This window comes from Pseudomonas sp. F-14 TE3623 (assembly GCF_053629015.1).
This window is the reverse complement of record NZ_JBRJHM010000001.1, coordinates 1,746,475-1,803,701: the sequence shown is the minus strand read 5'-3', so window position 1 is coordinate 1,803,701 and position 57,227 is coordinate 1,746,475. Positions and strand designations below refer to the sequence as shown.

54 protein-coding genes and 1 pseudogene (2 of these 55 only partly in view) are annotated in these 57,227 nt (G+C 59.0%); 30 read left to right on the top strand and 25 right to left on the bottom strand.

Features of this window, described 5'->3' with window-relative positions; genetic code table 11:
• Positions 1–190, top strand: partial view of an SDR family oxidoreductase gene (locus tag AB7M29_RS08070; protein WP_454246663.1) — the final stretch only. The gene continues 635 nt to the left of window position 1, outside the view; the window shows 190 of its 825 coding nt (coding positions 636–825); its start codon lies off the left edge, out of view; the stop codon is at positions 188–190.
• A gap of 160 nt (positions 191–350) precedes the next feature.
• Positions 351–749, top strand: coding sequence for a DUF4440 domain-containing protein (locus AB7M29_RS08065; protein ID WP_217857693.1), 399 nt, complete (start codon positions 351–353; stop codon positions 747–749).
• A 150-nt stretch (positions 750–899) separates the two neighbouring features.
• Here AB7M29_RS08065 and AB7M29_RS08060 read toward each other — a convergent pair whose 3' ends face one another.
• The 4 genes from AB7M29_RS08060 to AB7M29_RS08045 form a co-directional block, all read right to left on the bottom strand.
• Positions 900–1,763 carry an efflux RND transporter periplasmic adaptor subunit gene (locus AB7M29_RS08060; RefSeq protein ID WP_454246662.1) on the bottom strand — a complete coding sequence of 288 codons (864 nt, stop codon included), beginning with the start codon at positions 1,761–1,763 and terminating at the stop codon, positions 900–902.
• Between the two features lie 10 nt (positions 1,764–1,773).
• Complete coding sequence (locus tag AB7M29_RS08055; RefSeq protein ID WP_322220720.1) at positions 1,774–1,974, bottom strand: DUF1656 domain-containing protein; 201 nt, start codon at positions 1,972–1,974, stop codon at positions 1,774–1,776.
• Entirely contained in the window at positions 1,964–4,168 is a 2,205-nt protein-coding gene (locus AB7M29_RS08050; protein ID WP_454246661.1) for an FUSC family protein, read from the bottom strand. The genes AB7M29_RS08055 and AB7M29_RS08050 overlap by 11 nt, the downstream gene beginning before the upstream one ends.
• Before the next feature lie 147 nt (positions 4,169–4,315).
• Positions 4,316–5,815 carry an efflux transporter outer membrane subunit gene (locus tag AB7M29_RS08045; RefSeq protein ID WP_454246660.1) on the bottom strand — a complete coding sequence of 500 codons (1,500 nt, stop codon included), beginning with the start codon at positions 5,813–5,815 and terminating at the stop codon, positions 4,316–4,318.
• A gap of 285 nt (positions 5,816–6,100) precedes the next feature.
• Between AB7M29_RS08045 and AB7M29_RS08040 the strand changes: the two genes are divergently transcribed.
• The 5 genes from AB7M29_RS08040 (at position 6,101) to AB7M29_RS08020 (ending at position 10,340) form a co-directional block, all read left to right on the top strand.
• Positions 6,101–7,069: a LysR family transcriptional regulator gene (locus tag AB7M29_RS08040; RefSeq protein ID WP_123719955.1), complete on the top strand. Its 969-nt coding sequence runs from the start codon at positions 6,101–6,103 to the stop codon at positions 7,067–7,069.
• 158 nt (positions 7,070–7,227) lie between these two features.
• Positions 7,228–7,725 (top strand): hypothetical protein, encoded by a 498-nt coding sequence (locus tag AB7M29_RS08035; protein ID WP_123719956.1) that lies wholly within the window; start codon positions 7,228–7,230, stop codon positions 7,723–7,725.
• Positions 7,726–8,093: 368 nt separating this feature from the next.
• Entirely contained in the window at positions 8,094–8,471 is a 378-nt protein-coding gene (locus AB7M29_RS08030) for a DUF6124 family protein (RefSeq protein ID WP_123719957.1), read from the top strand.
• Positions 8,472–8,713: 242 nt separating this feature from the next.
• Positions 8,714–9,688 carry a 2-hydroxyacid dehydrogenase gene (locus AB7M29_RS08025; RefSeq protein WP_454246659.1) on the top strand — a complete coding sequence of 325 codons (975 nt, stop codon included), beginning with the start codon at positions 8,714–8,716 and terminating at the stop codon, positions 9,686–9,688.
• Between the two features lie 142 nt (positions 9,689–9,830).
• Entirely contained in the window at positions 9,831–10,340 is a 510-nt protein-coding gene (locus AB7M29_RS08020; protein WP_454246658.1) for a DUF2165 family protein, read from the top strand.
• 29 nt (positions 10,341–10,369) lie between these two features.
• Here AB7M29_RS08020 and AB7M29_RS08015 read toward each other — a convergent pair whose 3' ends face one another.
• Positions 10,370–11,272, bottom strand: a complete 903-nt coding sequence (locus tag AB7M29_RS08015) for a DMT family transporter (RefSeq protein WP_454246657.1) — start codon at positions 11,270–11,272, stop codon at positions 10,370–10,372.
• 137 nt (positions 11,273–11,409) lie between these two features.
• Between AB7M29_RS08015 and AB7M29_RS08010 the strand changes: the two genes are divergently transcribed.
• The 4 genes from AB7M29_RS08010 to fecA all read left to right on the top strand — a co-directional run bounded on the left by AB7M29_RS08010 (position 11,410) and on the right by fecA (position 16,495).
• On the top strand, positions 11,410–12,294 hold the full coding sequence (locus tag AB7M29_RS08010) for an AraC family transcriptional regulator (protein WP_454246656.1): 885 nt from the start codon (positions 11,410–11,412) through the stop codon (positions 12,292–12,294).
• Positions 12,295–12,542: 248 nt separating this feature from the next.
• The gene (locus AB7M29_RS08005) at positions 12,543–13,031 is read left to right on the top strand and encodes a sigma-70 family RNA polymerase sigma factor (protein WP_454246655.1); all 489 of its coding nucleotides are present in this window, start codon (positions 12,543–12,545) and stop codon (positions 13,029–13,031) included.
• The gene (locus AB7M29_RS08000; RefSeq protein WP_454246654.1) at positions 13,028–13,966 is read left to right on the top strand and encodes a FecR domain-containing protein; all 939 of its coding nucleotides are present in this window, start codon (positions 13,028–13,030) and stop codon (positions 13,964–13,966) included. The genes AB7M29_RS08005 and AB7M29_RS08000 overlap by 4 nt, the downstream gene beginning before the upstream one ends.
• Positions 13,967–14,161: 195 nt before the next feature.
• A complete protein-coding gene (fecA, locus tag AB7M29_RS07995; RefSeq protein ID WP_454246653.1) occupies positions 14,162–16,495 on the top strand; it encodes a TonB-dependent Fe(3+) dicitrate receptor FecA in 2,334 nt (777 codons plus the stop codon).
• A gap of 166 nt (positions 16,496–16,661) precedes the next feature.
• On the opposite strand, the gene AB7M29_RS07990 is transcribed toward fecA, so the two are convergent.
• Positions 16,662–17,069 carry an HPF/RaiA family ribosome-associated protein gene (locus AB7M29_RS07990; RefSeq protein ID WP_008070486.1) on the bottom strand — a complete coding sequence of 136 codons (408 nt, stop codon included), beginning with the start codon at positions 17,067–17,069 and terminating at the stop codon, positions 16,662–16,664.
• A gap of 215 nt (positions 17,070–17,284) precedes the next feature.
• Positions 17,285–18,232, bottom strand: coding sequence for a LysR substrate-binding domain-containing protein (locus tag AB7M29_RS07985; RefSeq protein WP_052966675.1), 948 nt, complete (start codon positions 18,230–18,232; stop codon positions 17,285–17,287).
• A 135-nt stretch (positions 18,233–18,367) separates the two neighbouring features.
• Here AB7M29_RS07985 and AB7M29_RS07980 point away from each other — a divergent pair, with 135 nt between their 5' ends.
• From AB7M29_RS07980 to AB7M29_RS07970, 3 genes are all read left to right on the top strand, one after another.
• A complete protein-coding gene (locus AB7M29_RS07980) occupies positions 18,368–19,744 on the top strand; it encodes an L-serine ammonia-lyase (protein ID WP_063341512.1) in 1,377 nt (458 codons plus the stop codon).
• Between the two features lie 63 nt (positions 19,745–19,807).
• On the top strand, positions 19,808–21,109 hold the full coding sequence (locus AB7M29_RS07975; RefSeq protein ID WP_217857680.1) for a serine/threonine transporter: 1,302 nt from the start codon (positions 19,808–19,810) through the stop codon (positions 21,107–21,109).
• Positions 21,110–21,319: 210 nt separating this feature from the next.
• Complete coding sequence (locus AB7M29_RS07970) at positions 21,320–21,637, top strand: DUF3509 domain-containing protein (protein ID WP_454246652.1); 318 nt, start codon at positions 21,320–21,322, stop codon at positions 21,635–21,637.
• On the opposite strand, the gene AB7M29_RS07965 is transcribed toward AB7M29_RS07970, so the two are convergent.
• The gene (locus AB7M29_RS07965; protein ID WP_007903272.1) at positions 21,634–22,134 is read right to left on the bottom strand and encodes a phosphate-starvation-inducible protein PsiE; all 501 of its coding nucleotides are present in this window, start codon (positions 22,132–22,134) and stop codon (positions 21,634–21,636) included. The genes AB7M29_RS07970 and AB7M29_RS07965 overlap by 4 nt on opposite strands.
• 369 nt (positions 22,135–22,503) lie before the next feature.
• Here AB7M29_RS07965 and AB7M29_RS07960 point away from each other — a divergent pair.
• Positions 22,504–22,758 (top strand): annotated as a pseudogene (locus tag AB7M29_RS07960) (YebG family protein); the annotation flags it as partial.
• Positions 22,759–22,935: 177 nt separating this feature from the next.
• Here AB7M29_RS07960 and AB7M29_RS07955 read toward each other — a convergent pair.
• From AB7M29_RS07955 to AB7M29_RS07940, 4 genes are all read right to left on the bottom strand, one after another.
• Positions 22,936–24,045 carry a dihydrolipoamide acetyltransferase family protein gene (locus tag AB7M29_RS07955; protein ID WP_454246651.1) on the bottom strand — a complete coding sequence of 370 codons (1,110 nt, stop codon included), beginning with the start codon at positions 24,043–24,045 and terminating at the stop codon, positions 22,936–22,938.
• Between the two features lie 28 nt (positions 24,046–24,073).
• A complete protein-coding gene (locus tag AB7M29_RS07950) occupies positions 24,074–25,063 on the bottom strand; it encodes an alpha-ketoacid dehydrogenase subunit beta (protein WP_217857678.1) in 990 nt (329 codons plus the stop codon).
• The gene (gene pdhA, locus AB7M29_RS07945) at positions 25,056–26,150 is read right to left on the bottom strand and encodes a pyruvate dehydrogenase (acetyl-transferring) E1 component subunit alpha (protein ID WP_217857677.1); all 1,095 of its coding nucleotides are present in this window, start codon (positions 26,148–26,150) and stop codon (positions 25,056–25,058) included. The genes AB7M29_RS07950 and pdhA overlap by 8 nt, the downstream gene beginning before the upstream one ends.
• Before the next feature lie 123 nt (positions 26,151–26,273).
• On the bottom strand, positions 26,274–27,293 hold the full coding sequence (locus tag AB7M29_RS07940) for a Glu/Leu/Phe/Val dehydrogenase dimerization domain-containing protein (RefSeq protein WP_454246650.1): 1,020 nt from the start codon (positions 27,291–27,293) through the stop codon (positions 26,274–26,276).
• Between the two features lie 183 nt (positions 27,294–27,476).
• Between AB7M29_RS07940 and AB7M29_RS07935 the strand changes: the two genes are divergently transcribed.
• Positions 27,477–28,280 (top strand): SirB1 family protein, encoded by an 804-nt coding sequence (locus AB7M29_RS07935; RefSeq protein WP_052966684.1) that lies wholly within the window; start codon positions 27,477–27,479, stop codon positions 28,278–28,280.
• Between the two features lie 112 nt (positions 28,281–28,392).
• Here the strand turns inward: AB7M29_RS07935 and maiA are convergent, their stop codons facing one another.
• Genes maiA through hmgA form a run of 3 tightly spaced genes read right to left on the bottom strand, consistent with a single transcriptional unit; the run spans position 28,393 to position 31,653 of the window.
• The gene (maiA, locus tag AB7M29_RS07930; protein ID WP_454246649.1) at positions 28,393–29,028 is read right to left on the bottom strand and encodes a maleylacetoacetate isomerase; all 636 of its coding nucleotides are present in this window, start codon (positions 29,026–29,028) and stop codon (positions 28,393–28,395) included.
• A 12-nt stretch (positions 29,029–29,040) separates the two neighbouring features.
• Positions 29,041–30,345 (bottom strand): fumarylacetoacetase, encoded by a 1,305-nt coding sequence (gene fahA / locus AB7M29_RS07925; RefSeq protein WP_454246648.1) that lies wholly within the window; start codon positions 30,343–30,345, stop codon positions 29,041–29,043.
• Between the two features lie 3 nt (positions 30,346–30,348).
• On the bottom strand, positions 30,349–31,653 hold the full coding sequence (hmgA, locus tag AB7M29_RS07920; RefSeq protein ID WP_454246647.1) for a homogentisate 1,2-dioxygenase: 1,305 nt from the start codon (positions 31,651–31,653) through the stop codon (positions 30,349–30,351).
• A 163-nt stretch (positions 31,654–31,816) separates the two neighbouring features.
• Between hmgA and AB7M29_RS07915 the strand changes: the two genes are divergently transcribed.
• Positions 31,817–32,608: an IclR family transcriptional regulator gene (locus AB7M29_RS07915; protein ID WP_454246646.1), complete on the top strand. Its 792-nt coding sequence runs from the start codon at positions 31,817–31,819 to the stop codon at positions 32,606–32,608.
• A gap of 33 nt (positions 32,609–32,641) precedes the next feature.
• On the opposite strand, the gene AB7M29_RS07910 is transcribed toward AB7M29_RS07915, so the two are convergent.
• The 8 genes from AB7M29_RS07910 to AB7M29_RS07875 form a co-directional block, all read right to left on the bottom strand.
• Entirely contained in the window at positions 32,642–35,035 is a 2,394-nt protein-coding gene (locus AB7M29_RS07910) for a dermonecrotic toxin domain-containing protein (RefSeq protein WP_454246645.1), read from the bottom strand.
• Between the two features lie 194 nt (positions 35,036–35,229).
• Entirely contained in the window at positions 35,230–37,785 is a 2,556-nt protein-coding gene (locus tag AB7M29_RS07905; RefSeq protein ID WP_454246644.1) for a LuxR C-terminal-related transcriptional regulator, read from the bottom strand.
• A gap of 140 nt (positions 37,786–37,925) precedes the next feature.
• Complete coding sequence (locus AB7M29_RS07900) at positions 37,926–39,293, bottom strand: DUF1329 domain-containing protein (protein WP_454246643.1); 1,368 nt, start codon at positions 39,291–39,293, stop codon at positions 37,926–37,928.
• A gap of 23 nt (positions 39,294–39,316) precedes the next feature.
• Positions 39,317–41,110 (bottom strand): DUF1302 domain-containing protein, encoded by a 1,794-nt coding sequence (locus AB7M29_RS07895; protein ID WP_454246642.1) that lies wholly within the window; start codon positions 41,108–41,110, stop codon positions 39,317–39,319.
• A 573-nt stretch (positions 41,111–41,683) separates the two neighbouring features.
• A complete protein-coding gene (locus tag AB7M29_RS07890; RefSeq protein WP_454246641.1) occupies positions 41,684–42,595 on the bottom strand; it encodes an SDR family oxidoreductase in 912 nt (303 codons plus the stop codon).
• Positions 42,596–42,705: 110 nt separating this feature from the next.
• The gene (locus AB7M29_RS07885; RefSeq protein ID WP_454246640.1) at positions 42,706–43,608 is read right to left on the bottom strand and encodes an alpha/beta fold hydrolase; all 903 of its coding nucleotides are present in this window, start codon (positions 43,606–43,608) and stop codon (positions 42,706–42,708) included.
• Positions 43,609–44,391 (bottom strand): class II aldolase/adducin family protein, encoded by a 783-nt coding sequence (locus tag AB7M29_RS07880; RefSeq protein ID WP_217857666.1) that lies wholly within the window; start codon positions 44,389–44,391, stop codon positions 43,609–43,611.
• A 185-nt stretch (positions 44,392–44,576) separates the two neighbouring features.
• Positions 44,577–45,032: a flavodoxin gene (locus AB7M29_RS07875; RefSeq protein WP_217857665.1), complete on the bottom strand. Its 456-nt coding sequence runs from the start codon at positions 45,030–45,032 to the stop codon at positions 44,577–44,579.
• A gap of 103 nt (positions 45,033–45,135) precedes the next feature.
• Here AB7M29_RS07875 and AB7M29_RS07870 point away from each other — a divergent pair, with 103 nt between their 5' ends.
• Together AB7M29_RS07870 and AB7M29_RS07865 are read left to right on the top strand one after the other, a co-directional pair.
• Positions 45,136–45,612 (top strand): PAS domain-containing protein, encoded by a 477-nt coding sequence (locus tag AB7M29_RS07870; RefSeq protein WP_454248703.1) that lies wholly within the window; start codon positions 45,136–45,138, stop codon positions 45,610–45,612.
• Positions 45,613–45,666: 54 nt separating this feature from the next.
• Complete coding sequence (locus AB7M29_RS07865) at positions 45,667–46,272, top strand: hypothetical protein (protein ID WP_052965544.1); 606 nt, start codon at positions 45,667–45,669, stop codon at positions 46,270–46,272.
• 3 nt (positions 46,273–46,275) lie between these two features.
• Here AB7M29_RS07865 and AB7M29_RS07860 read toward each other — a convergent pair whose 3' ends face one another.
• On the bottom strand, positions 46,276–47,253 hold the full coding sequence (locus tag AB7M29_RS07860; protein WP_454246639.1) for a MerR family transcriptional regulator: 978 nt from the start codon (positions 47,251–47,253) through the stop codon (positions 46,276–46,278).
• Positions 47,254–47,445: 192 nt separating this feature from the next.
• On the opposite strand from AB7M29_RS07860, the gene AB7M29_RS07855 reads away from it, so the two are divergent.
• From AB7M29_RS07855 to AB7M29_RS07805, 11 genes are all read left to right on the top strand, one after another.
• A complete protein-coding gene (locus tag AB7M29_RS07855; RefSeq protein WP_052965545.1) occupies positions 47,446–48,015 on the top strand; it encodes an antibiotic biosynthesis monooxygenase in 570 nt (189 codons plus the stop codon).
• Between the two features lie 71 nt (positions 48,016–48,086).
• On the top strand, positions 48,087–48,797 hold the full coding sequence (gene folM, locus AB7M29_RS07850) for a dihydromonapterin reductase (protein ID WP_217857663.1): 711 nt from the start codon (positions 48,087–48,089) through the stop codon (positions 48,795–48,797).
• Between the two features lie 22 nt (positions 48,798–48,819).
• Positions 48,820–49,395 carry a GTP cyclohydrolase I FolE gene (gene folE / locus AB7M29_RS07845; protein ID WP_095055672.1) on the top strand — a complete coding sequence of 192 codons (576 nt, stop codon included), beginning with the start codon at positions 48,820–48,822 and terminating at the stop codon, positions 49,393–49,395.
• Positions 49,396–49,397: 2 nt separating this feature from the next.
• Entirely contained in the window at positions 49,398–49,769 is a 372-nt protein-coding gene (gene folX / locus AB7M29_RS07840; RefSeq protein WP_007901645.1) for a dihydroneopterin triphosphate 2'-epimerase, read from the top strand.
• A gap of 68 nt (positions 49,770–49,837) precedes the next feature.
• The gene (locus AB7M29_RS07835; protein WP_454246638.1) at positions 49,838–50,134 is read left to right on the top strand and encodes a DUF1244 domain-containing protein; all 297 of its coding nucleotides are present in this window, start codon (positions 49,838–49,840) and stop codon (positions 50,132–50,134) included.
• Complete coding sequence (locus AB7M29_RS07830) at positions 50,127–50,465, top strand: HopJ type III effector protein (protein WP_217857662.1); 339 nt, start codon at positions 50,127–50,129, stop codon at positions 50,463–50,465. The genes AB7M29_RS07835 and AB7M29_RS07830 overlap by 8 nt, the downstream gene beginning before the upstream one ends.
• 226 nt (positions 50,466–50,691) lie before the next feature.
• Positions 50,692–51,942, top strand: coding sequence for a 2-aminoadipate transaminase (locus tag AB7M29_RS07825; RefSeq protein ID WP_454246637.1), 1,251 nt, complete (start codon positions 50,692–50,694; stop codon positions 51,940–51,942).
• Between the two features lie 132 nt (positions 51,943–52,074).
• Positions 52,075–53,049 (top strand): amino acid ABC transporter permease, encoded by a 975-nt coding sequence (locus tag AB7M29_RS07820; RefSeq protein ID WP_038978993.1) that lies wholly within the window; start codon positions 52,075–52,077, stop codon positions 53,047–53,049.
• Between the two features lie 69 nt (positions 53,050–53,118).
• Positions 53,119–53,847, top strand: a complete 729-nt coding sequence (locus tag AB7M29_RS07815) for an amino acid ABC transporter ATP-binding protein (RefSeq protein ID WP_448725689.1) — start codon at positions 53,119–53,121, stop codon at positions 53,845–53,847.
• Positions 53,848–53,892: 45 nt separating this feature from the next.
• Positions 53,893–54,726, top strand: coding sequence for a transporter substrate-binding domain-containing protein (locus AB7M29_RS07810; protein ID WP_217857660.1), 834 nt, complete (start codon positions 53,893–53,895; stop codon positions 54,724–54,726).
• A 151-nt stretch (positions 54,727–54,877) separates the two neighbouring features.
• Positions 54,878–56,161, top strand: a complete 1,284-nt coding sequence (locus tag AB7M29_RS07805; RefSeq protein WP_454246636.1) for an NAD(P)/FAD-dependent oxidoreductase — start codon at positions 54,878–54,880, stop codon at positions 56,159–56,161.
• A 189-nt stretch (positions 56,162–56,350) separates the two neighbouring features.
• Here AB7M29_RS07805 and trxB read toward each other — a convergent pair whose 3' ends face one another.
• Positions 56,351–57,227: the 3' portion of a thioredoxin-disulfide reductase gene (trxB, locus tag AB7M29_RS07800; RefSeq protein ID WP_217857658.1), read on the bottom strand. 80 nt of this gene lie beyond the right edge of the window; only the last 877 of its 957 coding nucleotides appear in the window; its start codon lies beyond the right edge, outside the window; its stop codon occupies positions 56,351–56,353.

The window sequence follows — 57,227 nt, the reverse complement described above, 5'->3', positions numbered from 1 at the left end:
TCAGGACAAACCCACGCCGGCCAGTGAATTTGCCGCCGGTTTATTGAAGGCCGTGCAACAGAATAAGCCGCCGCGTCTGGTGCGTTTGGGTAATGGCAGCCGGGCGTTGCCGTTGATGGCAGGGTTGTTGCCCAAGGGGCTGTTGGAGTCGGGGTTGATGAAGCGGTTCGGGTTGAAGGGGCAACTCTAAGACTGAGTCGACATCATCGCGGGCAAGTCGAATCGTCGCACCGCCGCTCCCACAAGATTCTACTGGGTAGCACAGATAGCATTCACACCAAAGATCACTGTGGGAGCGGGCTTGCCCGCGAAGACTTCAGGACAGACGCTGCAAAATTTCAGGAAACAACATGACCGAATACACCGAATACTTTGACGAAGTGATCCAGGCCCACATAGCCATCGAGCAATGGTTGGCCGAGGAGCGAGACGAGTCCGAGCTTGAGCAATTGCTGACGCGTTTTTCCCCGCAGTTTTCCATGATCTCGCCATTGGGCCGGGTGCTGGATTTCGAGGCGTTGAATGAATTGTTTCTGCTGGCGGGCGGGAAGAAGCTCGGGTTCAGGATTGAGCTCAGCGAGTTGCGAGGTGTCGCGCTGTACGACGGTGGCGCGGTAGTGAGTTACCGCGAGCAGCAGACCGATGCGACAGGGCTGCATTCTGATCGGCGATCCTCGGTGGTGTTTGAGAAACAGACCGATGGCAAGGTGGTTTGGCGGCATTTGCATGAGACGTTTTGCAAGGAGTGAACTGTCGCCATCTGCCTGAGGGACCGAGTCGCTCCATTCGCGAGCAAGCCCGCTCCCACATTCGATCTTCAGTGAACACAACATATGTGCACAAAGTAGATCAAGTGTGGGAGCGGGCTTGCTCGCGAAGCAGGCGACTCGGTCTGTCAGTTACTCCTCGACAGCCTGTTTCACCACAACGGTGCACGTAATCCCCGCCGCCAACAGCACGCCCTCTGGCACTTCATCAATGTGAATCCGCACCGGCACCCGTTGCGCCAGGCGCACCCAGTTGAAGGTCGGGTTCACGTCGGCGATCAGCTCGCGGCTTTGCGGATTATCGCGGTCATAGATGCCGCGAGAAATGCTTTCCACATAGCCCTTGAGCACTTCGCCGCTCATCAATTGCATGTCGGCTTTATCGCCCACGCGCACATGGGGCAGTTTGGTTTCTTCGAAGAAGCCATAAACCCAGAACGAGTTCATATCGACCACGGCCATTTTCGCTTCGCCGATGCGTGCGTAGTCGCCGCGATGGACGTTGAGGTTAGTGACATAGCCGTCCACCGCCGCGCGCACTTCCGTGCGTTTGAGGTTCAGTTCGGCGGCTTCCTGTTGCGCCTGGGCGTGCTGGTAATCGGCCAGGGCCGAGTCGGCGATGTTGGTGGCGTCGTCGCGGTTTTCCCTGGAGATCACCAGGTTGTCGAGGTCGGCGCGGCGATGGGCGTTGACCTTGCGCATCTCCCACGTGGCTTTGCGCGAGGCCACCAGCGACTGTGCCTGTTTCACTGCGATGCGGTAATGCTCGGGGTCGATGCGCATCAGCAAATCGCCCTTCTTCACCAACTGGTTGTCGCGCACCGGCACGTCCACCACTTCACCGGTAACGTCGGCGGCGACGTTGATGATGTCGGCGCGCACCCGGCCGTCGCGGGTCCAGGGTGTGTTCATGTAATGCACCCACAGGGTCCGGCCGATCCACAGGGCGAGGGCCAACACCAGCAAGGTCGCGAGCAGGCTGAAAAGCTTTTTCATCACGGTGTTCTCAACGGTAAACAGTCAGCGCAAGGGCGCCAAACAGACAGATAAACAGACTCAGGCGCAGCAGCGCCGGGTGCCAGAAAAAGCGGTACAGGTCGAATCCGGAAAGGAATCGATCCAGCGCCCAGGCCAGCGCCGCCGCAATGAAAAACATCAGGGTCATGGTCGGCATGTACACGCCGTGGAAGGCGATTTCACGAGGCATGTTCAAGTCCTTGTGGCTTGGCAGTGGCGATGACATTTATGTAGTCCGCGAGCGGCGATTGCGGATCGAGCAGCGAGGTGCGGATGAAGTGCAGGTAGCTTTTCACTCGGCGCAAGGCAGAGGTATCGAAGTGCGGCGCGAAGGGTTCGTCGGTGGCCTGCACGCAGCTGATCGCGTGGTCGACCGCAACCAGAGCACGTTCCAGATTGCTCTGGCTGGGTTGCAAAAACAGTCGCACCAGCGAACGCCCCATCACCCGGATTGACTGGCGCCACGGCTGGGATTCGGCGTACGCCGGATGCACCGGTAAAATCGCCTGTTCCTTGCGCAACTCGATGATCGCGTGGCCGACTTCCAGCACCACGAACATCCAGCGCAGCAAGTCCCTTTGCACCTGCGGCTGTCCCGCTGCGAGGCCATAGGCCTGATGTAAAAGATCGCGAGTGCGGCTTTCGAAGCTCGACGCCAAACCTTTGAGTTTGCCGCTGATGGCGTACACCACTTGCCCGCGCAAATCCTGCTCCAACCGCCGCCATAACCAGCGGCTGTTGGGCGGCAAAATGATCGCCCCGGCCGCCGCACACACCAGCATGCCCATGATCATCGCGATGTAGTCGTTGATGAAGGCGTAAGGGTTGTAAACCGTGAGGTTGTCCGGCACCGAACCGGTGCTGAAGAAGATCAGCAACCCCAGGCCAACCCCGGCGTATTGCGGCCGTGAAGTCAGGAACGCACCGACCACGATCACCGGCGCGAGCATCACGCACAGCAATGGAAAACCGTCGATCCAGGGGAAGATGAAAAACATCTCGACGAAGCCGATCAGCGCCCCGAGCAACGTCCCGCAGGCCATCTGAAACGCCATGCGTTTGGGGTTCGGTGTCGCCGCTGAAAGGCCAACGGTAGCGGCAGCGATCAGGGTCATGGTCGCGCCACTCGGCCACGCGGTGGCCACCCAATAACTGCCGAGCACCACGAGGATGAATGCTGCGCGAATGCCCGATGCCGCCGAGGCTAGCCAGTTGGTTTGCGGGGTGAAGGGCTCGTCCCAACGTTCCCGCTCATGGCTGTGATCGGCCAGCGACGCGTGGGTCTGTGCATAACTGTGCAGGTCGTCGACGAAGCGATAAAGCAGCTCGTAGGCGGTGTGAAAATCCAGCTGCTCGGCGTCGCTCGGATCACTCTCCTGAAAGGTCGCCCGCAGGCTGCGGACGCGCGCTGGCAAGTTTTCCTTATAGGTCGCCAACGCGGTGGCCAGGCGTGCCGCGTCGGGGCTGGTCAAGGCGCGACCGCTGAAGCCGTCGAGCACTTCGGCCAGATCCTGTAACCCCGGTTTGATCGCCGCGACAACGTGATCGGTGCCGCTGCTGCGCAGGCGTTCGAGCAACTGATGCAGCGCATTGAAGCGCGTGGTAATACCCATGAATTCGCTGTTCAAACGACTGAGCCGCCCGTTGCGCCGACGCATGTGCGGGTCTTCGAACACCGTGACGCTGCGCAGCCCTTCCAGGCCCACCGCCTCGGCGATAAACCGCACGTTGTTCGCTTCAAATGCCTCGCGCCGGCTGCGACCGCGCAAGCCATCGGTGACGAACAAGGCAAACACGCCGAAGCGCTGATACAAGGCATTGCGCATCGCGGCGCTGGCGGTTTGCGGCAGGATCGCGGCGCTCACCAGCGTCGAGCAGAGAATCCCCAAGGAGATTTCCAATACGCGCCAAACCGCCGCCATGAACGCGCCATCGGGGTGAGCCAATGCAGGCAGCCCGACCATCGCCGCCGTATAACCGGCGAGCACAAATCCATAAGCGCGGAAGTTGCGATAGCGCGCCGCGCCGGCCGAGCAGAGGCCGACCCAGATCGCCAGCGAGCCAAGGAACAGTTCGGTGTTCTGCGCAAACAAGGCAATCAACGCGACCATCACCGCCGACCCGGCCAACGTGCCGAGGAAGCGATAGAAACTCTTGGCGAACACTTGGCCGCTTTGCGGTTGCATGACGATGAACACGGTGATCATCGCGGTGCGCGGTTGCGGCAACTCCAGACGCATGGCCAGCCACAGGGTCAGGAACGCGGCGAACAACACCTTGAAAATGTACACCCAGGTCACGCCGTCACTGCGTGCCCAGTCGAAGAACCCCCGGCGCCATTCAAGGGAATACAGCCAGCGCAAAGGTGCGGGCAAGGGAGTCATGGAATTTTGCTCAATGGTCTAGGGTTGTGCGGCGAGAACTCGGTCCCTGTGGGAGCGGGCTTGCTCGCGAAGACGGAGTGTCAGTCAATGCGGATTTCGCCTGACACACCGCTTTCGCGAGCAAGCCCGCTCCCACAGGTTTTGTGTTCAACGCAAAAGAACCGGGGTTTTCGGGGGCTGGGTTTTCTCGGCATTCGGCACGTCGTTGCCCGCCCCGAGTCCACCGCCAAGCGCCGTCACCAGTTCGGCATGAGCACTCAAGCGTGCGGCCTGCACTTGCTGCTGCACCTGTTGCTGCTTGAACAACAAGGTCTGCGCATTGAGCACGTTGAGGTAATCGGTGAGCCCGCGCTGATACGCGATCATCGCGATGTCGTAGGTCTTCTGCGCCGTGGCCACCGACTCGGTGGCGAAGGCCTGTTGCTTGTCCATCGACTCGCGGCGAATCAGCTGGTCGGAGATGTTCTTCAGCGCGTTGACCAGCGTCTGGTTGTACTTCGCCACCGCGATGTCATAACCCGCCGAGGCTTCGCCCAGCTCCGAGCGCAAGCGGCCACCGTCGAAGATCGGCAACGAAATCGCCGGGCCGACGCTGTAGTTGAGCTTCTTGCCGGTCAAAAACTCCAGCGCCCCACCGCCGGTGGCCATGTAGCCGAGGCTGCCGACCAGATCGACGTTGGGGTAGAAGCCAGCGTGGGCAACATCGATACCCCGCGCCTGCGCCGCCACTTGCCAGCGACTGGCGACCACGTCCGGGCGCTGACCGAGCAGTTGCGCCGGCAAAGACGACGGCAACTTCAACGCCGCGCCCAACGACAGCGTTGGCCGTTGCAACTGCGCGCCCTCCCCCGGTCCCTTGCCGGCCAGCGCGGCGAGTTGGTTGCGGCTTAGAGCAATTTCTTCGTCCAGCGCATCGATTTGCCGATGGGTTTCCGGCAATGGTGTTTCGGCTTGGCTGACTTCGAAATGCGTGCCGATGCCGCCGTCAAGACGTTTCTGTGCCAGGTCGAGAATTTGCTGTTGCTGCTTCAAGGTCGCCGCGACGATGTCCCGTTGTGCGTAATGCAACGAGAGCTCGATGTAGGCGCGCACGATGTTGTTCTGCAATTCGAGCTGGGCCTGCCGTGCTTCGGCGGCGCTCATGTGGGCCATGTCCACGGCGCGTTCGGTGGCGTTGCTTTCGCGGCCCCAAAGGTCGAGGGCATAGCTGAAACCCAGTGCGGCGTTGTTGTCCCAGGTGGTGATGTTGGCCAGCTCGCCGGGGCCGTAGAACTGATCGGTGGGCCAGTTGTGGCGCTTGAGGGTGGATTGGCCATTGATCTGCAACGACTCGGCGGACTCGGCAATGCCAGCCATGGACCGCGCCTGACGCACTCGCGCCGCGGCCATGGCCATGCTCGGGCTATCCTGCAGTGCGAGGTCTATCCAGCGGTTCAGTTGCGGGTCGCCGTAGGCTTGCCACCATTGGGTGGTGGGCCAATGAGCGTCTTGCGCGGCGCTCTGAATGGCTTCATCGGTGGCCAGTGAATCAGCCTCCAGTGCCTTGCCCTGTGGGGCAATACCTGCGGTGCCGATGCAGCCGCTGATTGCCAGGGTTAAAGCCAAAACACTGAGCGTCTTGAGCGCTCTGTTGATGCGACGCGGCACTGCTGAAAATTCCTGAAATAGGGGGAGATCCTGTAGGAGCGAGGCTTGCCCGCGAAGGCGTCTTATCAAGCGACAGCCATGGTGCCTGTGAGGACGCCTTCGCGGGCAGCCTCGCTCCTACATGGGACCGGCGCAATTCTAGGGGTGGGCCTTGTTGGCGATAAGCCGGGATTCTTGTGAATCTTTGTTACCGTTAACGCGATAATCCCTTGGTCGCCTCTTTAGTCTCCTGTAAAGAATCAGCAACTTCGTGTCACAATTTGCCATTCGCCAAGAGAGCACCCCATGGACACTTTGCAAAACATGCGCGCCTTCAGTTACGTGGCCGAGGCCGGCAGCTTCACCGCCGCCGCCGTGCAACTCGACACCACCACGGCCAACGTCTCGCGCGCGGTCTCCAACCTGGAAGCCCACCTGCAAACCCGTCTGCTCAACCGCACCACCCGCCGCATCGCTCTGACCGAGGCCGGCAAGCGCTACTTATTGCGTTGCGAGCAGATCCTGGCCTACGTCGAAGAAGCCGAAGCCGAGGCCAGCGACGCCCATGCGCGCCCGGCCGGGCAACTCAAGGTGCACACCATGACCGGCATCGGTCAGCACTTCGTGATCGACGCTATCGCCCGCTACCGCAAAACCCACCCGGACGTGACCTTCGACCTGACCATGGCCAACCGCGTGCCGGATCTGCTCGACGAGGGCTACGACGTGTCCATCGTGCTCGCAAGCGAACTGCCGGACTCGGGCTTCGTCTCCCAACGTTTGGGCATCACCTACAGCATCGTTTGCGCATCGCCCGCCTATGTAAAAGCCAACGGTTGCGCACACAAACCCAGCGATTTGCTCAACCACGCCTGCCTGCGCCTGGTGAGCCCGGTCATCCCGCTGGAAAAATGGACCTTCGACGGCCCCGACGGCCAGGAAATGGTCACCATTAATAGTTCGCCGTTTTTGGTGAACTCCGCTGATGCAATGAAGACTGCAATCACCAGTGGCATGGGAGTTGGCGTTTTACCGGTGTATGCGGCGATTGAAGGGCTGCGTAACGGCACGCTGGTGCGGGTGATGCCGAACTACCGTTCGCAGGAACTGAATCTGTATGCGATCTACCCGTCGCGGCAGTATCTGGATGCGAAGATCAAGACGTGGGTGGAATACTTGCGCGGGTCGTTGCCGGAGATATTGGCGGCGCATCAGGCGGAATTGGCGGCGTATGAGTTGAGTGGGAGTTTGGGTGGGGTTCGGTTGGCGAATTAACCCATTGCGTAGCATTGGCTTATGGCAAAGGAATGCCAAAATCATCGCTTCGATAGCCAATCAATATAAATAACCTGTCAGATCTGACAGTAGACGAAGTATCTCTTCGAATGGAAACTCCATGAGCAATTTCATTTTTCATTCGAAGGGATACGAGTATGAATATTTATTACACGGGTTCAAATAAAAACTCCAGCTCCGCCACCGGCCAACTGATCGCCAAAATTCACAACAACTTTAAGTTCACCGACTACGATGGAACACCTACTATTTTTGTCACTGATGGAGAGGTGGTTATTTTACACACCAGGCATCAAATCAGTGAAACCGAATGGAATGACATCACCATGAGGTTCCCGGCAAACATTGAAAACAAACGATACGAATTTCAATCGGACGATGTTTTACAGCCCCCTACCTTCATCGAAAGCTGGGCCGACCCCGATGGTGGATCATGGCACCGACCTTACTACCCGAAAAAGGATGTCGGGCATATCACGTTCGATTTCAACTTTAAGGTTGGAACACTCAAGGCCACCTTCAACTTTACGATCATGGACGGTATAAAAAGTCATCAAGTGATTGGCGAAATTAATGTTGAAAATCTGGAGCATATAAAACCCGGACAGCGACATCTGGAAAAGCTATTCGAGTAATCGGCAGCCTGTTGAACACTCACATGTCGTCCAGGGAGAGCCGTCGGCTCTTCCTACAGACGGGGTGATTTTTGAGGGCGTTTCCGACAAGTTTTGACGGTTGTTGCTTCGGAAGCGAAGTGGGTAGGCTTTAGGGGTCGCTGCCAAATCAGTGACCAGGCTTGGAAACCTGATATTCCCATCACAGCACATGGCATACTGCGGCGCTTTTTTCTGCACGCAATTCCTTGTTATGGCGGCTGTGCGCGGGAGACCTTCGGGTCTGCCGGGTTTGATGGGATTTCCGGTTTTCCAGACCGCGCATGGCTGCCACCCTTCGCTTGGAAACGAAAATAGCAGCTCTATAATCCTGTCATAGAGTAATTCCCATGATCAAAGAAACACCGAATCCCCCGGAAACCGACGACGTTTCCCCCTACGAATCCCCCAATTCCAAAAAACTCAACGAAGCCGCTGAACGCGCGTTGAATCACTACCTCAATCCCGCGGCCCTCAAATCACCGACCATCCGCAAACCCAGTACGATGTATATGCTCGCACCGGCGATCAAAGACGAAGACCTGTTGGCCCACACCTGTGAGTCGTTGGCCCAGGCCAGTGTGATGGCCAGCAATTTTGCGACCTATCTGGAAGGCCCGCATCGGAATACGGCCATGGCGATTCAGCAAATCGTCATGCTGGCTGAGCTGGCGGTGAACCGGATGCTGGATAACCTCAACGTACCAAATTCCGCGCCACACAGCTGATCCCTTGTAGGAGCGAACTGTGGCGAGGGGGCTTGCCCCCGTTTGAGTGCGTAGCACTCACAAGATCTTTGGTATATCAAAAATTTTGGGGCTGCTACGCAACCCAACGGGGGCAAGCCCCCTCGCCACAGGTCGCTCCTACAGTTTTGGATGCCGTACACCCGGCAATCCGAGCGCTCGCATAATGTCCGGGAAGAATGTTAGCGTGCTTGGCATTCTCCAAGCCCGACGAGCCGCCTCCAATGAAAAAAACCGTCCTCGCCTTCAGCCGTATCACCCCACCGATGATCGAACGTCTGCAACAAGACTTCGACGTGATCGTGCCGAACCCGAAAAACGGCGACATCAACGCCCAGTTCAATGAAGCCCTGCCCCACGCCCACGGCCTGATCGGCGTCGGTCGCAAACTCGGTCGCGCGCAACTGGAAAACGCCAGCAAACTGGAAGTGGTCTCCAGCGTCTCGGTCGGCTACGACAACTACGATCTCGCCTACTTCAACGAACGCGGGATCATGCTCACCAACACCCCCGACGTCCTCACTGAAAGCACCGCCGACCTGGCCTTCGCCTTGCTCATGAGCAGCGCCCGCCGCGTTGCCGAGCTGGACGCCTGGACCAAGGCCGGCCAATGGCAAGCCACCGTCGGCGCGCCGTTGTTCGGCAGCGATGTGCATGGCAAAACCTTAGGGATTGTCGGCATGGGCAACATCGGCGCGGCCATCGCTCGTCGCGGTCGACTGGGCTTCAACATGCCGATTATCTACAGCGGCAACAGCCGCAAGACCCAGCTGGAACAGGAGCTCGGTGCGCAGTTCCGCAGCCTCGACCAGTTGCTGGCCGAAGCCGATTTCGTCTGCCTGGTGGTGCCGCTCAGCGAAAAAACCAAACACCTGATCAGCCACCGTGAACTGTCGTTGATGAAACCGAGCGCCATTCTGGTGAACATCGCCCGCGGCCCCGTAGTGGACGAACCGGCGCTGATCGAAGCGCTGCAAAACAACCGGATTCGCGGCGCCGGCCTGGACGTCTATGAGAAAGAACCGCTGGCCGAATCACCATTGTTCCAACTGAAAAACGCCGTGACCTTGCCGCATATCGGCTCGGCCACTCACGAAACCCGTGAAGCCATGGCCAACCGTGCCTTGGCCAACTTGCGCAGTGCCTTGTTGGGTGAGCGGCCGCAAGATCTGGTGAACCTACAAGTGTGGAAAGGCTGACTGAATAAGGGCAGGCGTTTCAAACGCCTGCCTGCTCACTACATACTTTGCAATTCAGTCCACCGTCGTAAAGCAGACACACACGATAGACTCTCCATTACTTACCCGCCCTCACGGGACTTAGCTATGGAGAGCATAAATCTTGAACCCGCCAACAACCGATCAACTTATCAGGTACAGCAAAGTCATATTAATGGCTTATATCAGCTTCTTTGGCCTGCTGGTGATGTACAGCAACTTTACCGACTATGCGACCAATTATGAGTATGTCGGCCACGTCCTGAGCATGGACACCACCCGAGAGAATTTAAACCTGAGTTACCGGGCGATTACCTCACCCATGCTCCATCATCGGATCTACTGGATCATTATCACCCTGGAAGTTATTTATACGGCTTTCTGCCTACTTGGCACGTTTCATCTTTACCGAAACATCCATGCTTCTCCCGAAGATTTTCACGAAGCAAAAAAGTTTGCGATTATCGGACTATTGGTTGCCATGTTTGTTTATTACATCGGCCTCCAAGTCATCGGTGTCGAATGGTTTAACATGGATGAGTCACAAACCTGGAACGCCAAGGACTGGGCCCGACACATTGTCGACTTTATATTACCGTTATTGATTTATGTGGCCGTCAGGATCGAGCGCTGAGCTGTTCAGCGCTCGATCCACAGGGAACCTCACGCCAATTTGCCGTTTCCTTGCACCATCGACGCCTTGGGTTTACGGAACACCAGCACATTCCCCAACATCACCAGCCCCAGCCCCACCAGTGCCGGCGCCGTCCATTGATAGCCTTCGACAAACGCCGACACGTTCAGCGCCACCACCGGAAAGAGTACGGTGCAATACGCCGCCCGTTCCGGCCCCATGCGCCCGACCAGCGTCAGGTAGGCGGTGAAGCCGATCACCGAGCCGGGAATCACCAGGTACAGCAACGAGCCGATGTAGCGGGCATTCCATTCCATGTCGAACGGGATGCCTTTGACCAGACACCACACCGTCAACATCGCCGCGCCGTAAGCCATGCCCCAGGCGTTGGTGGTCAGGGGTTTCAGGCCGGCTTTCTGTTGCAGACTCGACAGCATATTGCCGGCCGAGAAACACAAGGTGCCGAGCAACGCCAGACCCAAACCGAGCAAGGTTTCAGGGCTGGCGGTATGACCGGCGAGCTCTGGCCAGAACAACAGGCCCAATCCGAGCAACCCCAGTGCACCGCCCATCAATACATTGCGAGCAATTTTCTGGCCGAAGAACACCCGCGCATTGAAGGCGTTCCACAGGGTGGCGGTGGAAAACACCACGGCGACCAGACCGCTGGGAATCCATTGGCTGGCGGTGAGGAAGCACATGAAATTAATGCAGAACAGACACAGCCCCTGCGCCAGGCAAATCAGATGCCCGCGACGGTTCATCGGTTGCAGACGACGGCTGAGCAGCAACATCACGAACAGCACCAGCGCAGCGAGGCCGAAGCGATAAACGATCGACACCGGAATCGCTACCACGCCCAGTTGCCATTTCAAGGCAATCCAGGTGGTGCCCCAGATCAGCACGGTCAGTAGATACAACGAAAGGTTCATGGTGAAGACTCCTGAATAGGCCTTCAGTGTCCGGAGCAAAACCTTTTTGCACTTGCATAAACTTGCGCTTTTGTCGCCGGCGGGCTGGCAGGTCAACATCTACGGAGTAGGATGCAAAGCGTTGGAGAGAACCGATCATGGCCGCACAAGTGTCACTCGAGACCCTGCAAGTCTTTCAAGCGCTTAACCGCTCGCCCAATGCTCGCCTGGAGCACAGCGCCGAGCTCGGTGACGGCATGGCTGCGGCTTTGTGGAACAACCACCATGACGCCCAGGACTACGAAGCGCCGAGCCATCACACCTTGTCGTGCTACATCGCCGGCGGCACCGGCACCTTTCGCCGCGACCAGCCAGGTAACAAGGGCGGCCCGGACAAGCTGTGCATTCTGCCGGCCGACCATCAGTCAGGCTGGGTGATCAATGGCGATATTCGCCTGGCCCACCTGTATTTCAGCCCCGAACAATTTGCCTTTGGCTGCGTCACGCTGCTGGATCGCGAACCGCGGGAATTGCAGTTGCGCGAGCACACGTTCCTGGAAGACCCGCAGCAAGCCCGGCGCTTTCGGCAGTTGATCGCCCTCAACTGGGATGAACCCGGCGAACGCCTGCTCACCAGCAGCCTGGCCCATGAAATGCTTAACCATGCCCTGCTCAGCCAGGTCGGCGTGCGCCAGGGCCTGCGCCTCAAGGGTGGGTTGGCTGCGCATCAACGACGGCAGTTGGTGGAGTTCATCGACCATCAAATGGCCGAAGCGATCAGCCTTGGGCAATTGGCGGGGTTGTGTGCGCTGTCGGAATACCACTTTGCACGGATGTTTCGTGTGAGCTTCGGTCTGCCGCCGCATCAGTATGTGTTGGCTCGGCGACTGAGCCGGGCACGGGAATTGTTGCGCGGAACGTCGCAGCCGTTGGGAGATATTGCGTTGGCCTGTGGGTTTGCCAGTGCAAGCCATTTCACCAACCGGTTTCGCCAGGCGTTGGGTGGCACGCCCGGGGAGTATCGGCAGGCGTTTTTGCGATAGCGCTGCAATCCAGTGGATTTTCGGTGCCTGTTCGGCCGCCTTCGCGAGCAAGCCCGCTCCCACGTTCGACCGCATTCCTCTGAGAGAACGCGGTCACCTGTGGGAGCGGGCTTGCTCGCGAAGAACGATGATGCGGTTTCCGGACCAGAAAAACCGGCCAAGAGTCGATTGCCGGATCCAGGCCCCGCCCCTACAATGCGAACAATTCTTGTTCTCTAACGTATCGAAATACGTCCGGAGCGGTTCCGTTGTCGTCAGCCACTACCGTCGAAGTCCTTTATCACGCCCATCACAACTGGCTCACCGGTTGGCTGCGGAGCAAACTCGGCTGCCCTGACAGCGCCGCGGATCTGGCTCAGGACACGTTCATTCGAGTGCTGACGGCACGGGAAACGCAGCAGATCATTGAGCCGCGAGCGTTCCTCACCACCATCGCCAAGCGTGTGTTGTTCAATCATTATCGTCGTCAGGACCTGGAGCGCGCCTACCTCGATACGTTGGCGCAGATGCCGGAAATCGTCGCGCCGTCGGAGGAAGATCGGGCGATCATCCTGCAGACGCTGATGGAGCTCGACCAGTTGCTCGACGGTTTGCCGCGTCTGGTCAAACGCGCTTTTTTGCTGGCTCAGCTCGATGGTTTGACTTATCCACAGATCGCCGCCGAACTGGGTATTTCCATTGCCACCGTCAAAAGGCACCTGAACAAAGCGGCGATGCGCTGCTACTTCGCACGATGAACAGTCCTGGGGATTTTTCATCTCAAGTGGCCGAACAGGCCGTGCACTGGTGGATGGAAGTCCAGCAAGGACCGTTAAACCCGCGCCAGCAAATTGCCTGGCAGCAATGGCTCGATGCTCATGGCGAACATCGACGGGCCTGGGAACACATTCAACGGGTCAATCAACGCTTGCGCGGTGTGTCTTCGCCGCTGGCCCATGCCGCCCTCAACGCACCGAAATCCGCCGGCCGTCGTCAGGCATTGAAGCTGCTGCTGATTCTCGGCGCGGGTTCGGCGCTCACCTGGGGCATGCGCGAGCACAGTCCGTTGACGCCGTTGCTGGCCGACTACCGCAGCCCGATCGGCCAGCGACGTAAAGTGCCGCTCGGCGATGGCAGCCAATTGCAGCTCAATACCGCCAGTTCGGTCGATGTGCGGGTCGAAGGTCAGCAGCGGCTGATCCGCTTGCTTGAAGGCGAGATGCTGCTGACCGCCGCCCAAGCGTTTCAAGTACAGACCGCACAAGGCCTGTTGAAAACCCAAGGTGGGCGGCTGAACGTGCGGCAGTTTTCCGATCACACTCACGTGGCGGTGCTCGAAGGCAGCGTCGAATTGACGCCCGATGGCGGGTCGCCACGGATGCTGCAAACCGCCCGGCAGTTGAGCTTCGGCTCACGCGACATCGGCGCTCCCCAGTCACTGGACGCCAACAGCGGCGCCTGGGTCGACGGCATGCTGGTGGCCGCTCATATGCGCCTGGGGGATTTCCTCGATGAACTCGGTCGCTATCGCCGGGGGCAGCTCAATTGCGCGGCGAATGTTGCCAATCTGCTGATCTCCGGGACTTATCCACTGGACGACAGCGAGCGGATTCTTGATCTGCTGGAAATCAGTTTGCCAGTGAAGGTGAGGCGTTTTACCCGGTATTGGGTGACGGTCGAGGCATGGGCCTAGTGATCGTTCCCACGCTCTGCGTGGGAATGCAGCCCGTGACGCTCCGCGTCACTTCCAGAGCCGAACGCGGAGCGTCCGTTGAGGCATTCCCACGCAGAGCGTGGGAACGATCTTCAAAAAAATGAGCCGTTTTTCAGATCTGGCGTGACAGAGAAGGAAAGCCCCCTTGATTCAACCTTCTCAGGATCGCCCTCCATGCAACCCACCCGTCTCACACCTATGGCTCGCACCTTGCGCCAACTTTTGCTGGGCGCCAGCCTGAGCTTCGGCATTCTGCCACTGGTGCATGCCGCTGATGCCAAGTCGTACCACATCGCACCGTCCTCGCTGGAGAGCGCACTCAACCAGTTCGGTCGTGAAGCCGGCGTACTGATCTCCTTTGGCTCGCAAGTCACCAGCGGTGTGCAAAGTCGCGGCCTGGAAGGCAACTACACCCCTTCGCAGGGCTTGAACGCGTTGCTCGAAGGCACCGGCCTGCAAGCCCGCGCCGAGGGCGACAATGCCTTCAGCCTGCAACTGGCGGGTGATGCGGCACTGGAGCTGGACACCTCGAAAGTGGTCGGCGACTGGCTCGGCGATGCGGCGCAAACCAACGTCTTCGAACACCCAGGCGCTCGAGACGTGATCCGCCGCGAAGAATTCGAACGCCAGGGCGCAACTCAGGCCAGGGACGTGCTCAACCGCATCCCGGGAGTCAATGCGCCGGACAACAACGGCACCGGCAGCCATGACATGGCACTGAACTTCGGCATTCGCGGGCTCAACCCACGACTGGCCTCGCGCTCCACGGTATTGATGGACGGCATTCCGGTGCCCTTCGCACCTTATGGTCAGCCGCAGTTGTCGTTTGCGCCGATCAGCATGGGCAACATGGACGCGGTCGACGTGGTGCGCGGCGGCGGTGCGGTGCGCTACGGGCCGCAGAACGTCGGCGGTGTGGTCAACTTCGTGACTCGCGCCATTCCCGATGAGCCGACGGTCAAAGGCGGCTTCCAGACCGAAACCAGTCCCTCGTCCAGCCATGACGGTTTCAAAACCACCGGCAATTTACTGGCCGGCGGAACCGCCGATAACGGTCTGGGCGGCGCGATTCTGTACTCGGGAACCCGCGGCGGTGATTGGCGCGAACACAGCGACACCGAAATCGACGACCTGATCCTCAAGGGCAAATACCAGCTCGATGATGCCAACAGTTTCAACGCCATGGCCCAGTACTACGAAGGCAAAGCCGACATGCCCGGCGGCCTGAACGTCGCCGATTACGATGCTGACCCGTACCAGTCGACCCGCCCGAAAGACCAGTTCTGGGGCCGCCGCACGATGTTCAACTTCGGCTATCGCTATCAGGAAGATCGCCGCGAGTTCACCGCCAATACCTTCTTCACCAAAACCCTGCGCAGCGGTTATCTGGACCAGGGCACGTTCCTCTCGCTGTCGCCTCGCGAATACTGGGTACGCGGCCTGGAAACCCGTTTCGCCCAAGGCTTCGATCTCGGCCAGACCAGCCATGAAGTCGGCGTCGGCTATCGCTACATCAACGAAGCCGGCCACGAACTGCGCTACCGCACGCCGATCGCCAGCAACGAATACCCGACCACCAACAGCCGCAACGACCGCGATACCCGAGGCGGCACCGAGGCCAACGCGTTCTTCGTCGACGACCGGATCGACATCGGCAAATGGACGATCACGCCAGGCATCCGCTACGAAATGATCGAGTCGCAGCAGACCAACAACCTGACCAACGTGAAATACAAGGGCGACTACAACACTGCCCTGCCGGCGTTGAACGTGCTCTATCATCTGACCGATAGCTGGAACCTCTACGCCAATACCGAAGGATCGTTCGGCAGCGTGCAGTACAGCCAGATGCCTAACCGGGTGACCAGCGGCGAAGTCAAACCGGAGAAGGCGCGCACCTGGGAGCTGGGTACCCGTTACGACAACGGCGCGTTGCGGGCAGAGATTGGTGCGTTCCTGATCAACTTCGACAACCAATATGAAAGCAATCAAACCAACGACTCGGTGATCGCCCGAGGCGAAACACGTCATCAAGGCATCGAAACCAGCATCAACTACGCGCTCGACGATTTGAGCCCGGCGCTGGCCGGTTTCGATGTGTACGCGACTTACGCCTATGTGGACGCGACCATCCGCGAAGACGGGGCGAACAAGGGCAATCGTGTACCGTTCTCCTCGAAACACAAAGGCACGCTCGGCGTCGGTTATACCGAAGGCGCGTGGAAACTGAACCTGGACAGCAGCTATCAGAGTGATCAGTTCGCTGACAACGCCAACACCTCGGCCGAAAGCGCCGATGGCAGCACCGGCAAGATTCCGGGGTACATGTTGTTCAGCAGTCGCGCGGCGTATGACTTCGGGCCGAAGTTGTCGGACCTGAACGTGGCGGTGGGGGTGAAGAACATCTTTAACCACCAGTACTTCACCCGCTCGTTCGATGACAACAACAAGGGCAAGTACGTGGGAGAACCGCGGACGGTGTATGTGCAGACTTCAATCGCGTTTTGATTCAATGGCGGCTAGCGCACACCCTTGTGGCGAGGGGGCTTGCCCCCTCGCCACAGCAAGCTCCCTCGCGACAGGGACCGGTGGATGCTGAAACAAGAACGGGCCTGCAATGCAGGCCCGCTTTTTAGGTGGAGATAAAGTGGGAAGGTAAAAAGTTAATCAGGCCTCAGCCGTTTTGTGCAGCCTGTTCGTTCTCGAGAAACTCGTCTTCCAGCAGCGCATCGGCCGTAGGCCTTTCGAACGGCACCACAGCGGCACGTGGTTTGCCCCGCAGTTTGCCGAACAGATGCTCAAGCGCATGTTCGAGTTTTTCGGCCGCACCGTCGATCGCCAGTTCCAGGTTAGCGGCTTTATGAGTGACAGAAATCGGTTGGTGGCCTTTTGGCCGCGCTTCCAGCTGACAGCGCATATCGTGGGGACCGGGCTTGTCGCCGTTCTCGTCCCGCAGATGGACCTCGACGCGGGTCAGGTCCTCCTCATAACGTTCGAGCGTGCTCTCAATGGTAGTACGTACCCACTCCTCCAGTCGGATGCTGCTTTGAATATGGTTATCGCTATTGACTTGGATTTGCATAGTTCATCCCTTATTTCAGCTAGCTCGCGAGAGGCCCTTCGGCTGGCCCTTGGGCTTCATCACCGTGACCTCTTGGTTACACAATCGGTGTGCGCGCAGAACATTTCAACCCCTAAAAAAAGATAAATATTCATTCGCAAAAAAAGCCGGACAACAGGCAAAAGCGCTGTTAATGTCGGGAGTTGGGTCGCCCCTGTCAGATGCCCCCAAGCTGCTCACATCTGCCGCTCCGCCAGCGGGTGCAGACTACGAAATACCCCCGCTTCCTCCACCAGCCAGTCATGCACCGCGCGTACGCCCGGATGACTCAGCGCGCCCGGCGCATAGAGCAGCACGTAACGCTTGTGATTAGGCACCGCCAGGCCAAATGGCACGATCAACGTCCCGCGCTCCAGTTCATCGTTGAGCAGCGTTCGCCGCGCAATCGCCACCCCCATCCCGGCAATCGCCGCTTCGATGGTCAGGTGGTTGCGATTGAAGGTATGCCCGCGCCGCACATCCGCGCCTTCGAAGCCGATAGCGTTGAGGTAAAACTCCCACTCCGCGTACTCGTAACTGCCGCGCCAGGCGGTGATGTCGTGCAGCAACGGAAAATGCACCAGGTCTGCCGGGCCGTGCAGTGGCGGCCTTGCGCGCAACAGGCTCGGGGCACACACCGGAAAGATCTGCTCATCCAACAAGGCTGTGGATAACAATCCGGGATAACTGCCGTCGTTCAGGTCAATCGCCAGATCGAAATCGCCTTCATGCAACGGAACACTGCTGTCCTCGGCCACCAGCCGCAGCTGAATATCCGGAAAGCGCTGTTGCAAACGCGGCAGGCGCGGGGTCAGCCACTTGCTCAGGAACGAGGGAATCGAGCGCAACCGCAAAATCCCGCTGATCATTCCCGCATCCAGTCGTCGCAATTCTGCATCGATGCTGCCGTAGGCCTCGTTGACGGTGATGGCCAGTCGCTGGCCTTCGGCGCTCAATTCCACACCCCGGGCGCGACGATGAAACAGGCGAAAACCCAGCCGCTCTTCCAGTTGGCGAATTTGCTGACTGACCGCCCCCGGCGTGATGTGCAGTTCTTCGGCGCAACGGGTGAAGGACAAGTGCCGCGCGGCACACGAAAACACGTGCAGCCAGACGTAAGTCTGGGCGTGCAATTGGCGACTCATTGTTTAGTCCTGCTAAAGGCTGTCTTAGGAAGTTTCGTTGGTCACGTAGGACCGAGGTTGGCAGTATCGCCGACATTGCGCTTGTCCTACAGAAATGGCGGCGATTTCTCTTCCATTGCTTGTATAGGCTTTAGCATGGCTATCAGTGTTTTCGATCTCTTCAAAGTCGGCATCGGTCCGTCCAGTTCCCATACCGTCGGCCCGATGCGCGCCGCCGCAACCTTCGCCCAAGCCCTGATTGACCAACATTTACTGGCCGACGTACGGCGGGTAGAAATTCGCCTCTACGGCTCCCTTTCGGCCACCGGCGTCGGCCACGCGACTGACCGTGCCTGCGTCATGGGCCTGATGGGCGAATGGCCGGACAGCATTGATCCGAATTCAATCGACAGCCGAATCCAGACCTTGCGTGAAACCGGCGAACTGAGTCTGGCCGGCAAATCGACCATTGCCTTCAACTGGCAGCGCGATCTCCTGCTGCTCGACGAGAGTCTGCCCTACCACCCCAACGCCATGTCTCTGACAGCCTTCGGCGAAACCGGTGAGCTGTTCGAGCAGACGTACTACTCGGTGGGCGGTGGTTTCATCATCGAAGCAGCCGAAGCCGAGTCCGGCATTGCGCCGGCCAGCGATGTGGTGCTGCCCTACGATTTCTCCAGTGCCGCCGAATTGCTCAAGCTCTGCAACCAGCACGGTCTGCGAGTTTCCGAGTTGATGATGGCAAATGAACGGGCCTGGCGCAGCGACGCCGAGATCCGCCAGGGGTTGCTGCATATCTGGTCGGTAATGCGTGAATGCGTCGAGCAAGGCTTGCGCCACGAAGGCATCCTGCCCGGCGGTCTGAATGTTCCGCGCCGCGCCGCGAAATTGCACCGCAGCCTGTTGGAAATCGGCAAACCGAATGTCATCAGCTCCACCCTGTCAGCCATGGAGTGGGTCAACCTGTTCGCCCTTGCCGTGAACGAAGAAAACGCGGCCGGCGGACGTATGGTGACCGCGCCTACAAACGGGGCGGCGGGGATCATTCCCGCAGTGCTGCACTACTACATGAAATTCAACCCGGACGCGTCGGACGATGACGTCGTGGCGTTCTTTTTGGGCGCTGCGGCCGTAGGCATTCTCTGCAAGAAAAACGCTTCGATCTCTGGCGCCGAAGTCGGCTGCCAGGGCGAAGTCGGTTCCGCCTGCGCCATGGCCGCCGCCGGCTTGGCCGATATACTCGGCGCCACCCCGGAGCAACTGGAAAACGCCGCCGAAATCGGCCTGGAACACAACCTCGGCCTGACCTGCGACCCCGTTGGCGGTCTGGTGCAGGTGCCGTGCATCGAGCGCAACGCAATCGCTGCCGTGAAGGCGATCAACGCCACGCAAATGGCCCTGCGCGGCGACGGCAAGCACTTCATTTCCCTGGACCGGGTGATCCGCACCATGCGCGATACCGGCGCCGACATGCACGACAAATACAAAGAAACTTCACGGGGCGGCCTGGCTGTTAGCTGGGTGGAATGTTGAAGAACATTTCCTGACAGCCCGCAATACGTGAGCCCGAGCAAGAATAATAACGAGGCAAAAACGATGACCGATGTACGTACACCTGCTGCCGATAATCCCGCTGTAGACCTGACACGCAATAGCGAAATAACCCACAAAGGCTGGAGCAAACACGACACCACCTGGATGCTTGGCCTCTATGGCACGGCGATTGGCGCCGGCACGTTGTTCCTGCCGATCAACGCCGGTGTCGGTGGTTTCTGGCCGCTGCTGATACTGGCGGTGCTTGCGTTTCCGATGACCTTCTTCGCCCACCGTGGCTTGACGCGTTTCGTGTTATCCGGGCGTTCCGGGGACATCACCGAAGTGGTGGAAGAACACTTCGGCATCGGTGCCGGCAAGCTGATCACGCTCCTGTATTTCTTCGCGATCTTCCCGATTTTGCTGGTGTACAGCGTGGCGCTGACCAACACCCTGAGCAGCCTCATGGAGCACCAGTTGCACATGACCCCGCCTCCTCGGGCGATTCTGTCGCTGGGGCTGATTCTCGGCTTGATGGCGATCGTCCGTTGCGGTCAGGGCGTCATCGTCAAATGCATGAGCGTGCTGGTTTATCCGTTCGTCGCAGCGTTGCTGCTGCTCGGCGTCAGCTTGATCCCGAACTGGAACGGCGCGTTCTTCGCCACTGCCAGCGAAGGCATGCCCTTGCCGCTGTTCTTCCAGACCTTGTGGCTGGCGATTCCGGTGATGGTGTTCTCGTTCAACCATTCGCCGATCATCTCCGCTTTCGCCGTCGATCAGAAACAGCGTTATGGCGATCAAGCTGAACGCAAAAGCAGCGGCATTCTCGCAATCGCTCACGCCATGATGGTCGTCACGGTGATGTTCTTCTGCTTCAGCTGCGTGCTGGCGTTGTCCCCGGCTGATTTAGCCGCGGCGAAGGCGCAGAACATCTCGATCCTGTCGTATCTGGCCAACCACTTCCAGACTCCGGTCATCGCTTACGCCGCGCCGTTGATTGCGCTGGTGGCAATCACCAAATCCTTCCTCGGCCATTACATCGGCGCCAGCGAAGGCTTTCAGGGCCTGATCGTGAAAAGCCTGCGTGGCCGTGGTCGCGTCATGTCCGCCAGTTGGTTGAACCGCATCACTGCGCTGTTCATGATCCTCAGCTGCTGGGCCGTGGCGACCTTCAACCCGAGCATCCTGGGCATGATCGAAACCCTCGGCGGGCCGATCATCGCGTGTCTGTTGTTCCTGATGCCGATGTACGCCATCCGCCGCGTGCCGGCCTTGCGCCAGTACTCGAATCAGGCCTCGAACGTGTTCGTGGTGTTGATCGGTTTGATTGCACTGTCTGCGATCATCTACTCGTTCATGCCCTGAAACGGGCAGGCAAAAAGAAGGCGGGCCAGGGTGCCCGCCATTTTTTTGCCGTGTTCATTGTTCGACAATTTTTCCGGCATGCACCTTGCTATATCCCCTACGCAACACGGATGAAAGCGCATGAACATGGAAGGCCGGTGGTCTGGTGTTGCGAACTAATCCCGATCATGGCCGTCAACAACTGCACGTTCAATCAGGCGGTGACGCATTATGGACAACCCTTTTCAGCTCATTACCGATGCCTTTGCACCGGATTATCAAGTTAACCTGAGCATTCAGGGGCTGGACGGCAGCATCATGCTGACCCTCTCCAAAAGTGGCCGCGTAGTGGCCAAACGGATGATCAGTGCCGAACAGCGCAATGACCCCAAGCGCCTCAAACGCCTGGTGCAAAGCATTCAATTCGGCATCGCCATCGAACAGGGCCACAGCGCCGTCGCCATCCTTGAAGCCATGACCGACAGCGACAATCGCAACCCGCCGCCGCCCTTGGTCAAATCCCGGCCCCGACCTTCAATGGGGCTTTAAATCTCGCCCTTCTCCACCTCTGGATGCTCACCGGAACCCGCACCGATCTTGCGTTGCGGGTGTTCGATCTTCACCGAAGGAAATTGCGACGAGGCGTAACGCACCACCAGAATCGCAAACGCCAGCAGCAAAATCCCGCCGCACAGGTAGATGATCCCCAGGTCCGGCGGATTGTGGTGCGAGACGTTGGAGATCAGCAGCCGCGTCAGTGCGGTGATCGCCACGTAGATCAGGAAGCGCACCGGCATGTGGTTGGTCTTGAAGTAAATCCCGACCATCGCCCCCAGTTCCAGGTAGATGAACAGCAGCAAGATGTCATCGATCTTGATGTGCCCCTGTTCGAGCATTCCGAGAAATTCCATCACTGCCGCCCACGCGGTCACCGCACCGATGGCGAACAGCGCCAGGTAGTGGAAGGTCTCGACGAACAGGTTGCCCAGGGACTCGGCCAGTTGGTGCACGTTCTGCCGCAGGTTCTCGGCCCAGTTGATTTTCACTTTGAATGTTCCTTAGCTCGGTTCGAGCGGATGATGCGGGTTGGACGTGACGATTGTTCTGCATGCAGAAAAAAGGCCAGATACTGTTGGGTGAGATGGCGATGCGCTGCTACTGGACACTTTTTGTGGTGTCTGGACGGACCCCATCGCGAGCAGGCTCGCTCCCACAATGGTTTTGTGTACGCCGCAGATCTCTTGTGGGAGCGAGCCTGCTCGCGATGGGAGCGACACGGTTCACCTGACAAACGCCGATTACGGTCTACATTAAAAAGCCGCTACCCAAAGCGCAGGGATTCGCTTATCCTTTTAGCTGTATATAAATACAGTAGTCGAAACAGACAACTAATGTGAAGGCATGTGAGGTGGTGAATGGCCGTCGAAGTGGTATACCGCAGCAGCCGAGATCTGGAGCGCTTGTTCATGGATAAAGCCGAAGCTGACCGTCATGACAAAATGCTCGAACTGGCCGAATTGCTGGCTGAAGTGTTGCAAAAAGCCGTTCCGTCCCTGACCGAACAGCAAGTGGAAGAAGCCGGGATTTACATGGCGAAGAACCGTGATGTATTCGCCAAGGCATTCAAGAGCCAGCCGGACGCACTGTCCGAACTGCTGAATGCACCCGCCGAAGCCATTGAACCTGTTAAAGCCACTGAACCTGTTGAAGTAGCTGCACCCGTTGAAGTAGCGGGCGCTGAGCCGACCAAGCCAGCCAAAGCCGCCAAGACGCCAAAGTAAGCAATGCCCGAATTGAATAGGCCCTGAGTCAAATGGCTCAGGGCCTTTTTCATGTCTGCAAGAAACCTAGGCCTCGGGTTGTTCCAGCGCCTCGACCAACGCTTTGAAGAACCGCGCCGCCTCGCCACCGGTGACCACCCGATGATCAAAGGTCAGGGACAACGGCAGGATCGGATGCACCACCACTGCCCCCTCGACCGCCACCGGTTCATCGCGGATCGCCCCGGCGGCGAGGATCGCCACTTGCGGCGGCACCACCACCGGATTGGCGTAGCGGCCGAACAAAGTGCCGAAGTTCGACAGAGTCAGGGTCGCTCCCATCATTTCCTGAGGCGGGATCGAGCGCGCCTGCACGTCGGCCCGCAGACGCATCACACCTTCCTTCAAATCCGCCGCCGAGCGCTGACCGACATCGCGCAGCACCGGCACGAACAAGCCGTCCGGCGTATCCACGGCAATGCCCAAATCGAGTCGTTCGTGTTGCTTGAGCGCCAGGGTTTTGCCATCGAAGGCGCTGTTGAGCACCGGTTCTACGGCGCAGGCTGCCGCCATCGCCTTGGCCAGACGAATCAGCGGTTCTCGCGCCTGTCCCCAACGATACAAATCGGCATCACCGAAAATAGTCACCGGCACTACTTCAGCATGGGACCTGGCCATGTTCAGCGCCATGCTGCGTCGCACACCGCGCAGCTTCTCGCCGCCGAAGCGTTCGCGTTCCGTCTGGGCCGCGTTTTCTACGTCGTTGCGGGTGATCTGGCCGTTCTGACCGGAGCCGACCAAGGCATTCAGTTCAACACCGAGTTGCCGAGCCAGTTGACGCACCGCCGGCGTGGCACGGTTCGCCAGGTGCTCACGAGTCGAAGGCGCAGCGCCGATAAAAAATGCATCCTCCTGATTCGTGCCGCCGCCCTCGAGCCGCCCGACCACAGTGCCCGCATCTGCTTCGCCTTCGTAACCGAGCAGAGGTTCGCCAACGTGAAGGATGTCGCCCTCGCCACCGAATGTTTTCGCCACTACGCCGTCGTAGGGCGCGGGAATGTCCACCAGCGCCTTGGCGGTTTCCACCGACACCAATAGTTGGTCGGCCTTGACGGTATCGCCGACCTTGACGTGCCAACGAACGATTTCCGCTTCCTGCAAGCCTTCGCCCAGATCCGGCAGTTTGAAATATTTCATCGCAACCTCCTCGGCCTCAGGCGTCTCTTCAAGGGTAGTGCTGCATGACGATGTCGCAGGCATGAAGAATGTCTTCGACGCCGGGCATGTACAGCGATTCCAGTCGATACAGCGGCGGCGGGATGTCTGGCGCGGTGACTCGCTGGATCGGTGCCTGCAACTCCAGAAATACCCGTTCGTAGAGACTGGCGGCGATTTCCGCGCCGACCCCGCAGGAACGTGGTGCCTCATGCACGATCACGCAGCGACCGGTCTTGCGCACCGAGGCTTCCATCGTGTCGAGGTCCAGCGGTTTGATACTGGCGACATCGATCACTTCCGCCGAGACGCCCTGCTCGGCCAGTTGCGTGGCGGCTTGCAGGGTTTCCATCACGCTGGCGCCCCAACTGATCAAGGTAAGGTCGCTGCCTTCACGCAGGGTGAAACAGCTGTCCAGCGGCAGGCGCTTGCCGTCATCCAGCAGTGGTTGCGGGTTCATTCGATAGAGTCGGGTGGGTTCGAGAAATATCACTGGATCCGGGTCGTCGATGGCCGCGAGTAGCAAGCCATAGGCCCGGGCTGGCGAGGATGGGATCACCACCCGCAGCCCCGGAATGTGCGCGAACAGGGCTTCAGTGCTTTCGCTGTGATGTTCCGGCGCACGAATCCCTGCGCCCATCGGCGTACGCATCACCATCGGGCAGGTGATCCGCCCGCGCGTGCGGTTGCGCATGCGGCTGGCGTGGGACACCAGGTGCTCCATGGTGGCGTAGATGAAACCCATGAACTGGATTTCCACCACCGGTTTCAGGCCTTGGGCCGCCATGCCCACCACCAGCCCGCCGAGCATGGTTTCGGCCAGCGGCGAGTCGATCACCCGCTTGAAACCAAAGCTGTCGCGCAGGCCCAGCGTTGCGCGGAACACGCCCCCATTCACCCCGACGTCTTCACCGAGGACGATGACGTTTTCGTCTTCACTCATGGCCCGATGCAACGCCAGATTCACCGCTTCCAGCAGCGTCACCTTACCGTTACTCATGGCCCGAACCTCCCGTCCGGCGCGCCACCCGTTCGAGAAATTCTTCGCGCTGCTCGGCCAGGGCTTGCGGCCACTGGGCGTAGACATGATCAATCACCGATTCCGGTGCCTGCAGGCCAGCCGCTTCGAAGTTATCCACAGCCCCCTGCACCAAACCTTGGCATTCGCTGATCAGTGCCTGTTCGCGGCCTTCGTCCCATACGCCTTGCCCGGCCATGAAGCGTTGCAGGCGTTTGATCGGCTCTTCGAGCCAAGCCTGCTTGACCTCGTCCGCCGATCGGTAGCGCGTGGCATCGTCGGCCGTGGTGTGATCGCCGAGGCGATAGCTCAGGCATTCGAGTAACACCGGGCCTTTACCGTGGCGCGCCCGTTCGAGGGCCGCTTGCATGCGGTCGTAAACGGCGAGCATGTCATTGCCGTCGACTTGTTCACCGTGGAAGCCGGCCCCTATGGCTTTCTGCGCCAAGGTCGGAGCGCCGCACTGGATTCGTCGCGGCACCGAGATCGCCCATTGGTTGTTGTTGATCACAAACACCACCGGCAACTGCCAGGCGCCAGCAACATTGAGGGCCTCGAGGAAATCACCTTTGCTGGTTCCGCCGTCGCCGCAGGTGGTGACCGCGACTCGATGCTCGCCGCGGATCTTGAAGGCGCTGGCGACGCCGCAGGCATGCAGGGCCTGGGTGGCGATCGGCACACAGATCGGGAAATCCTGAGCGACCGCCGGGTCGGCAAAGTCGCTGCCACGCTCATCGCCGCCCCAATACAGCAGGATTTCTTCCATGCCCACACCGCGCATCAACTGCACGGCGGTGTCTCGGTAATACGGGATCAGTACGTCTTCGGCGTGCATCAGGCTGCCGACCGCGACACCAATGGCTTCCTGGCCCAAGGTCGGCGCATAAGTGCCGATGCGCCCGGTGCGTTGCAGGGCGACAGCTTTCTGATCGAAAAGGCGGGTCAGGACCATCTGCCGATACAGGCGCGTCAGCAGATTGAAATCGTCGGCCCAAGAGGGAAGATTGCCGAGCAACTGGCCGTCAGGGGATAAAAATCGGGTGTACGGCAACTCCACCTTGTGAAGCATCACAGGGCTCCTGGCACGCGTGAGTCGGCGTGCATTTGTCAGGCCCGACGTTTGTGGCGCAGGGCTTGGGGAGCAATGGCCGGATAGGCTCTCACTCCTTTCAAACTTTTCACCGGTACAGCGTCACCGGTACAACACTTTCTCCGCCAACTCATCCGCCACCCGGGCCGGAGAACGCTTTTCCGCTTGGGCATGGGCGAATACTTCGGTCAGCCGTGAACTGATTTTCGACAGGTGCGCGGTAATGGTCGTCAGCTCTTCCCCACGGTGTTTGAGCGACACGTAGATCAGCCCGCCGGCATTGATCACGTAATCGGGCGCATACAAAATGCCCCGGCGCTCCAGCTGATCGGCGATTTCCAGATGGATCAACTGGTTGTTTGCCGAACCGGCGACCGCCGCGCAGCGCAGTTGCGACACACTGTTGGTGTTTAGCACACCGCCCAGGCCGCAAGGCGCGAGTATGTCGCACGGTGTGCTGAGCAGTGCATCGTTGGCGATCGGATGAGCGCCCAACTGCTCCATGGCCAGCTGCACTTTGCCATGATCGATGTCGCTGACCAGCAGCTCGGCACCGGCCGCGTGTAGCTGTTCGGCCAAGGCATAACCGACATTGCCCAGGCCTTGAATGGCGATGCGCAAGCCTTCGAGATTATCGCTGCCCAAGCGGGCCATGGCGGTGCTGCGAATACCCGCGAATACGCCCATGGCCGCGTGAGGTGCAGGGTCGCCCGCGGCAGTGGTGCTGGTGACGAATTGCGTCTGTTGGGCGATGCAATCCATGTCCGCCACCGAGGTGCCGGCGTCGATGGCGGTGATGTAGCGACCGTCGAGTTCGTTAATGCAGCGCCCGAAGGCTTCAAATAGCGCTGCGCGGTTTTCCACATGGGCCGGGCGAAGAATCACCGCGACGCCACCGCCCTGAGCCAGGCCGGCCAGGGCCGCCTTGTAACTCATGCCTTGGGCAAGGCGCACAGCATCCTCGATCGCAGATTCATCGCTGGGGTAAGCAAGGTAACGACACCCGCCCAGGGCAGGTCCCAGACGGCTGTTGTGGATGGCAATCACCGCCTTCAACCCGGTGGCCGGATCAACGCTCAGGTGCAGCGATTCAAGGCGAGTGCTTTGCATGAGAGCGAACATCGTAGGGCTCCCGAATCACTTCTTGTAGTCGCCAGTATAGGCTTGCGCACAAAAATTGCAGAAGCGCACCGGAATAAGCGAGTCCGCTTTGAACGCTTTCGGACATAACCTGTTACTACCTATGTGCAGGACTGGACGAAAGCGCGCGACGGGGCTAAAACGAGGCATTCCTCGGAGATTTTGATGACCCCGCGCCAACGTTTTTTCGACTGTCTGCAACGATCACCGCCCGCGCTGTTCGAGGCGGCGCTGTGGATTGCTGTGGAACACGATAAAGAGCTGGATCCCGAGGCGGTGCTGGCGGACTTCAAGGACCTGCAACAGCGGGTCAGCTACGGGTTGCCGATGCTGCCGGTGAGTGAATTGGCCCAACCGTTGTTGCGGCGAATGAATGACCTGGGGTTCGCTCAGGACGACTCCACGCCCTTGCGCCCGCAAGTGGCGTTACTCAATAAAGTACTGGAACGTCGGCGGGGCCAGCCGCTGGTGCTGGGCCTGATTGCGCTGGAACTGGCCAGAAGGCTGGAGATTCCCATGGTCGGGGTCAACTTTCCCGGGCATTTCCTGCTGCGGGTGCAAGGCGCCGATCATCTGCTCGACCCTTGCGGCGGGCGACGGCTATACCCCAACGACTGCCGGGAGTTACTGCAACGCCAGTACGGCCCGAACATGCAGCTCGGCGCCGAGCATTTACTGACTGCCGAACCGGTGCAGATGCTGCAGCGACTGTCGCGCAACCTGCGCCAGTTGTACCTCACGAACGATGACTACATCGACGCCCTGATCGACGCCGAGCGCGTGCTTGAATTGGGCAACGCCAGCGCTTCCGACTATCTGGCCCGGGCCAGCCTCTATCAACGACTCGACTGCCCGAATGCCGAGCGTTTTGACCTGGAGCATGCGCTGCTGCTCAGTGACGATCCGATCCAGCGAATTCGCCTGACTGAACGGCTCGGGCATTTGCCGCCCAACTCAGTGGTTCACTGATCCCATGTGGGAGCGGGCTTGCTCGCGAAGAAGGCACCGCGGTATTTCTGACGCACCGCGTTATCGTTCTTCGCGAGCAAGCCCGCTCCCACATTGGGTCTATGTGAAGCCATTAAGGGGTATCGGGCTGATTCGCCGGATGGGCCAGGAAGAAGGCTGGGTGTGTCGCCGCCAGCGCCGCCACTCGACGAATTCGCGGGTAGGCTTCCAATGAAATATTGAAGCGCTCGGCTGCATACAACTGCGGGATCAAATAGACGTCCGCCAGCCCCGGTTGATCGCCAAAGCAATAACCGGTGTCACCGATCAATTGCTCCACCGTCGCCAAGCCTTGGCTGATCCAGTGACCGATCCACTCCACCACCTGCGGCTCATCGTGTCCCAACTGCCGAAGCTTATTGAGCACGCTGACGTTGTGCAGCGGGTGAACATCGCAACCGATCACCGCCGCCACGCCACGCTCATGAGCGCGGGCAGCGAGGTCTTTGGACAGCAATGGCACCTGTGGATAACGTTCCTCCAGGTACTCGATGATCGCCGGTGACTGGATCAGCAACTCGCCTTCATCGGTACGCAAGGCTGGCACCCGGCCTTGCGGGTTGATGCCCAGATACGCCGGCTGCCGATGTTCGCCCCCCTGCGGCGCGATCAGGTTGACCGGCAGCGCCTGGTAATCCAGCCCCTTGAGCGCCAGTGCGATACGCACCCGGTAGGACGAGGTCGAACGGTAGTAGGTATAGAGTTCCATGTCCCGATCCTCTTAACGCGCTGGCAGCACTTTGCCGCGGCATTCGCCGAAACCGATCGAAGCAAAACCCTCGCGGCTGCAACGTGCGCGCAGGATGATTTCGTCGCCGTCCTCGAGGAACTTACGCACCTCGCCCGACGCCAGTTCGATCGGCTTTTTACCACCCTCGGTGATTTCCAGCAGGCTGCCGAACTGACCGTTTTCAGGACCGGACAGCGTGCCCGAACCGAACAGATCACCGGCCTGCAACTGACAGCCGTTGACGCTGTGGTGCGCAACCAGTTGTGCAACGGTCCAGTACATGTGTTGGGTGTTGCTGAGGGTCAGGCGATGGGCTGGCAGATTTTGCTCGCGCATCGATTCGGTCAGTAGCAGCACTTCGAGTTCGATGTCGAAGGCACCGGCGGCCTGATCACGTTTGTCGAACAGGTACGGCAGCGGCTGCGGATCGCCTTCCGGGCGCGCAGGCTGGGCACGACGGAACGGCTCCAGCGCTTCGGCCGTCACCACCCACGGCGAAATGCTGGTGATGAAACTCTTCGACAGGAACGGACCCAGCGGCTGGTATTCCCAAGCCTGGATGTCCCGCGCCGACCAGTCGTTGAGCAGGCAGAAACCGGCGATGTGATCGGCGGCTTCACCGATGGCGATGGAGTCGCCCATCGCGTTGCCCTGACCGATCCAGATACCCAGTTCCAGTTCGTAGTCCAGACGTGCGCACGGACCAAATGTCGGCTCGGTCTGACCGGCCGGCAGGGTCTGGCCTTTCGGACGGCGAACGTCAGTGCCGGACGGGCGAATGGTCGAGGCACGGCCGTGGTAACCAATCGGCACGTACTTGTAGTTCGGCAGTAATGGGTTGTCCGGGCGGAACAGTTTGCCGACATTCTGCGCATGCTCGATGCCGACATAGAAGTCGGTGTAGTCGTTGATCTTCGCCGGCAGGTGCATTTCGCAATCCGCCGCCAGCGGCAGCAGTTTGGCGCCTTGAGCCTCAATCTTGCCGTGCAGGGTGCTGCCTTCAGCAAACAGTTCCAGCAGACGTTCGCGCAAAGCGACACGAGCCTCGCGGCCCAATTCGAAGAACGCATTCAACTGGCCGCCACGGGTGGCTTCGACTGCTTTCTTCGCAATGCCATCGAACAGGCCGGCATCCAGTGCCGCTTCCAGATCAAAAATGTGAGCGCCGATCGCCACACCACTGCGCGGCGCGGAGCCCTTCACGCTGAACACGCCTAATGGCAGGTTCTGCAGCGGAAAATCCGCGTGGCCGTTGGCGGAGGCAACCCAGCTACGAGTGATGGAAGTCTGAGTCATGGGTTATCTCCGGGTCGGGTCGAAAGTGGCGGGCAGCGTGGCCCAGCAAGCATCGTAATTGTTTTGCAGTTGCGGGCAATCCAGGGCGAATCGGCTCGGGCGCAACACTTGGCTGGTCTCGAACATGAAGGCCATGGTGTTATCGATTTTAGCCGGCGCCAGTTCAGCGTTGATCGCCTTGGTGCAGGTCTCGCCGTCGGGGCCGTGAGCGCTCATGCAGCTGTGCAACGAGGCACCGCCAGGCACGAAACCTTCGGCCTTGGCATCGTATTCGCCCTGGATCAGGCCCATGAATTCGTTCATCAGGTTGCGGTGGAACCACGGCGGACGGAATGTCTTCTCGGCGACCATCCAGCGTGGCGGAAAGATCACGAAGTCGAGGTTGGCCAGACCATGCACGCTGGTTGGCGAGGTCAGGACGGTGAAAATCGACGGATCCGGATGATCGAAACTGACCGTGCCGATGGTGTTGAAACGGCGCAGGTCATATTTGTACGGCACGTTATTGCCGTGCCAAGCGACCACGTTCAGCGGCGAATGATCGAGCTCGCAACCCCACAACTGGCCGAGGAATTTCTGCACCAGGGTGGTCGGTTGCTTGAGGTTTTCGTAATGGGCCACTGGCGTCAGGAAGTCGCGGGGATTAGCCAGGCCATTACTGCCGATCGGCCCCAGATCCGGCAGGCGCAGAGGGGCGCCATGGTTTTCCGCGATGTAGCCGCGAGCTTGCGGGTCGAGCAGTTCGACGCGAAATTTCAGCCCGCGCGGCAGGACGGCGATTTCCAGAGGCACAAGCTCCAGCACGCCCAGTTCAGTGGCGATGCGCAAGCGGCCCAGTTCCGGCACCAGCAACAGTTCGCCGTCGGCGTTGAAGAACACGCGTTCCATGGAACGGTTGGCGCGGTAGTTATAAATGCTGATCCCGGCCGGTTTTTCCGCGCCCGAGTTGGCGGCCATGTTCACCAGCCCGTCGATGAAATCGGTCGGTTCGGTCGGAATGTCCAACGGGTTCCAGCGCAGGCGATTGGGGGTTACTTCATCCAATGGGCCGCCGGCCAGTTGCCGATCCAGTTTGACGAATGCCGGGTGATTGGCTGACGGCTGAATGCGGTACATCCAGGTCCGTCGTGCTTCGCTGCGAGCCATGGTAAAGGCCGTACCGGAGAACAGTTCGGTGTACAGGCCGTAAGGGGCTTTTTGCGGGGAGTTCTGGCCGACGGGCAGTGCGCCGGGCAATGCTTCGCTGCTGAATTCGTTGCCAAAGCCTGACTGATAAGCCAGCGCTGGCGCCGTTGAATCGAGGTTCATGGAGCCTCCTGAACGGGAGTAGGCAATGGCCTGTCACTCTGCTGAAGAGGTCTTGGCACGCCTGGGTTATTTTTATCGTAATTAGATTACGCATAACGTAATTTGATTGGTATTGACCGTCAAGCTATAAAGACGCCCATTCGTCCCGGGATCACACCGCCTCATGACCAGCGAAAGCAACGGTAAACAGAAAGTCCGCTCGGCCGAAGTCGGTACCGACATCCTCAAGGCGCTTGCCGAGTTGTCGCCGTCGACCTCGCTGTCGCGCCTGGCCGAACACGTGCAGATGCCGGCGAGCAAGGTTCACCGCTATTTGCAGGCGCTGATCGCCAGCGGTTTTGCCGAGCAGAACCCCGCCACCAACCACTACGGCCTCGGCCGTGAAGCGCTTCGAGTCGGCCTGGCTGCTTTGAACAGTATGGACGTGCTGAAAGTCGCCGCCCTGCCCTTGGCCGAGTTGCGTGATGAGCTGAGTGAGACCTGCTTTATAGCGGTGTGGGGCAACCAAGGCGCGACGGTGGTGCACATTGAACCTGCGGTGCGCGCGGTGACAGTGGTCACGCAATTGGGCTCGGTTTTACCGTTGCTCAGCTCGTCGACAGGGTTGGTGTTCAGTGCCTACTTGCCCCACCGCGAAACCGATGAGTTGCGCGATTTCGAAGTTCGCGCCGTCGACGTTCATCCGTTGGCCGATGAGCAGGCTTACAGCACATTGTGCGAACAGATCCGTGAACGCGGCTTGCACCATGTTCACGGCTTGCTGATGCCCGGCGTGGATGCGTTGTCGGCGCCGGTGTTCAATGCGGTCGGACAGGTGGCGGCGGTGATGACCATCGTCGGCCCGACCTCGTTGTTCCATGCCGATGAAAACGGCCCGGCGGCGCAGCGCTTGCTGGCGGCGACCCGGGCCGTGAGTTGGCGGATGGGGTATCAATCTGAAGACTTCAACCGCTGAGCGGGATCTGGAAGCAACGGCCAGCCTTGGCTATTACACAAGGGTGGTTTTGCTGACAGAGCTTCCAGGATCGGCCAGGATCTCTTTGATCGCCTCGAGCGCCCGCTCCTCCAAGCCTGGTTGGCCTGTGGCCGCGCTGTACAATTTTTCGACCTCTCGCGCATCACCCAGCAAGTCAATGAGATTTTTCTGCACCTGACTGGCTCCCGCTCCACCTATCCCGGCCTTGCCCAGCGACGCCAGTTCAATCAACGCTTCCTTGAAATGCCCCATGGCTTTTGCCCGGTCACCCTCGGAGTAGGCCGCGACCCCCTGCACCAAATTCTGGGTCAGCAACGCGGCACTCAATGCAATACCCACAGGCGCAAAGACGATGCTGATCACGCTGACTGCCGTCACGACAGCGTCGTACACCAGGCCGCCAATGATTTCGCCGAGGCTTTGGGTGGCCTCATCGACATCAGAAATGATCTTGTACACCACGTCGTTGTAGCAGTCGTTCAGATCGGTGACGCGACTGTTGCGCACCAGAGCTGGCGCTTCTGTGAAGTTGGCCAACTGCTCAAGATCTGTCAGATAGGTACCAACCTGCGGCTGGTACTTCGCGAACACTCGATCATACAGATAGTCACCAATGCCCCGGGTTTTCACGGCGGGTACAAAATCCTTGAAGGGACGCAGTTCGCAGCCATCCGGTGCATTCGGGGTATACAGGTATTCTTCGACTTTCCCGGCCACAAGCAGCCTGAACACGAATACCCCCACCACCAGACGATCCCGGAGAAAGAGCTTGAACAAGACACTGTGGCGCACATCGCCAGGCGCTTCACCGACGGGACTGGTCGGCTGCATCGAATCGAACGCCACGATAACCTTCTCGAGTTCGATGACATGCTGTGGTGGTATGCGCCCTGTGAAAGCCGCTTGCATGAGTGACACGGTCATCTGGCGACGCATTGCACCTATGCAAATCTCTCGCTTTAACAGTCCTTCGGGATTGGAGCGGTTGAGATAAACCGAACGCAACATGTCGATGTACTTCTCACCGGGGCGCAATGTTTTCGACCAACTGGAAATATCGCGGATATCAAGCGTTCTGATATCCGGATGGTCGGTCGCCCACGTGAAGCGTGGATAAAGAGGCTGACCGATGCCGCTGGCTTCAAAATGCACTTCACGAACGATCAGTTCAGTCAGTGTCATCTGTTGTTCCTGACTGATTTGCACATAAATCCGGTCAGGGTTGACCGCTAAACTTTCACCTCGTTGCAGTAATACTTGTTCGACTCGTTGCTTGATCAGGTCGAAGCAAAACCGCTCGTAGGAAATGAACCCGCCCTGGCGCACCTCAAGGGTTTTCAGAGCCTTGAGTTCGCAATTGAGTCGCGTAAAGCGCTGACGCTGTTCATCGGAGGCAATGCGATAACCATAGGGTGTCAGACTTTCTTCTTGCGCAACCAGCCATGCCCGATGATTGAAAACAATACTCTTCAGCACTTCCTCTCCTTGATAGAAAGAAGGTGCCAGCCTGGCGCCGCGCCAATTGTTGGGTCGTGGCGGGATTGTTTTCAGGTAACCACCAATCTCTTCCCGTTCCAGCGCGTGAGTCTGCCATACCAGATAATCTCGACCTTGTTCCGTCGCCGTCCAGGCGCTGAGAGATAGATCCAGCACCCTGAAGGTTGCAAAGCGGTGCCAGTCCTGACCACCGGGCGCTCCCGGCGCGTACAAAAACCAATCGTCCGAATAGCCATCAAGAGGGCCGACGACGACCACATCACAAAGTGGACGGGTGTCTTCACGCAACTGCAAAGGCGCCAGCGACAGGCTCGTGTCTCCGGCTACAGCACGTCGAATAAGTTGCAGGTTATCGTCGTTGAGATGTCCCTGGAGCTTCGCGGCAAATGCACTCAGTAAAAGCCGGTCACGAGTGACATTGTTCATGGCCGCCAGCACACCTGCTCGCAGGTAGACACTCCGGATTTCAGCCCCAAAAGCTGCGCGTACGTCAGTGGTAAGTACTTCTTCCAGCCATTGCTGGTTTAGGCCCGATGGCAAAAATCCATCGCTCTTGAAAGTGATCTGGCCACGCTGACCATTCTCATGCAGCCCATGCAGCAGCAAGTCGGTCAGAGATCGCTTGTCCTCCTGAATGTAGGTTCGACCGTTCTGCTGGAACACATAACGGCAGTGGGTCGTGATGTTGTCGGGGTTAAGGGTTGCGCCAAACTCCATTAGCAGCGCCTGACTCATCAGGCTCTGGGCATAAACTTGTAGACTGGTGAAGCGCCCGAGTTGTTTTTCCAGATCGTTACGACTATCGATCAACTGTTGTTCCAGTTCGCCGTAATGTAATTGATCGGCGGCACTCGCGTACTCAAACCATTGCGGACGGCTGTCGCTTACTGCGGAGTAAATTGTATTCATGATATTAACTTCTGTCCTTTGTATAGTTTAAAAAAACCAACTTTACCGCTGGCTCCTTTAAAACTATTCCAGAACAAACAAACAACAAACTGCCTATCCAATACCAAATATTCGCATTCAATACCACATGTAAAACAACACCCTCTCAAAACACAAAATTCAAAAAAACCAATACAGCCTAAAAAGCCCTGAAATCATCCGCACAACCCAAGTAACTTTGCCTTTGCCACGGCTTGCGTCCTGCGCTCCACTCCTAACTTTCCGTGAATACGCCGGGCATGGGTTTTAACAGTATGCAAAGAAATGAACAGGGCATCTGCAATCTGTTGATTGGAATGACCGAGTGCTATTAACTCCAGTACTTGTCGTTCACGCTGGCTCAATGCACCTGTTTCACCTGAACGCAGGATAAGTTCGTCTGGCAAAACAGAAGACCGGGTTTCAAACAATGCACCCTGACGCTGTCTCAACTCTCTCAACACCTGTTGTCCCTGGTATCGCTCCACACTGCAAACGCCCTCTTGCAACATACCGATGGATTGTTCCGTACGGCCGGCGAGCCACAATGCTTCGGCTACCGCCAGTTGCAACTCAGTGGCGAGCGCCCACATACCGCGCGCCTGTGCGTGTGTCATCAAAAACTCAAGCTGTGCCGTGGCATCACACATCTGCGGCGCTAACCGGACTCGGGCGAGGATCAGCAGGTATTCGATTCGTGGAATCAACTCCAGAGTGGCCGGCGGCGCCTGTCGTGCCCGGGGCCCGCGATAGTGTTTGAGTACCCGGCTCAACGCCTCGCGCGCCAGTTCGGGACGTCCCTGTTGCAACCAGAAATGACTACTGACCTGCAACAGCACTCCTCGGTAGACCGTGTCCGGAATCTGCCGCTGCTGCATCAAGCGCTCGGCATCGCGCAAGCGAACAAAGGCCTGGGCGTAATCGCCCTGATTGGCCGCCAATTGCGCCTGACCGAGAAAACCGTAGAGCACACGTTTGTCGTGGCTGCGCAGACAATCGTCGAGACCGTGCTGAAAGAACTCGGTGGCCCGTTCCTCCTGCCCCATGCATAACGCCAGTCGTCCACGTCGCAGGGCGATGCGCCCGAGCAGAGGCGTGGGCCGATCCCCTTGCTGGCAGAGCAGTTCGTGCACGTTGAGCAACAGGCTCTCGGCGCGGGCCGGAGCTCCCCGCTGCTCCAGCAATTGTGCATGATCGAGTTCCATCAAGCCCTCGAACACCAGCGAACCTTGCGCCCGCGCCAGGCACAACGCCTCGCGGTTATGGGCTTGCGCCACGTCGAGTTCGCCCCTTAGCAAGGCCTGTTGCGTCAGACCGGACAAACACATCAGGCGCGCGGTCCAGCAGTCGGGATCGAGCGCATTCAACGCGTCAAGGAAGTGCGCGCGCGAAGTCTCCATTCGTCCCTGTAAATGCAGCAACCAACCCTGCAAGGCCTGCCAGCGTGCAATCAATCGACGCTGAAGCACCGCCGAGGGTTGAGGCGTGAAGTACGCCAAATGAGCAATGCAGGCAGTCGCCTGTTCGAAACGTCCGGCGAATAACAGCGTAGCTGTAATCAATCCGACCAATTGCGGGCTGCCTAGCGTCAGTTCCTCGCCTTGCTGCTCATGCAAACGCAACAACAGCACCACCGTCTGCTCCTCGAACAAATGCTCGAAACTGAAGTGCTGCAGCAGGCTGACCGCCACTTCGTATTCCTCGGCGAGCAATGCCTGTTCAAAGGCTGACTTCCAGTCCTGTTCGGTACAGAACCACTGGCAGGCACGCCGATGCCAGGAGCGTCCTGCCGGCCATTGCTCATCGCGCAACAACTGGGTGAACGGGGTGAAAATCTGTAGCCAGTCGGTAGAGTCCCGCCAGGGTTCGATGAAACAGCCCAGCGCTTGCAAGGTCCGCAAGTATTGAGCACCCTCCCCGGCCCCGAACAGGTGATCGCACAGCCGTGCATTGAAGCGGGGCAAGTGGGCCAGTACGCGCCAGGCCTCGCTCAACTCAGGCGTTAGCGAGCTGAACAACTCATGCTCAAGGTAATCGAGCAAGGTGTCCGCCCGGCCCAAGGGTTTGTCCTGACGCGACCAGTCGCACTTCTGCAGCAACGCAATCCGCACACCGGCACACCAGCCGCCGGTGCGCTGGATGATCCGACTGGCCACCTTGCTGGCCTGCTCGGGTACCCAAGGCTGCAATATCTGCTCGACTTCACCCGAGGTAAAAGCCAGCGAAGCGCTCTCGCACTCGTACAACTCATCGTCGAGCAGCAACCTTGGCCAGTTGCAGGGTGGCCGGCGGCGGGCTCCCAGCCACCAGGTCAGCATCGGGCTGCTGATCGCCAGCATGCGATCCAGTAGCAGATCCAGCTCCGGGTTTGGCAGCCGGCAATAGTCATCGAGAAACAGCCAGGTCGGCGTCTGCAATCGTGCCAGACAGCCCAGCAACCCGGTTTCATCCGATGAGGCCAGCCCAAGTGTCTCTGCCAGACGATGACGAAAATCCGCCGCGCTCGACGCCACGCCAGACATTGGCAACCAATGCACCCGGCACTGGGTTGGCGCCTGCAACAGGCATTCGGCGAGCAGCGCGCTCTTGCCACTGCCGGCGGGTGCGCAGAGCAATTTCACCCGTGCCGTTGAGGCCAGTAACGGCTCACTCAGACGGGCCCGCGACAGGTGATGAGAGGACAGGCGGGGCAGGAATCCAGAACGGTCCAGACACGGAGTCATGGCGGTCATTGCGGCGTGCCTTTTTATAATTGTCCGGCCACCCTAGCCCTCTATAACCCGCTTGTTGAGAAGTATTCAGGACGCTGATCGGCTCCCATAAAAAAGGCGACCCGCAGGTCGCCTCTGGTGATGCCAATGTATCAAAACCGTTACCGAACACCCTCGGCGCGCAGAGCCGACGGGGTGTAGTCCGCAGACTTGGCGTTGAAGCCGAATTCGAAGCTGTGCTTCTCTTCGTTCTTCATGCCCAGGGCAATGTATCGGCCGGCAATGATGTCGTAGAGCGCCTCCAGGGTGTAGGCCGGAGTCTGGTGATCGTAGTAATACTGGGCGTGACCTTCGGCCACTCGCCACAGTTGGCCGCGACCATCGTAGTGATCCGCCAGCGCCACTTGCCAGCTGTCTTCGTCGAGGTACATGTGGCGCTTGGCGTAGATGTGCCGCTCGCTCGACTTGACCGTGCCGACCACTTCCCAGACCCGATGCAGCTCGTAGCGGGTCAGGTCCTGGTTGATATGCCCGGCCTTCACCACGTCATCGTACTTGAGGCTCGGCGAGTCGAGTTTGTAGCTGTTGTAGGGAATGTACATTTCCTTTTTGCCGACCAGTTTCCAGTCGTAGCGATCAGGCGCGCCGGAGAACATGTCGAAGTTATCCGACGTGCGCAAACCATCGGCGGCGGTGCCCGGTCCGTCGTAGGCCACTTGCGGTGCGCGTCGCACTCGACGTTGACCGGCGTTGTAGATCCACGCCAGACGCGGCTCTTTCACCTGATCGAGGGTTTCATGCACCAACAATACGTTGCCCGCCAAGCGCGCCGGCGCGGTCACCGATTGTTTGAAGAAGGTCAGTACGTTGGCGCCTTTTTCCGGATCCAGATCCTTCATCAATTGCGGTACGGCGATCTCTTCCTCGAAACGGATCGGCGTGTAGCTGCCGTTGGTCTGTGGGGTCACCTGGGTGATGATGCGTCGCAGGTTGCCGCCGTGATAACGGGTGATGTGGTTCCACAGCACCTCGACGCCGTTCTTCGGAATCGGGAATGCGTAATAGCGATTGCCGGTGAAATTGGCCAGGCCGTTACCGTCGTTGATGCTGTTCACATTCAGCGCGCTGCGCTTGGCCGACTCGTAGATTTCCGGCGGCAGGCCCACGGTGCGATGGGTCGGATAGACCGGGATCTTGTAAGTTTCCGGGTAGCGCTTGAACATCGCCACCTGGCCATCCGAAAGCTTGTCCTTGTACTTATCAACAGTCGCGGCGGTGATGGTGAACAACGATTTTTCGCTGGCGAACGGGTCAGCCAGGAAGCCTTTGCTGTCGACCGCGCCAGCGTTTTTCGGGATGCCACCGGTCCAGGCCGGGATCGAGCCGTCGGCGTTGCCGGCTTTCTCGGCGCCCAATGGCGTGAGTGTGGTGCCAAGCTTGTTGGCTTCTTCCGGCGAGACCGCCGCCATCACGTTAGCGGCCAGCAGGCTCAGGGCCAGGGCGCCGCATTGCAGAATCATCTTGCGCATTAACATCATCCTTCTCAGCCAGATCAGAAGTTCACACCGAAGCTCAGCGCCAGGAAGTCACGGTCTTCCAGAACGTTGTAGTCACCGCCGAAGAAGTCGGTGTAACTGAGGCTCGCGGTATAGGTGTTGCGGTAATCGGCATCGACACCGACGCTGACCGCCTTGGCGCCTTCGTTGAACAGCCCGTTGGGACCGTAGCCGGCGACGTCATGGGACCAGGACAGGTTGGGTTTGAGATTGATCCCGCCGATCACGTTGGCGTAGTCGAGAATCGCCCGGGCGCGGTAGCCCCAGGAAGTCGAGGTGACGAAGCCGTCGGTATCGCCACCGAAACCGTACTGGCCGTAGACCGAATCCCGGCCATAACGCAGTTTGCTCCGCGACTCCAGACCACCGACTCGTACCACCGCTGCTTCACCGACCAGGGTCAGGCGTTGGGCGCCCAGCACTTGATCGAAGAAGTGCGTCAGAGTGCTTTGGACCTGAGTCACTTCCTTGCGGCGATAACCGGTGTTGTCGGCACCTGGCCGGGTCGCGACAGGCGATGCGGCACCGCCGGCGATCGGGTTAAGCAACGCCAGGGTCAGGTCGTTGGTGTTGACCTGCACCGGAGCGTTGGGCCGGTAGCTGATTTCGCCGGTCCAGGCAGTGCCGGTGGGCAACGTGGTGGAGAAGCTCGCACCGTACAGACGAATGTCTTCCGGGTATTCGAGGTAATACTGACCGCGCCCGAGCATCACGCTTTGGGCCAGGCCCGAGCCGCTGCCCGGAGCCAGACGGTTGGCGGCGCTGATCATGCCCGGCAGCCTGGCCAGTGTCGACAGCCCGGCGGTGGTGGTGCCGACGGTCGGTGTGCGACTGTGGTAATTCATGAAGTAGAGGCCGTATTCGGTGTCGTCACCGAGCCAGCGCAAGGCTGTGCCCCACTGCCCCGAATCCCGGGCATCGCGGTCGCCGCCACGGGGCACGATCACACCTTCACGGCTGACCTGGATAGGTTGGCCAAAGGCTGCCGCGAGCGGCGCCAACGGGGCAATCGCCGGGCTGCCGACGGTGTAGCCGTTGTTGCAGCCGTCCGCCGCCACGTCGACGCCAAAGAAGGTGCCGCAGTTGTCGAGAACCGTCTGATCCCACTCCAGTTGGTAGAAGCCTTCCACCGTGAGCTGATCGGTCAGGCCCTGGGAGGCGAACAACATGTTCACCGGAATCAGGCCTTCCTTGATCTCGGCGCCAGGACGACGGAACGCGGAAACGTCGACCGGGTTAATGCTGTTGATCGAGTTGCCGATGAAGGTGCTTTCACCCCAGCTGACCACCTGCTTGCCGGCGCGCACGGTGCCCGGCAGATCGGCAATCGAATAATTGTGATAGACGAATGCATCGAGGATCTGCGCGCCCGAAGACTTGGCGCCTTCCTTGCGACCGCTGTCGCTGATCTGCTTGAACTCGCGGTCTTCATCCTTCAGCTCGAAGTCGTACCAGTACTTGCCACGAACGAACACGCCCGTGTCGCCGTACTTCAACTCGAGGTCGTGGATACCTTTGAAGATCTTGGAGAAGGTCTCGCCTTTCTTGAAGTTCAGGCGTCCGTCATCACCGGTCGAAGACTGGCCAGTGCCGCCGTTGACGGTGCCCACCAGTGACTTGTCGGCATCGCGCATGCCCCAGCTCGCGCCGACCGACAACGAGGAATCGAACTGCCCCTCGATTTCGCCGATGTTGAATGAAACAGCCTGCGCCTGAGCACAGCAGCCCAAGGCCACCGCAGCGGCCAGCGCTTGCGGTTTGAAGATGGCGCGCATTGTTGTTTTTGTCATGCGTCTTCCCCGGTGAGTGACAGAAGGCCTCACCCTACTGCCGCACGCCGGGAGCGATAAGCGCACCAAGGAGGTATTCGCGTTGTACCTCCAAAGGATGAATGCCCGCATAGGACGGGGGTTTGCGCGGGGTATGGATGGGCTGGATGGAGGGTTATCAGCGCAACGCATGGGACGCGGGTTGAATCGGGCATGTGGCAGATGCCGAAGGCTGCTACAGGGTTCAGCCAAAGACTGTTGCTCAGACTGCAACAGTGCATGTCTGGAATCGCTATTTTTCCTTTGCGCTCAAGCCCTTATTCTTGCCGGGCTTTCACGGCAAACGGCCTGAAAGCACGAAGCGACGGGGATTGATAGACCACCCCGTTGGCGACAGAATCCAGATGATTTGAAGCATATTTTTTCGACTCATCGCCCCGTGTTCACTGACGTTGATTTGTTGCTCCTTGATCCAACGTCTTACTTTGGCCGCTGCGTTTGCAGCGGCCTTTTTTATGGGCGAAAGGTTTTCAGGCAGGGAGTCATCGAGAGGAGATGGCAGAGCTCAGGCAAGCCCCGCCAGATGTGGCGCAATCAGATGGAATACCTCTGCAAGTTCTCCATCATTTCCTTCAGCGCTTCAATATTGTCCTTCGGATGCGCCGCGCCTTCGAAATCACAGATCTGCTGCCAATGCGCCGCCACATCCTCCGGCGAAAACCCCACCCGCGGATCAAACCCGGCGCCCAGGCTGCGCTCCCAGCGCACCTTGCCCATCCAGCCGCCACCCACTTCGAACAGCCCGGACGTTTCCTGGCAATGTTCGCTGGCCAGGTACACCACCAGCGGGCTGACCAGTTCCGGTTTGAGTTGTTCGAACACTTGTGGCGGGATCAGGCCTTCGGTCATGCGGGTGCCGCCGGTGGGGGCGATGGCGTTGACCAGGATGTTGTGCTTGCGGCCTTCGATGGCCAGTGTGCGGGTCAGGCCGTAGAGGCCGAGTTTGGCCATGCCGTAGTTGGACTGACCGAAATTGCCGTAGATGCCCGAAGTCGACGCGGTGAAGATCACACGACCGTAGTTTTGCTCACGCATGTGCGGCCAGGCAGCGCGGGTGACCTTGTAGGCGCCCTCGACGTGGACGCGGTAAACCAGGTCCCAGTCGCTGTCGTCCATTTTGTGAAAGGTCTTGTCCCGCAGAATACCGGCATTGTTCACCACAACATCGACACGACCGAATGTGTCGAGGGCATTCTGGACGATTTTGTCACCGTCGGTGACGGAGTCATGGTTCGCCTCGGCGGTACCGCCCGCTTCACGAATCTCCGCTACCACACGATCGGCAGCCGATGCATTGGCGCCTTCGCCTTGAGCCGAACCGCCGAGATCATTGACCAGCACTTTGGCGCCCTGCTTTGCGAACAGCAGCGCGTGCGCCCGCCCCAAGCCACCGCCCGCACCGGTGACGATCACCACTTTATCTTCGAAGCGCACAGACTCATTCATGGGGAACTCCAGCAGGCCAAGGGACAATGAGTGCGAGTGTCAGCCACGGGGCTGCCGGTCACAATAAACACGGGGGCGGCTGAATGGTGCGCGATAAGGCAGCGGGATAATCAGGAACACGCCACTTTGAGCGGTGGTGAAACCAGCCGGTCGCGAAACTCCAGATAGTGCTTGAGCACCTGAACCGGCGCTTCAATCTGCGGATAATGGCCAATCTCTGGCAGCAAGACCGTGTCCGGGTCGGGAATCAGTTGCCGATAGCGCGCCACCATATGTGCGCCGGACACCGGATCGACCTCGCCATCGATGACCCGTAGCGGCACCTCGCCGCGCTGCATGGCGCTGACCCAACGCTCACGCTGGACACGGCGCTGCGGGATGTAACTGATCAATTTGTGCATGATCCGTTGCCCGCGATTGTTGTCGACCAAGCTCCAGAAATCATCCAGTTCACTTTCGGTGGGCCGGGTCTGCGGACCGAACACCTGCTGGAAACTCTTCACCAGAGCGTCTCGGGTAAAGGCTCGCCCGATCATCCAGCCCAAGGGGCTGAGCAGGAGTTTTTGCATCAACACCGGGCGATGGGTTTCGGGAAACAGCCCGCCATTGAGAAACACGCAACTGGCAATATCAGCGCGCGTTTCATAGTGCCGGGCCAGCAGTTCCTGGGCCACGCTGTCGCCATAATCGTGTGCCAACACGTGAACGGGTTGTTCAACGTTCAAATGCGCCAGTAAGGCCTGTTGCAGATCGGCCTGTTCCAGCAGGCTGTAGCCGTGGTTCACCGGTTTGGCCGAATCGCCGAAGCCGAGCATGTCGCAGGCAATCACCCGATAGCGCTGCGCCAGCGGCTGCCACAGGTAATGCCAGTCCCAGCTGGCGGTCGGAAAGCCATGGATCAGCAACAGCGGCTCGCCCTGCCCAGCGGTCCAATAGCGCAGGGTCTGAGCGCGGAATACGAACGTCTGGCCGCGTTTGCGCCAGACACACAGTGGAATCTCGGCGAGGGCCATTTAGAGTTTATAACCCGGGTCTTGTTTATCGAGTTTGCGCAGCAGCGCCGGCCAGGCCAGCGCGCCGCCCATCCCTTGAGCACTTTTGGTGACACCGGCGATCATCGCCTTGGCGCCCGCCAGAATCTGCGGTTCGATGGCGATCAGCTCAGCGCCACCGTTCTGCGCCAGCACTTGAATCTCGCAGGCGCGCTGAAAGGTAAACATCATCAGGAACGTGTCGGCGATGGTGCCGCCACAGGTCAGCAGACCGTGGTTGTGCAGCATCAGGAAATTGTTTTCGCCAAGATCGGCTTGCAGCCGCGCCTTTTCTTCATGGTTCAGCGCAACACCTTCATAGGCGTGATAAGCCAGGCTGGAAAGGACGAACAAGGACTGCTGACTGATCGGCAAGATGCCCTGCGTCTGTGCCGATACCGCCACCCCCGCCGCGGTGTGGGTGTGCAGTACACACGCGACGTCATGACGGACTTCATGCACGGCGCTGTGGATGGTGTATCCCGCCGGGTTGATCTCGTAAGGGCTGTCCATCAACTTGTTGCCGGCCTGATCGACCTTGACCAGGCTCGACGCAGTCATTTCATGGAACATCAGCCCAAACGGATTGATCAGAAAGTCTTCAGTGCCCGGCACCTTGGCGGAAATATGCGTGAAAATGAGATCGTCCCAGCCGTGCAAGGCGACCAGGCGATAACAGGCGGCCAGATCGATGCGGGTCTGCCATTCGGCGGCACTGACTTTGTCTTTGATGCTGTGTGGCGATTGGACGGGGGCTACGCTCACGGCAAGGATTCTCTTTTTTATTTTTCTGGGTTTTTATTGTTTTTTGCTGCGTTACAGCAGTCTAGTCAGCCCCCGGACTTCGTGTAGTTGCATTGGCAGCCAGCTTGATGGCCGAGCGAGTCAGTGCGCGGGTGAGTCTGGATCCATGTCAAAGCATCGCCGCCAATAAAGGCGCGAGCGGCCGGTCAGCTCCGCAAAACGTTGACCAGTTCCGCCAGCCAAGGCTCGGCGTCGGTTTCCGGCGTCACGGTTTCGCTGGCGTCCAGGCGCAGCATCGGCAGGACTTCGTGCACGCCCAGTTCGCCAAACAATTCACGCATTTGCTCACCGCCGCCGCAGAACGTATCGCCATAACTGGAGTCGCCCAAACCGATCACCGCACCCGGCAAGCCACGCCAGGCGGCGGGCAATTGATCGCGGATGGCGAAATACAACGGCTGCAGATTGTCCGGCAACTCGCCCATGCCGGTGGTCGAGGTCACCGCCAGAAATGCTTCGGGGCCAAACGCCTGAACATCGGCGAGTGTCGCGCGCGGGTTGTGCCAGGTTTCAAAACCGGCGGCGTTCAAAATGCTTGCTGCGTGGCGGGCGACTTCTTCAGCCGTGCCGTACACCGAGCCGGAAAGGATGGCGACTTTCATCAATCTGATCCTGAATCTAAATAAAAGTAGGAGATATTAACAGCACCGCCCTCATTGATCTTTTAGAATGCAGCGTATCAATCAATACGCAAAGGACTCTGCGATGATCAACGCCTCTCTGCTGCAAATGGCGATCGACGCTTCCAACGACGGCATTGTGATTGCCGAAAAGGAAGGCGAGCAGGACAACATCCTGATTTACGTAAACCCGGCATTCGAACGCCTGACGGGTTATACCAGCGAAGAAATCCTCTATCAGGATTGCCGTTTTTTGCAGGCAGGAGACCGGGATCAGGCAGCCCTTGCCTTGATTCGGCAGGCGTTGGACAGCGGCGGCTCCTGCCGGGAAATCCTCAGGAATTACCGCAAGGACGGCACCCCGTTCTGGAACGAACTGTCGCTTTCCACGGTAAAAAACCCGCACGACGGACAGACCTATTTCGTCGGGGTACAGAAAGACGTCACGGTTCAGGTCAAGACGCAGCAGCGAGTCGCGCAGCTGGAAGCGCAGTTGGCCGAGGCACAAGCGGAAATTGCCGCACTCAAAACGACGAACGGCTCAAACCAATCTGCGAATTAGTGGTCATTTACTACAATCACCGATGACTTTGTAATTATTTCTTTCGAGCAAATCATGCAGCGCGACGCACTCCTGACCCAGGATGAGCTGGATTTTATCCAGAACATGCAACACAACCCGCAACTCAATGTGCGGGATGCGACGTCGAGTCTGCTCGTCAACGGAGGTTCGCAGATTCGTGACTTGCTCACACGCTTGGCCGCTCATGAGCAAGTCACCATCCAGGCCAATTTCGAAAATCAGCAAATAACCTTCCCGCTGCACCTGGTGGAAGATGAGTTTCACGCAATGCATCTACGCCTCGGCGTCCCCAGTATCTATGAAGACGGGCCGATGATTCGGCCATGGCGCCTGGCGCTCGAAGAACCGGTGGCGCTGGAAAATGCCAAGGGGCAACCCGGCACGATGTGGGTGCACGAAATATCGTTCAAAGGGGTATTGCTGGAGGTTCGCAACAAGACCAAGGCGCCAAAACACTTCGCGTTGTGGTTCAGCCCGTCAGGTTATGAGCGGATTGCGTTGCGCGGCACCTTCGAGCGTGAAACCGAGCAGGGTTTCTACGCCTATGAATTGAGCCAGAGCGACACGGACGAAACCGAACGTCTGCGTCAGTACATCCTTCAGCAACATCGTCTGACTCATCCTGCACTGCATATCTGAATCTCAGGTATCCAGGTTTCCCGCCAGGAACTGCTTCAGACGCTGGCGCATCACCCCTCCCTCGTTTCCCAGACAACCGATCGATGATCCGGCCAGTCTCTCCTGTGCCAGGTCCGATGCATCCCCGGCCAGCAACACCTGACAATCCAGGCTCATGGCCAAGCGTTTCAAACGTCGAGGCAATTCGCCGGCCGGCGCGTGACTGGAAACCAGCACCAGTGCCTTGGGCTTGATTTTCTCACAGACCAGGATCAGCTCGTCGAAGGGCTGACCGATCGCCAACAACTGAATAGTCGAATCGACACTGCTCAGATACAGCGCAGTGAGCAGCACTTCGAGTTCACGACATTGGTCGGCCAAGGCACAGACAATCACTCGTCGCGGTTGCATAACACGCACCAGCAGCAGCCGCTGCAACACTCGAGCTCGCAGAAAACCATCCAGGAAAAGCCACTCGCTGGTCTGACCGAACGCTTCATGGCGTTGTAGCAATAGCTTCCAGACCGGAATCAGAATCTCCTGAAACACCACGGTCAGTGGGTAACTGGAAAAAATCTGACCGTAGACTTGCTCCAGTTGAACTTCGTCAAAAGCACTCACCGCTGCCTTGACCCGCTGCTGCCATTGGCCGTAGTCGGCTTGAACGAGTTCGTTGGGAATGACCTGCGCCAGCACCTTGAGCGGTTCAGTCTTGGCCAGTATCTTGCCGACCTTGCTGACCGCGACACCGCGTTCTATCCAGCCGAGGATGCTGCGAACACGCTCGATATCGCTCATCGAATACAAACGGTGCCCGCTTTCGGTGCGCGTAGGTTGTATCAAACCATACCGCCGCTCCCATGCTCGTAGCGTGACGGGATTGACCCCGGTCAGGCGCGCGACCTCACGAATAGGAAACAGCTCTTCTCGCATCAGCGAGGTATTGGGGGGCAAGCCAGGTGCAATGTCGGTCAGCACAGCCATCTTGGGATTTACGTCCATGTACAAAATCTGGATACATTTAACGCTCCTACGCCGCTAGCATTCAAGGCGTTGATATCCGACGAGGTCACTAACGTTATCCGCAGAATCAGGAATAATCCTTGCTTGTTCCCGGATGCAGCCCACTACCCCGGCGTTGTGTCCAGCGAAGCTCCTATCCGGAGCGACGCGTTTGTAATACGGAGATACAAAATGTCTACCTCCCCCGTCACGCTGATGGTGGCGCGTCGCGTCGCCGATGGGCGTTATCAGGACCTGATGGCCTGGCTGCGCGAAGGCGAACAACTGGCCACCGACTTCCCCGGTTACCTCGGCTCTGGCGTGCTCGCTCCGCCGCCCGACGATGACGAATTCCAGATTATCTTCCGCTTCGCCGACGAGCAGACCATGCACGCCTGGGAGCATTCCGCGTCGCGCACTGCCTGGCTGGGACGTGGCAGTGATCTGTTTGCCCACCCTTCGGAGCATCGGGTCAGTGGCATCGATGGCTGGTTCGGTGCGGTCGGTCAACGCCCCCCACGCTGGAAACAGGCCGTGGCTATCTGGCTGGCGTTCTTTCCGGTGTCCCTGCTGTTCAACTTTGTCATCGGGCCGCTATTGGTTGAAACGAGTTTGCTGACCCGCGTGTTTGTCAGCACCCTGTGCCTGACGCCATTGATGGTGTATTTCTTCATTCCGCTGTCGACGCGTCTGCTGACCGGGTGGTTGCACACCCCATCTGCGCGTCCGTTGCCCGCCGAACACAACCCCCAAAATCAGTAACCCTTGCAGGACGTAGGTGAACAACTCCCGTCGCTGGTATAGTTTTGCTCTTACCGCGACGCGAGCCGTTCATGACCTCTACCGCAGCCCCAATCCTCATCACCGGTGCCGGCCAGCGTGTCGGCCTGCACTGTGCGCAGCGTTTGCTCGAAGACGGCCATCCGGTCATTTTCAGCTACCGCAGCGAACGCCCGGGGGTGCAAACCCTGCTTGATCTGGGGGCGACCGCGGTGTTTGCGGACTTTTCCAGCGAGGCCAGTATCCTTGCGTTCATCGGCGAACTGAAAAACCACACCGACAGTTTGCGGGCGATCGTCCATAACGCTTCTGAATGGCAGGTAGAAACCCCAGGCTCCGAAGCCGCGGCCTTCACCCGCATGTTCAACGTGCACATGCTGGCGCCTTACCTGATCAACCTGCACTGTGCCGATTTGCTCAAACGCTCGAGCCCCGCCGACATAGTGCACATCAGCGATGATGTGACCCGCAGGGGCAGCAGCAAGCACATCGGTTACTGCGCCAGCAAAGCCGGGCTCGACAGCCTGACCCTGTCCTTTGCCGCGAAATACGCGCCCGGCATCAAGGTCAACGGTATCGCGCCAGCCCTGCTACTGTTCAATCCCGACGACGACGCGGCGTACCGCGCCAGGGTTCTGGCCAAATCGGCACTGGGCATTGAGCCCGGCAGCGAAGTGATCTACCAGAGCCTGCGCTATTTGCTCGACAACCCTTATGTCACCGGCACGACCCTGACCGTCAACGGCGGACGGCACGTCAAATAAGCCGCTCCCGCGAGGATGTCCCATGACGTTATTCCTGCCTCAGAACACCCTGTCACAGAGCTATCGCGAGATCCTGATCGGCCTCGGTGAAAATCCCGACCGCGAAGGACTGCAAGACACCCCGGTTCGCGCCGCCAAGGCGATGCAATACCTGTGTCATGGTTACGAACAAAGTGTCGAAGAAATCGTCAACGGCGCGCTGTTTGCCTCAGACAACGATGAAATGATCATCGTCGACAACATCGAGCTGTACTCGCTCTGTGAACATCACATGCTGCCCTTCATCGGCAAGGCTCATGTGGCTTATATTCCAACGGGCAAGGTGCTGGGCCTGTCGAAGATTGCGCGGCTTGTGGATATGTTCGCCCGCCGACTGCAAATCCAGGAAAACCTCACCCGGCAAATCGCCGACGCAGTGCAGCAAGTGACCGACGCCGCCGGTGTCGCGGTGGTCATCGAAGCCCAGCACATGTGCATGATGATGCGCGGCGTCGAAAAACAGAATTCGACCATGAACACCTCGGTGATGCTCGGCGCCTTCCGCGAGTCGAGTAATACCCGCCAGGAGTTCCTGCAATTGATTGGACGGAGCAAGTAGCAATGCCACAACTTCAACCAGGAATGGCACGCATCCGGGTCAAGGACCTGTGTTTGCGAACTTTCATCGGCATCAACGAGGACGAGATCCTCAACAAGCAGGATGTGCTGATCAACCTGACCATTCTGTACGCCGCCCAGGATGCAGTGCGTGACAACGATATCGATCACGCGTTGAATTATCGCACCATCACCAAGGCGATCATCGCCCACGTGGAGGGCAATCGCTTTGCCTTGCTCGAGCGCCTGACTCAGGAATTGCTGGACCTGATCATGGTCAACGAGTCGGTACTGTACGCCGAAGTCGAAGTCGACAAGCCCCATGCCTTGCGCTTCGCCGAGTCGGTATCGATTACCCTGGCCGCGAGCCGTTGACCGCGTCTGGCGCATCGGTCGCCAGGCTTTTATCATCCGCGCCACGATTTGATTGCACAGAGCCCATCATGAACGATCAACAACGCCTGGAACTTGAAGCCGCCACCTTTCGCCGGCTGGTTGCCCACCTGGACAGCCGCAAGGACGTGCAGAACATCGACCTGATGAACCTCTCGGGTTTCTGCCGCAACTGCCTGTCCAAGTGGTACAAGGCCGCTGCCGACGAACGCCAGATCGACGTCAGCCTCGACGAAGCCCGCGAAGTGGTTTACGGCATGCCGTACGCCGAGTGGAAAGCCCAATACCAGAAAGAAGCCAGCGCCGACCAGCAAGCGGCGTTCGCCAAAGGAAAACCCAATGAGTGATTTGAACACCCTGCGCGCCAGCCTCAAGAGCGGCGAACACGCTTTCGCCGATACCTTGGCGTTCATCGCCGCCGGTTACGACTATCAGCCCCAGGCTTTCAATAACGGCGGTGTGGAAAACGCCGCCGGGCAGAACGAAGGTTCGTGCAAGACCCTGGGTCTGGCATTGCTGGAAGGTCTGAGCGATGAGGAAGCGCTGTTGGCGTTTGGCGAGCATTACCGCTCGGTGGTGGCCACGCCTGAAGGCAGCGATCACGGCAATATCCGCGCGTTGATTGCCCATGGTCTGGCCGGTGTGAAGTTCACTCAGCCGCCGCTGACTCGCCGCTGATTAGCGAAGATCAAAATCAAAAGATCGCAGCCTGCGGCAGCTCCTACGTCGATCGCATTCTTCAGTAGGAGCTGGCGAAGCCTGCGATCTTTTGATCTTTGATATTTCAATCCCGAAACCACATCCCGACTTTTAATATTGACCCGGCAACTTTATTTCGTTTGCCGGGCACCGCTGCTCGCGGCTTAGATAAAAAGAAGCATCCCTTCTTCTGAGTCCGGTATCCATGAGCAGCGAAAACATCAGTCGGTCAATCAACATCGTTCACCCCGTCACGCTCAGCCACGGTAAAAACGCCGAGGTCTGGGACTCCGACGGCAAACGCTACATCGATTTTGTCGGTGGTATCGGCGTGCTGAACCTCGGCCATTGCCATCCACGCATCGTCGAGGCCATTCGCGAACAGGCCACCCGCCTGACCCACTACGCGTTCAACGCTGCCCCCCATGTGCCTTACCTCGAACTCATGGATCGCCTGACGGCGTTTATTCCGGTGGATTACCCGGTCAGCGGCATGCTCACCAACAGCGGTGCGGAAGCGGCGGAAAACGCCCTGAAGATCGTCCGTGGCGCCACCGGGCGCACGGCAGTCATCGCCTTCGACGGCGCCTTCCACGGTCGCACACTCGCCACCCTGAACCTCAACGGCAAAGTCGCGCCGTACAAGCAGAAAGTCGGTGTGCTACCGGGGCCGGTGTTCCATCTGCCCTTCCCCAGCAAAGACAATGACGTGACCTGCGTCGAGGCCCTGAAGGCCATGGAGCGGCTGTTCAGCGTTGAGATCGACGTTGATGACGTGGCCTGTTTTATCGTCGAGCCGGTGCAGGGCGAAGCGGGCTTCCTGGCGATGGACGTGGAGTTCGCCCAGACGCTGCGACGTTTCTGTGATGACAAAGGCATCCTGCTGATCGCCGATGAAATCCAGTCCGGCTTCGGCCGTACCGGCCAGCGGTTTGCGTTCTCGCGATTGGGCATTGAACCGGACCTGATCCTGCTGGGCAAAAGCATTGCCGGCGGTGTACCGCTGGGGGCGGTTGTCGGGCGCAAGTCACTGCTCGATAACTTGCCCAAGGGCGGATTGGGCGGCACCTATTCGGGCAACCCCATCGCCTGCGCCGCCGCGTTGGCGACCCTGGACGAAATGACTGACGCGCATCTGCACGGCTGGGGTGCGCAACAGGAAGAAGCGATTGTCAGCCGCTACGAATCCTGGCGCGCCCGCGAACTGTCACCGTATCTGGGCCGCTTGACCGGCGTAGGTGCCATGCGCGGCATCGAGCTGATCAATGCCGACGGCACACCGGCCTCGGCGCAACTGACACAGCTGCTGGCACTGGCGCGCGACTCGGGCTTGCTGCTGATGCCCAGCGGCAAGTCGCGCCACATCATTCGTCTACTGGCGCCATTGACCACGGAGACCGCCGTGCTGGAGGAAGGGCTGGATATCCTTGAGGCATGCCTGGCAAAGCTTTCCTGAACAGCAAACTGCGATCCGGGACTGACGTAGCGAATTATGTTCGCTTGCAGTCCCCGATTTTGCGCCGCAATACTGACCAAAGACCCCTTTTACCAAGCGAGATCACCACCACCTACAAGCCCTGAGGCAGTCATGTATCACGACAATATAATTTATAAGAAAAAGTCCAATGATCCTCAATTCCTGCTTGGCGTAGCCGTAGTCCTGTTCCTCGGTTCCTACCTGATGAACCTGGGTAACAGCGCCCTCAGTCATTTCCTGCATCCGCTGTTGGGCAACGCCCCGGACGGCCTGACCGCTCGCAACATCGCCATTGGCTTGGCTATTGCCGCGCTGGGTACGCTGAACTTCCACGTCCTCGGGCGCTTGAAGTTCAAGGTGCAGACCACCGTGGTCTGGATCGAATTGCTGATCCTGTTCCTGGCATTCTTCGACACCTTCGACCTTTCCTACAGCTTCATTCTCGACAAGATCGGTTTCCTGATCATCCAGGGCGCTGCCACCACGCTGTACATCTCCGCCATCGCGATTGTGATTGCCTTCGTGCTGGCGTTGATCGGTGCCGTGGCCAAGCTGTCGAACAACGGCCTGGCCAATGCCATCGCCTCGTTCTACACCTCGTTCTTCCGCGGTGTTCCGCTGCTGATCCAGATCTACCTGATTTACCTTGGGCTGCCGCAGCTGGGCTATGTGGTCGATGCAGTACCGGCCGGCATCCTGGCGTTGTCGCTGTGCTACGGCGCCTACATGACGGAGATTTTCCGTGCGGGCATCCAGAGTATTCCGGTGGGTCAGTGGGAAGCTTCACGGGCGCTGGGCATCAACCCGTTCAAAACCCTGAGCCGGGTGATCATGCCGCAAGCCTTGCGGGTGATTATCCCGCCCACCGGCAACCAGTTCATCGCCATGCTCAAGGACAGTTCGCTGGTGTCGGTGATCGGCGTCTGGGAACTGATGTACCTGGCCAAGACTCAGGGGCGCGCGGATTTCCGCCACCTGGAAATGCTGATCACCGCCGCGATGATCTACTGGGCCCTGTCGTTCATCCTCGAACGGGTGCAGGCGCGAATCGAAAAACGGGTCAACCGATCCATTGCAAGGGGTTGATGCGTGATGACTCGAACCAATACCGCTGAGCAACTCGACCGGGCACCTGCTGTGAAGACCAGCCCCTCAATGATTTCCATCTCTGGCCTGAACAAGTGGTACGGCAATTTTCACGCCTTGCGCGATGTCGATCTGAATGTCGCCACGGGTGAAATTCTGGTGGTATGCGGGCCGTCGGGCTCGGGCAAGTCGACGATGATTCGCTGCATCAACCATCTGGAGAATTTTCAGAAAGGCCACATTCAAGTCAACGGCATCACCCTCACCAGTGAGGCAGACAGTGTCAGCGCCGTACGCCGGGAGATCGGCATGGTGTTCCAGAGCTTCAACCTGTTCCCGCATTTGAGCGTGATGGACAACCTGACCCTGGCCCCGCAACTGGTGCAAGGTGTGTCGTCCGCCGAGGCGAAAAAGCGCGCTCAGGTTTATCTGGAGCGAGTGCGAATTGCCGAGCATGCACACAAGTACCCGTCGCAACTGTCCGGCGGTCAGCAGCAGCGAGTGGCGATTGCACGAGCGCTGTGCATGAACCCCAAAGTCATGCTGTTCGACGAGCCAACCTCGGCCCTGGACCCGGAAATGGTCCACGAAGTGCTGGACGTGATGGGCGAGTTGGCCACCGACGGCATGACCATGATTTGCGTGACCCATGAAATGGGTTTTGCCAGCAAGGTCGCCGATCGCGTGCTGTTCATGGACCAGGGCCAGGTCATCGAACAAGCCACCCCTGCCGAATTTTTCAACAACCCGCAGACCGAACGCGCGCAGCAATTCCTGTCGCAAATCATCGGTCACTGAGAACTGCTTTACCCCGCATAACAATAACGAGAAGTGGAGATGAACATGCTCAGTAAAAAACACGTACTAACCCTCGCCGCCACCCTGTCTCTGTTGTTTGTCGGCGCCGCCAACGCCGGAGCCGTACTGGACAAAATCCAAAGCAGCAAAACTATGACCGTCGCCACTTCTGCGACCTGGCCACCCCAGGGTTTTATCAACGACAAGAATGAAATCGACGGGTTTGACATCGACGTTTCCAAGGAGATCGCCAAGCGTCTCGGCGTCGCGGTCAAGTTCATCACCCCCGACTGGGACGTGATCACCGCCGGCAAGTGGAACGGGCGCTGGGACATGTCCGTGGGCTCGATGACCGCCACCAAAAGTCGCGCACGGATCCTCGACTTTCCGGCGACCTATTACTACGTGCCCTACGTGTTTGCGGTTCACAACAAATCCACACTCACCGACCACAAAGCTCTCAATGGCAAGACGATCGGGGTCGAAGGCGGCACCACTTCCGAGGATTACCTGAACCAGGCGCTGGCCATCGAAGCGACGGACATGCCGCCCGTCGCGTACGACGTACAGACCAAGAAAATGAAGACCTATGCCGGTTCCCTCGGACCGCTGGATGACCTGCGCCTGGGCGATGGCGTTCGTCTCGACGGCATCCTCACTCAGCGCAGCACGCTAGAAGCTGCCATCAAGAAAAATTACCCGCTACGGGCCATCGATAACGGCGTGGTGTTCTACGAACCACTGGCCGTCGCCACCGACAAGGGAGACCCGGAGTTGAAAGCCAAACTCAGTGAAATCATCGGTGCGATGCACAAGGACGGCACGCTGACCAAGCTGTCGACCAAGTGGTACGGCGTGGACTACTCGACGGTTAAGTAACCACCGCCGTCCTGTGGGAGCGGGCTTGCTCGCGAAAGCGTAGTGACAGTCGACCCTTAATGTTGAATGTTAAGCCGCTTTCGCGAGCAAGCCCGCTCCCACAATGTCCAGGCGTTCGCTTCATTGACCGGTAACTAGTCAAGGATTCAGCATGGCCTTCCCCACCACCTGGTACTCCCAAACCTCGTTGCCCCGCGCGGCCAGGTCCGAACTGAATACCCACGAAACCTGCGACGTCTGCATCATCGGCGCCGGGATCGCGGGCCTTACCGCCGCCCTGGAACTGACCCGGTGCGGGAAACACGTGGTCATCCTCGAAGCCCATCAAGTCGCTTGGGGCGCGTCTGGCCGCAATGGCGGCGTGGTCTCGCCAGGTTGGGCTGAAGGGTCGGGAGCGATCCGCAAAAAACTCGGACTGGAACAGGCCAAGGCGCTGTTTCAAATGTCCGTCGAAGGCGTGGAAATAGTGCGCCACAACATCGCCGAACTGGCTCTGACCGGCTGCGATCCGTCCGCCGGCACGATTCGGGTCAAGCGTTACGACGACAGCGCTGGCGTGAAAAACCACATCGACACCATGCGTCGTGACTTCGGCTATGAACTCAACTACCTCGACACCACCCAGGTTCGCGAACGGGCCCACACCCTGCGCTATTTCCAGGGCATCGAGGACCCGAACGCCTTGCACTTTCATCCGCTGAATTATTGCCTGGGCCTGGCCCTCGCCATCGAAGCGGCTGGAGGGCAGATTTTCGAACACTCAAAAATGCTGGCCTGGCATCGCGAGGGCACCGATAAAATTGTCCAGACTGCTCACGGCTCCGTGCGTTGCCAGGACCTGGTGTTCTGCGCCGGCGGTTACGGCGGCCCGGAATTGCAGAAACTCAGCCGCGCCTACCTGCCCATCGCCACCTACGTGGTACTGACCGAACACCTGGGCGACTCGATCAAAAACGTCCTCGACTCCGGCGCCGCCTTCTCCGACGACCGCCGCGCCTCGGACTATTACCGCGTGGTCGAAGGCGACCGCCTGCTCTGGGGCGGACGCATCACCACCCGCAACGAACAGAACGAAAAAGCCTTGGCGGACATGCTCAAGGCGGACATGGTCTCGGTGTATCCACAACTGGCGCCGGTAAAAATCGAATTGGCCTGGTCGGGCCTGATGGGCTATTCCACCAACAAAATGCCTAACCTGGGGCTGTTGGAACCGGGCGTCTGGGCCTGTACCTCGTTTGGCGGCCATGGCCTGAATACCGGCTCGATTGGCGGCAGGGTCATCGCCGAAGCCGTGTGCGGGGAAAGTGCGCGGTATCAGTTGTTCAAGCCGTACCTGCTGGATTGGAATGGTGGACCGTTCGGGCGGGTTGCGGCCAATGCGATTTATCAGTCGTTGAAGGTCATGGACTTTGTTCAGGAACGGTTTCGCAGTTGATCGCAATCGACTTCGGCCAACGCATAACCTGTGGGAGCGAGCCTGCTCGCGATAGCGATTTATTCAACATTGATATCGACTGACCCACTGCTATCGTGAGCAGGCTCGCTCCCACACTGTTGATCGAGCGTTTGCGCCCCCATAAAAAAACCGGCCGAAGCCGGTTTTTTGCTTTCTACAGAATCAGAATCAAGCGTTCTGCAGATCGTCGAGGTAGCGCTCGGCATCCAGTGCCGCCATGCAACCGGCGCCGGCCGAGGTGATGGCTTGACGGTAAACGTGGTCAGCCACGTCACCGGCGGCGAAGATGCCTTCGAGGTTGGTCGCAGTGGCGTTGCCGTCACGGCCGCCCTGCACAACCAGGTAGCCGTCTTTCAACGTCAACTGGCCTTCGAACAACGAAGTATTCGGGGTGTGGCCGATGGCGATGAACACGCCGTCGACTTTCAGCTCGTCGAAGCTGCCGTCGTTGTTCTTCAGGCGAGCACCGGTCACGCCCATGTTGTCGCCCAGCACTTCGTCCAGAGTCGAGTTCAGCTTCAGGACGATCTTGCCTTCGGCAACCCGGGCATTCAGCTTGTCGATCAGGATCTTCTCGGCGCGGAACGTTTCGCGACGGTGGATCAAGGTGACGGTGCTGGCGATGTTGGCCAGGTACAGGGCTTCTTCCACAGCCGTATTACCGCCACCGACCACAGCCACTGGCTTGTTGCGATAGAAGAAACCGTCGCAGGTTGCGCAGGCCGAAACGCCTTTGCCCATGAACGCTTCTTCCGACGGCAGACCCAGGTAGCGGGCGCTGGCGCCGGTGGCGATGATCAGTGCGTCGCAGGTGTAAGTCGCGCTGTCGCCAATCAGGGTGTACGGCTTGGCGGCGAAGTCCACGGCATTGATGTGATCGAACACGATCTCGGTTTCAAAGCGCTCGGCGTGCTCTTTCATCCGTTCCATCAGCGCCGGGCCGGTCAGGCCGTGGACGTCACCCGGCCAGTTGTCGACTTCGGTGGTGGTGGTCAGCTGGCCGCCAGCCTGCATGCCAGTGATCAGCAGTGGCTTGAGGTTGGCA

Coding starts and splice junctions, on each gene's coding strand:
- AB7M29_RS07810 (WP_217857660.1), top strand. CDS start 53,893: ATGCTCAGTAAAAAACACGTACTAACCCTCGCCGCCACCCTGTCTCTG.
- AB7M29_RS07830 (WP_217857662.1), top strand. CDS start 50,127: ATGAGTGATTTGAACACCCTGCGCGCCAGCCTCAAGAGCGGCGAACAC.
- AB7M29_RS07890 (WP_454246641.1), bottom strand. CDS start 42,595: ATGAATGAGTCTGTGCGCTTCGAAGATAAAGTGGTGATCGTCACCGGT.
- AB7M29_RS07870 (WP_454248703.1), top strand. CDS start 45,136: ATGATCAACGCCTCTCTGCTGCAAATGGCGATCGACGCTTCCAACGAC.
- AB7M29_RS08055 (WP_322220720.1), bottom strand. CDS start 1,974: ATGCCTCGTGAAATCGCCTTCCACGGCGTGTACATGCCGACCATGACC.
- pdhA (WP_217857677.1), bottom strand. CDS start 26,150: ATGCTTCACAAGGTGGAGTTGCCGTACACCCGATTTTTATCCCCTGAC.
- AB7M29_RS08035 (WP_123719956.1), top strand. CDS start 7,228: ATGAATATTTATTACACGGGTTCAAATAAAAACTCCAGCTCCGCCACC.
- AB7M29_RS08065 (WP_217857693.1), top strand. CDS start 351: ATGACCGAATACACCGAATACTTTGACGAAGTGATCCAGGCCCACATA.
- AB7M29_RS07955 (WP_454246651.1), bottom strand. CDS start 24,045: ATGAAATATTTCAAACTGCCGGATCTGGGCGAAGGCTTGCAGGAAGCG.
- AB7M29_RS07935 (WP_052966684.1), top strand. CDS start 27,477: ATGACCCCGCGCCAACGTTTTTTCGACTGTCTGCAACGATCACCGCCC.
- AB7M29_RS07915 (WP_454246646.1), top strand. CDS start 31,817: ATGACCAGCGAAAGCAACGGTAAACAGAAAGTCCGCTCGGCCGAAGTC.
- AB7M29_RS07950 (WP_217857678.1), bottom strand. CDS start 25,063: ATGAGTAACGGTAAGGTGACGCTGCTGGAAGCGGTGAATCTGGCGTTG.
- AB7M29_RS07875 (WP_217857665.1), bottom strand. CDS start 45,032: ATGAAAGTCGCCATCCTTTCCGGCTCGGTGTACGGCACGGCTGAAGAA.
- AB7M29_RS07820 (WP_038978993.1), top strand. CDS start 52,075: ATGTATCACGACAATATAATTTATAAGAAAAAGTCCAATGATCCTCAA.
- AB7M29_RS08015 (WP_454246657.1), bottom strand. CDS start 11,272: ATGAACCTTTCGTTGTATCTACTGACCGTGCTGATCTGGGGCACCACC.
- folX (WP_007901645.1), top strand. CDS start 49,398: ATGCCACAACTTCAACCAGGAATGGCACGCATCCGGGTCAAGGACCTG.
- AB7M29_RS07910 (WP_454246645.1), bottom strand. CDS start 35,035: ATGAATACAATTTACTCCGCAGTAAGCGACAGCCGTCCGCAATGGTTT.
- AB7M29_RS08025 (WP_454246659.1), top strand. CDS start 8,714: ATGAAAAAAACCGTCCTCGCCTTCAGCCGTATCACCCCACCGATGATC.
- AB7M29_RS07885 (WP_454246640.1), bottom strand. CDS start 43,608: ATGGCCCTCGCCGAGATTCCACTGTGTGTCTGGCGCAAACGCGGCCAG.
- AB7M29_RS07815 (WP_448725689.1), top strand. CDS start 53,119: ATGATTTCCATCTCTGGCCTGAACAAGTGGTACGGCAATTTTCACGCC.
- fecA (WP_454246653.1), top strand. CDS start 14,162: ATGCAACCCACCCGTCTCACACCTATGGCTCGCACCTTGCGCCAACTT.
- AB7M29_RS07805 (WP_454246636.1), top strand. CDS start 54,878: ATGGCCTTCCCCACCACCTGGTACTCCCAAACCTCGTTGCCCCGCGCG.
- AB7M29_RS07940 (WP_454246650.1), bottom strand. CDS start 27,293: ATGTTCGCTCTCATGCAAAGCACTCGCCTTGAATCGCTGCACCTGAGC.
- AB7M29_RS08030 (WP_123719957.1), top strand. CDS start 8,094: ATGATCAAAGAAACACCGAATCCCCCGGAAACCGACGACGTTTCCCCC.
- hmgA (WP_454246647.1), bottom strand. CDS start 31,653: ATGAACCTCGATTCAACGGCGCCAGCGCTGGCTTATCAGTCAGGCTTT.
- AB7M29_RS07825 (WP_454246637.1), top strand. CDS start 50,692: ATGAGCAGCGAAAACATCAGTCGGTCAATCAACATCGTTCACCCCGTC.
- AB7M29_RS07865 (WP_052965544.1), top strand. CDS start 45,667: ATGCAGCGCGACGCACTCCTGACCCAGGATGAGCTGGATTTTATCCAG.
- AB7M29_RS08050 (WP_454246661.1), bottom strand. CDS start 4,168: ATGACTCCCTTGCCCGCACCTTTGCGCTGGCTGTATTCCCTTGAATGG.
- AB7M29_RS08040 (WP_123719955.1), top strand. CDS start 6,101: ATGGACACTTTGCAAAACATGCGCGCCTTCAGTTACGTGGCCGAGGCC.
- AB7M29_RS07835 (WP_454246638.1), top strand. CDS start 49,838: ATGAACGATCAACAACGCCTGGAACTTGAAGCCGCCACCTTTCGCCGG.
- AB7M29_RS07990 (WP_008070486.1), bottom strand. CDS start 17,069: ATGCAAATCCAAGTCAATAGCGATAACCATATTCAAAGCAGCATCCGA.
- AB7M29_RS08010 (WP_454246656.1), top strand. CDS start 11,410: ATGGCCGCACAAGTGTCACTCGAGACCCTGCAAGTCTTTCAAGCGCTT.
- AB7M29_RS08000 (WP_454246654.1), top strand. CDS start 13,028: ATGAACAGTCCTGGGGATTTTTCATCTCAAGTGGCCGAACAGGCCGTG.
- fahA (WP_454246648.1), bottom strand. CDS start 30,345: ATGACTCAGACTTCCATCACTCGTAGCTGGGTTGCCTCCGCCAACGGC.
- AB7M29_RS07895 (WP_454246642.1), bottom strand. CDS start 41,110: ATGACAAAAACAACAATGCGCGCCATCTTCAAACCGCAAGCGCTGGCC.
- AB7M29_RS07985 (WP_052966675.1), bottom strand. CDS start 18,232: ATGAGTCGCCAATTGCACGCCCAGACTTACGTCTGGCTGCACGTGTTT.
- AB7M29_RS07860 (WP_454246639.1), bottom strand. CDS start 47,253: ATGGACGTAAATCCCAAGATGGCTGTGCTGACCGACATTGCACCTGGC.
- folM (WP_217857663.1), top strand. CDS start 48,087: ATGACCTCTACCGCAGCCCCAATCCTCATCACCGGTGCCGGCCAGCGT.
- AB7M29_RS07900 (WP_454246643.1), bottom strand. CDS start 39,293: ATGCGCAAGATGATTCTGCAATGCGGCGCCCTGGCCCTGAGCCTGCTG.
- AB7M29_RS08060 (WP_454246662.1), bottom strand. CDS start 1,763: ATGAAAAAGCTTTTCAGCCTGCTCGCGACCTTGCTGGTGTTGGCCCTC.
- maiA (WP_454246649.1), bottom strand. CDS start 29,028: ATGGAACTCTATACCTACTACCGTTCGACCTCGTCCTACCGGGTGCGT.
- AB7M29_RS07855 (WP_052965545.1), top strand. CDS start 47,446: ATGTCTACCTCCCCCGTCACGCTGATGGTGGCGCGTCGCGTCGCCGAT.
- AB7M29_RS07905 (WP_454246644.1), bottom strand. CDS start 37,785: ATGACCGCCATGACTCCGTGTCTGGACCGTTCTGGATTCCTGCCCCGC.
- AB7M29_RS07970 (WP_454246652.1), top strand. CDS start 21,320: ATGGACAACCCTTTTCAGCTCATTACCGATGCCTTTGCACCGGATTAT.
- AB7M29_RS07980 (WP_063341512.1), top strand. CDS start 18,368: ATGGCTATCAGTGTTTTCGATCTCTTCAAAGTCGGCATCGGTCCGTCC.
- folE (WP_095055672.1), top strand. CDS start 48,820: ATGACGTTATTCCTGCCTCAGAACACCCTGTCACAGAGCTATCGCGAG.
- AB7M29_RS07975 (WP_217857680.1), top strand. CDS start 19,808: ATGACCGATGTACGTACACCTGCTGCCGATAATCCCGCTGTAGACCTG.